General features: G+C 60.4%; 38 protein-coding genes and 2 pseudogenes. 11 read left to right on the forward strand and 29 right to left on the reverse strand.

All coding sequences use genetic code 11. The annotated features are described in order from the left end of the window. Window positions 1-69: 69 nt before the first annotated feature. The 5 genes from VEZ38_RS12975 to VEZ38_RS12995 form a co-directional block, all read right to left on the reverse strand. A complete protein-coding gene (locus tag VEZ38_RS12975) occupies window positions 70-2,031 on the reverse strand; it encodes a cache domain-containing sensor histidine kinase (RefSeq protein WP_324894026.1) in 1,962 nt (653 codons plus the stop codon). Beyond that, window positions 2,028-3,065 (reverse strand): response regulator, encoded by a 1,038-nt coding sequence (locus VEZ38_RS12980; RefSeq protein ID WP_324894028.1) that lies wholly within the window; start codon window positions 3,063-3,065, stop codon window positions 2,028-2,030. The genes VEZ38_RS12975 and VEZ38_RS12980 overlap by 4 nt, the downstream gene beginning before the upstream one ends. Before the next feature lie 128 nt (window positions 3,066-3,193). After that, window positions 3,194-4,816: an ABC transporter substrate-binding protein gene (locus VEZ38_RS12985; protein WP_324894030.1), complete on the reverse strand. Its 1,623-nt coding sequence runs from the start codon at window positions 4,814-4,816 to the stop codon at window positions 3,194-3,196. Window positions 4,817-4,940: 124 nt separating this feature from the next. Further along, window positions 4,941-5,819 (reverse strand): carbohydrate ABC transporter permease, encoded by an 879-nt coding sequence (locus VEZ38_RS12990; RefSeq protein WP_324894032.1) that lies wholly within the window; start codon window positions 5,817-5,819, stop codon window positions 4,941-4,943. Between the two features lie 16 nt (window positions 5,820-5,835). Beyond that, complete coding sequence (locus tag VEZ38_RS12995) at window positions 5,836-6,798, reverse strand: ABC transporter permease (RefSeq protein ID WP_324894034.1); 963 nt, start codon at window positions 6,796-6,798, stop codon at window positions 5,836-5,838. A 406-nt stretch (window positions 6,799-7,204) separates the two neighbouring features. Here VEZ38_RS12995 and VEZ38_RS20640 point away from each other — a divergent pair. After that, window positions 7,205-7,336: pseudogene (locus VEZ38_RS20640) on the forward strand (transposase); the annotation flags it as partial. A 105-nt stretch (window positions 7,337-7,441) separates the two neighbouring features. Then, window positions 7,442-8,044: a hypothetical protein gene (locus VEZ38_RS13000; protein WP_324894036.1), complete on the forward strand. Its 603-nt coding sequence runs from the start codon at window positions 7,442-7,444 to the stop codon at window positions 8,042-8,044. Between the two features lie 214 nt (window positions 8,045-8,258). Here VEZ38_RS13000 and VEZ38_RS13005 read toward each other — a convergent pair whose 3' ends face one another. Both VEZ38_RS13005 and VEZ38_RS13010 read right to left on the reverse strand, forming a co-directional pair. Beyond that, window positions 8,259-9,377, reverse strand: a complete 1,119-nt coding sequence (locus tag VEZ38_RS13005; RefSeq protein ID WP_324894038.1) for a glycoside hydrolase family 88 protein — start codon at window positions 9,375-9,377, stop codon at window positions 8,259-8,261. Between the two features lie 93 nt (window positions 9,378-9,470). Then, window positions 9,471-10,526: a dienelactone hydrolase family protein gene (locus VEZ38_RS13010; RefSeq protein WP_324894040.1), complete on the reverse strand. Its 1,056-nt coding sequence runs from the start codon at window positions 10,524-10,526 to the stop codon at window positions 9,471-9,473. A 279-nt stretch (window positions 10,527-10,805) separates the two neighbouring features. Here VEZ38_RS13010 and VEZ38_RS13015 point away from each other — a divergent pair, with 279 nt between their 5' ends. Together VEZ38_RS13015 and VEZ38_RS13020 are read left to right on the forward strand one after the other, a co-directional pair. Continuing rightward, window positions 10,806-12,494, forward strand: coding sequence for a right-handed parallel beta-helix repeat-containing protein (locus tag VEZ38_RS13015; protein ID WP_324894041.1), 1,689 nt, complete (start codon window positions 10,806-10,808; stop codon window positions 12,492-12,494). A gap of 24 nt (window positions 12,495-12,518) precedes the next feature. Then, a complete protein-coding gene (locus tag VEZ38_RS13020; protein WP_324894043.1) occupies window positions 12,519-16,082 on the forward strand; it encodes a fibronectin type III domain-containing protein in 3,564 nt (1,187 codons plus the stop codon). A gap of 71 nt (window positions 16,083-16,153) precedes the next feature. Here VEZ38_RS13020 and VEZ38_RS13025 read toward each other — a convergent pair whose 3' ends face one another. Then, window positions 16,154-16,612: a MarR family transcriptional regulator gene (locus VEZ38_RS13025; protein WP_324894045.1), complete on the reverse strand. Its 459-nt coding sequence runs from the start codon at window positions 16,610-16,612 to the stop codon at window positions 16,154-16,156. A 185-nt stretch (window positions 16,613-16,797) separates the two neighbouring features. On the opposite strand from VEZ38_RS13025, the gene VEZ38_RS13030 reads away from it, so the two are divergent. Continuing rightward, window positions 16,798-17,199: a DoxX family protein gene (locus VEZ38_RS13030; protein WP_324894047.1), complete on the forward strand. Its 402-nt coding sequence runs from the start codon at window positions 16,798-16,800 to the stop codon at window positions 17,197-17,199. Between the two features lie 90 nt (window positions 17,200-17,289). Here VEZ38_RS13030 and VEZ38_RS13035 read toward each other — a convergent pair whose 3' ends face one another. Together VEZ38_RS13035 and VEZ38_RS13040 are read right to left on the reverse strand one after the other, a co-directional pair. Continuing rightward, a complete protein-coding gene (locus tag VEZ38_RS13035; RefSeq protein ID WP_414694713.1) occupies window positions 17,290-17,820 on the reverse strand; it encodes an MOSC domain-containing protein in 531 nt (176 codons plus the stop codon). Between the two features lie 155 nt (window positions 17,821-17,975). Continuing rightward, entirely contained in the window at window positions 17,976-18,239 is a 264-nt protein-coding gene (locus VEZ38_RS13040; protein ID WP_324894051.1) for a hypothetical protein, read from the reverse strand. A gap of 179 nt (window positions 18,240-18,418) precedes the next feature. Here VEZ38_RS13040 and VEZ38_RS13045 point away from each other — a divergent pair, with 179 nt between their 5' ends. Beyond that, the gene (locus tag VEZ38_RS13045) at window positions 18,419-18,829 is read left to right on the forward strand and encodes a MerR family transcriptional regulator (RefSeq protein ID WP_324894053.1); all 411 of its coding nucleotides are present in this window, start codon (window positions 18,419-18,421) and stop codon (window positions 18,827-18,829) included. Beyond that, window positions 18,826-19,152 carry a YnfA family protein gene (locus VEZ38_RS13050; protein WP_324894055.1) on the forward strand — a complete coding sequence of 109 codons (327 nt, stop codon included), beginning with the start codon at window positions 18,826-18,828 and terminating at the stop codon, window positions 19,150-19,152. Before VEZ38_RS13045 ends, VEZ38_RS13050 begins: the two co-directional genes overlap by 4 nt. A 21-nt stretch (window positions 19,153-19,173) precedes the next feature. On the opposite strand, the gene VEZ38_RS13055 is transcribed toward VEZ38_RS13050, so the two are convergent. Beyond that, window positions 19,174-20,037, reverse strand: coding sequence for a LysR family transcriptional regulator (locus VEZ38_RS13055; protein ID WP_324894057.1), 864 nt, complete (start codon window positions 20,035-20,037; stop codon window positions 19,174-19,176). Between the two features lie 168 nt (window positions 20,038-20,205). Between VEZ38_RS13055 and VEZ38_RS13060 the strand changes: the two genes are divergently transcribed. Continuing rightward, a complete protein-coding gene (locus VEZ38_RS13060; protein ID WP_324894059.1) occupies window positions 20,206-20,847 on the forward strand; it encodes an NADPH-dependent F420 reductase in 642 nt (213 codons plus the stop codon). A gap of 386 nt (window positions 20,848-21,233) precedes the next feature. On the opposite strand, the gene VEZ38_RS13065 is transcribed toward VEZ38_RS13060, so the two are convergent. From VEZ38_RS13065 to VEZ38_RS13075, 3 genes and pseudogenes are all read right to left on the reverse strand, one after another. After that, a complete protein-coding gene (locus VEZ38_RS13065; protein ID WP_324894060.1) occupies window positions 21,234-22,097 on the reverse strand; it encodes a sulfatase-like hydrolase/transferase in 864 nt (287 codons plus the stop codon). Between the two features lie 424 nt (window positions 22,098-22,521). Beyond that, the gene (locus VEZ38_RS13070; protein ID WP_324894062.1) at window positions 22,522-23,538 is read right to left on the reverse strand and encodes a Gfo/Idh/MocA family oxidoreductase; all 1,017 of its coding nucleotides are present in this window, start codon (window positions 23,536-23,538) and stop codon (window positions 22,522-22,524) included. Between the two features lie 2 nt (window positions 23,539-23,540). After that, a pseudogene (locus VEZ38_RS13075) lies at window positions 23,541-23,774 on the reverse strand (sugar phosphate isomerase/epimerase); the annotation flags it as partial. Window positions 23,775-24,084: 310 nt separating this feature from the next. Here VEZ38_RS13075 and VEZ38_RS13080 point away from each other — a divergent pair. Beyond that, window positions 24,085-24,870, forward strand: coding sequence for an AraC family transcriptional regulator (locus tag VEZ38_RS13080; RefSeq protein WP_324894064.1), 786 nt, complete (start codon window positions 24,085-24,087; stop codon window positions 24,868-24,870). 82 nt (window positions 24,871-24,952) lie between these two features. On the opposite strand, the gene VEZ38_RS13085 is transcribed toward VEZ38_RS13080, so the two are convergent. The 7 genes from VEZ38_RS13085 to VEZ38_RS13115 all read right to left on the reverse strand — a co-directional run bounded on the left by VEZ38_RS13085 (window position 24,953) and on the right by VEZ38_RS13115 (window position 37,818). Then, window positions 24,953-26,434 carry a glycoside hydrolase family 32 protein gene (locus tag VEZ38_RS13085; protein WP_414694714.1) on the reverse strand — a complete coding sequence of 494 codons (1,482 nt, stop codon included), beginning with the start codon at window positions 26,432-26,434 and terminating at the stop codon, window positions 24,953-24,955. Window positions 26,435-26,441: 7 nt separating this feature from the next. Beyond that, window positions 26,442-28,742: a GH32 C-terminal domain-containing protein gene (locus tag VEZ38_RS13090; protein WP_324894067.1), complete on the reverse strand. Its 2,301-nt coding sequence runs from the start codon at window positions 28,740-28,742 to the stop codon at window positions 26,442-26,444. Window positions 28,743-28,769: 27 nt separating this feature from the next. After that, on the reverse strand, window positions 28,770-30,434 hold the full coding sequence (locus VEZ38_RS13095; RefSeq protein WP_324894070.1) for an extracellular solute-binding protein: 1,665 nt from the start codon (window positions 30,432-30,434) through the stop codon (window positions 28,770-28,772). Window positions 30,435-30,541: 107 nt separating this feature from the next. After that, entirely contained in the window at window positions 30,542-31,432 is an 891-nt protein-coding gene (locus VEZ38_RS13100) for a carbohydrate ABC transporter permease (RefSeq protein WP_324894072.1), read from the reverse strand. A 14-nt stretch (window positions 31,433-31,446) separates the two neighbouring features. Continuing rightward, entirely contained in the window at window positions 31,447-32,361 is a 915-nt protein-coding gene (locus VEZ38_RS13105; protein ID WP_324894074.1) for an ABC transporter permease, read from the reverse strand. A 78-nt stretch (window positions 32,362-32,439) separates the two neighbouring features. Further along, window positions 32,440-33,408 (reverse strand): LacI family DNA-binding transcriptional regulator, encoded by a 969-nt coding sequence (locus tag VEZ38_RS13110; protein ID WP_324894075.1) that lies wholly within the window; start codon window positions 33,406-33,408, stop codon window positions 32,440-32,442. Window positions 33,409-33,558: 150 nt separating this feature from the next. Beyond that, complete coding sequence (locus VEZ38_RS13115; RefSeq protein ID WP_324894077.1) at window positions 33,559-37,818, reverse strand: hypothetical protein; 4,260 nt, start codon at window positions 37,816-37,818, stop codon at window positions 33,559-33,561. Window positions 37,819-38,027: 209 nt separating this feature from the next. Here VEZ38_RS13115 and VEZ38_RS13120 point away from each other — a divergent pair, with 209 nt between their 5' ends. Beyond that, complete coding sequence (locus tag VEZ38_RS13120) at window positions 38,028-38,459, forward strand: RbsD/FucU family protein (protein WP_324894079.1); 432 nt, start codon at window positions 38,028-38,030, stop codon at window positions 38,457-38,459. Window positions 38,460-38,603: 144 nt separating this feature from the next. Then, window positions 38,604-39,038 (forward strand): hypothetical protein, encoded by a 435-nt coding sequence (locus VEZ38_RS13125; RefSeq protein ID WP_324894081.1) that lies wholly within the window; start codon window positions 38,604-38,606, stop codon window positions 39,036-39,038. 58 nt (window positions 39,039-39,096) lie between these two features. On the opposite strand, the gene VEZ38_RS13130 is transcribed toward VEZ38_RS13125, so the two are convergent. The 8 genes from VEZ38_RS13130 to VEZ38_RS13165 all read right to left on the reverse strand — a co-directional run. Beyond that, window positions 39,097-39,897, reverse strand: coding sequence for a hypothetical protein (locus VEZ38_RS13130; protein WP_324894083.1), 801 nt, complete (start codon window positions 39,895-39,897; stop codon window positions 39,097-39,099). Continuing rightward, window positions 39,890-42,376 carry an FtsX-like permease family protein gene (locus VEZ38_RS13135; protein ID WP_324894085.1) on the reverse strand — a complete coding sequence of 829 codons (2,487 nt, stop codon included), beginning with the start codon at window positions 42,374-42,376 and terminating at the stop codon, window positions 39,890-39,892. Before VEZ38_RS13135 ends, VEZ38_RS13130 begins: the two co-directional genes overlap by 8 nt. After that, complete coding sequence (locus VEZ38_RS13140) at window positions 42,373-43,068, reverse strand: ABC transporter ATP-binding protein (protein ID WP_324894087.1); 696 nt, start codon at window positions 43,066-43,068, stop codon at window positions 42,373-42,375. The genes VEZ38_RS13135 and VEZ38_RS13140 overlap by 4 nt, the downstream gene beginning before the upstream one ends. A gap of 256 nt (window positions 43,069-43,324) precedes the next feature. Further along, complete coding sequence (locus VEZ38_RS13145) at window positions 43,325-44,395, reverse strand: phosphotransferase (protein ID WP_324894089.1); 1,071 nt, start codon at window positions 44,393-44,395, stop codon at window positions 43,325-43,327. Between the two features lie 43 nt (window positions 44,396-44,438). Then, the gene (locus VEZ38_RS13150) at window positions 44,439-45,089 is read right to left on the reverse strand and encodes a response regulator transcription factor (RefSeq protein WP_324894091.1); all 651 of its coding nucleotides are present in this window, start codon (window positions 45,087-45,089) and stop codon (window positions 44,439-44,441) included. Window positions 45,090-45,106: 17 nt separating this feature from the next. Then, window positions 45,107-47,482 (reverse strand): PAS domain S-box protein, encoded by a 2,376-nt coding sequence (locus VEZ38_RS13155; RefSeq protein ID WP_324894093.1) that lies wholly within the window; start codon window positions 47,480-47,482, stop codon window positions 45,107-45,109. Between the two features lie 38 nt (window positions 47,483-47,520). Beyond that, window positions 47,521-49,296: an ABC transporter ATP-binding protein gene (locus tag VEZ38_RS13160; RefSeq protein ID WP_324894095.1), complete on the reverse strand. Its 1,776-nt coding sequence runs from the start codon at window positions 49,294-49,296 to the stop codon at window positions 47,521-47,523. 261 nt (window positions 49,297-49,557) lie between these two features. Beyond that, window positions 49,558-49,992 (reverse strand): SAF domain-containing protein (locus VEZ38_RS13165; protein ID WP_324894097.1); only part of this gene is annotated, 435 nt, incomplete at its 5' end.

Here is a 49,992-nt window from a genome sequence, read left to right on the forward strand (position 1 = left end):
TAAGACGAATGTGCGAAGCGCAACAATGGGCTCCGTTGCCGTGAATTTGTGTTTTTTTTAGGGGCGTGCTCAGCCGCGGCGCGGCATGCGCATCGTAAATCGCGACCCCTGTCCTTCTTTGCTGTCGATGGTAAGGCCGTATTCGTCGCCGTACACCATTCGGATGCGCCGGTGGACGTTCACGACGCCGATGCCGCCGCGCCGAAGGATGGTCCTCCGCGGCGCGGCGGCGCCTGCCCCGTCCGCGCCCTGCATCCCCGTCTCGCTAGACATGCCCGTCGCTTCGCCCGCCCCCGCGCTTGCGCTCGGAGCGCCAGGCGCCGCGACGCCTTCCACCGGCGCTTCGGAGCGCCCGGCTGCGGCTTCGGCGGCGCCTGCCGCGTCCCCGGCGAGCCGCTCGCGAAGCAGCGCCAGCTTCTGCGGCGGTATACCGACGCCGTTGTCCTCGACGTACACGCGAAGCTCGTCTTCCGTCTCCTCGGCGTTGATGCGAATGTAATGGTGCGGCTCCATGCCGTCCCGGAACGCGTGCTGCAGCGCGTTCTCGACGAGCGGCTGCAGCGTCAGCCGCACCATGTGCCGCAGCAGCAGCGCCGGCGGCACGGCGACGTCCAGCTCGAAGCCGCTTCCGAGCCGGTGTCCCATGATGACCATGTAATTTCGGACATGGTTCAGTTCGTTCACCAGCGTAATTTCCTCGAGATGCGTCTGCACCGAGTACCGCAGCATATAGGCCATCGCCTCTACGATTTCTGCGATCTCCTCGGAGTCCTGGACGATCGCGTAGCAATTAATCGTCTCCAGCGTGTTATACAGGAAGTGCGGATTGATCTGCAGCTGCAGCGCGTGAAACTCCGCTTGCTGCCGCTCGAACCGGCTGCGATGGAGCTCGATGTCGGACTTTTGCTGCTGTAACTCCGCATCGTACACCCGGTCGATCATCTCGGACAGGCGGCTCACCATGAGGTTGTACCGATGAATTAATCCGCCGAGCTCGTCGTCCCGACCGCCGTCGTCGATGCGGCTCCAAATGCCCTTTTCGGTCTCCCTCATGCCCTCCATGACGGTTCGAATCGGCCGCGTGATCGTGCGGCCGAACCGATAGGCGAGCAGCAGCGCGATCAGCAGCGTCGCCAGGCCGACCATCCACGTCGTCGTTCGGATCGCGCCCACCGGACGGCGCAGCTCGTCGACAGGCAAAGACACGATCATATTCCATTTCAAATAGGAAGATTCTCGCGTAACGAACAACGTCGGCTCGCCGCCGATCGACTCGATGACGGAGCGTTCCGCGCCGCTCGGCAGCCGGGACAGCACCGCGGCCAATTCGACGCCGGACACGGAGCCCGGCTCGCTGGGACCATACACGATGCGCCCGCTCTCGTCCGAGATGTACAACGCCGCCGACTCGCCCAGATCGGCCATGTCCCACAGCGGCGCCAGTTGGTCCGTCCTGACCCGCATGACGAGAACGCCTTTCGGCTCGTATGTCGCATAGCCCCGGATCCGCCGCGCGATCGTAATCGTGCCGTCGCGGTCGTCTTCTCCGTCGCGGTAGATCGCGATTTTCCCGTCTTTGGGCACCCGCGCGTTCACTTTGGCGAGCGTCTTCTTGGCGTCGAAGTTTTCGTACGTCGACCAATTGCGGTTATCGTCGATGATCGCCTTGCCGTGATCGCCGATGATCGTAATCGAATATGCGCTGGGGTAGGCGATGAACGTTTTCCGAAAAAGATTTTTCTGGATCGTCTCTGTCAGCTCGTAAAACCGGTAGCTGTCGTTCGGGTCCATCTCCATGAACCGCTTCACCGCGTCCTCGGACAGGAGCGAGTCGGTCGCAAGCTCGTAGCGCCGCAAATACGACTCGGTCTGCGACGTCGAATGGCGGATCAGCTGGCTGATGTAGCGTTCCACCTGGTCTTCCAGCGCTTTCGTCGATTGGACGTACGACACAACGCCTACGCCCGTAATCGACAGCAGGATGACGACCGTGAAGTAGAAATAGATTTGCCCGAACAAGCTCTTCCTCATCGGTCGATGCCCAGCTTCTCTCGGTATTGTTTCGGCGTGTCGCCGGTCACTTTCTTAAACGTCTTCGTGAAATGCGGGTGATCCGCGTACCCGACTTCGTAGGAGATGTCCGTAATTTTTCGGTGCGGCACGGCCAACAGTTGCTTCGCAAGCTCCATGCGCCGCCGGATGCGGTACGACGCGAACGTTTCGCCCGTCATCTGCTTGAACAGCTGACTGAAATAGGACGCGTTCAGCCCGAGCAGGTCGGCGACCTCTTCGAGCGAGAAGTCGCGGGAGAGATGCTCCTCGATGTACTTCTTCGCCTCTTCGATCGGATCCTTCGCCCGCCCTCTGCGTTTCGCCCGCAGCGTCTCCATCGCAGCCGAGGCGAAGTCCATCAGCCGCGCGCGCAGCTCCTCGGTCGTGCGAATGCCGTCGGTGCGGAACGGCAGCTCGAGCGCGTATACGTCCCGCTCGTTCAGGCGCCGCACGAGCAGCTCGCACAGCTCGCCGGCGATTCCCGCCTGCCGCTGTACGGACAGGCCCTTCTCCCGCAGCTCCTCGAGCAGCGTCTCGACCGCATGCGCCGCGCCGTTCTCCTGCAGCGTCCAGATCGCCTCCTCCGTTGCGGCGACCCATTCGTTTGAGCGCGAAAGCGACGGCTGCGCGGTTTCCCGCTGCCGCTCCGCATCCACGAGCCGGCGGACGATCTGATGGATGCTTTTCTTTGTAATCGGTTTCAAAATATAGTCCTTCACGCCGTACGCGATGCCTTGGCGCGCGTACTCGAAGTCGTCGTAGCCCGTGACGATAACGATCTGAACGAACGGATAATCGCGCGCCACGACGCCGCACAGCTCGAGTCCGTCCATCTTCGCCATGCGAATGTCGGTGAACAGGAAGTCCGGCTGCCGCTCCCGAATCAGCGCCAGCGCTTCCAATCCGTTCTCCGCCGTTCGAATGTCGGCAAGCTCCGTGCCGCTCGTCTCGAGGATTTTCGTCAGCCCTTTGCGAATCATCGGTTCATCGTCCACGATGAGCACGTCGTACATAAACAGCCTCCTCGCGCATCGGAATTACCCCCATCTTATGAGAAAAGAGCCTCCCCGCGCAATCGCAAGTTTGCGAGCTGCGCGGGGAGTCCCTCAAGGCGATTGACGTTTATTCCCTTGAATCCTGTTTACCGCTGCGGCGCGTAGACGCCTTTGCCCTCGTTGTACAATCTCGTCGCTTCCTCGATCAAGTCGTTGCCGCCCTTGGCGCGCCACTCTTCGATGACCTTCGGCCAGTCGGAGATCGGCTCTTGGCCGAATACCATTTTCATAATGTGCTCGTTAATGAGCGGCGGGTACCGGTCGGAGAACGGGTTGATTTCCGGGTTGTTGATCCACGCCTGCAGTTGCTCGTTAAACTCGTAGCCGTCGCGGCCCTCGTTCGCGAGAAGCGTATCGTACGCTTTGATCAGCTCTTTGCCTTCTTCCGTCTGGCTCAGCACGAGCTCGTTGTACGTTGTATCCTGCACCATCCAGAGCCAGTAGTTTAAATAACGCTGCTTATCGAGCTCTTCGTTCGACTCCGGCGCCTTGTAGACCGGCGTGTCGCCGTTCATCGTGTAGTCCGTGCCCTCGATGCCGAAGCTGAAGAACCGCTGCGCTTCTTCGGTCGTCTGCCATTCGAAGAACTTAATGATATCGACGACCTTGTCTTCCGCTTGCTTCGTGACGAAGAACGCGCGGGTCACCGGGCTGTACAGCGAGTAACCGCCCTTGCCGTCCGGGCCGATCGGCGATGCGATGAGCGCCACCTTCGCCTCCGGCACGTTGTTTTTCAGCTGCTCGCCCCAGATCGGCAGCTCGTTGGCGTTCATGCTCCACATGCCCGCTTTGCCCGCCGTAATGTTCGCCTTGAACGTGTTCGGGTTGACCGTCGCGAATTCCTTGCTCATGAGCCCTTCGTCGAACATCGTCTTATACACCTGGATCGCGGCTTGCATGTTTTCGACGTCCAAGAACTTCGGCTGGATTTTCCCGTCGACGAGCTCCAGTTCGTTCGTGTAGCCGAACACGTCGTACGCCCCGAAAAACGTATCCGCGTACTTGAATTCCGCGCGGCCGGCGAACGGCTCTTCGACGCCAAGCTTTTTGAACGCGCGCAGCACGTTCAGGAACTCGTCGACCGTCTTCGGAACCGGGAGCCCCGTCTTTTCGAGCAGGTCCATCCGAATCCACGTCGCGCGTCGGGACGGATTGCCCAGGTATTCCGGAATCGCGTAGATGCGGCCTTCCGCGTCGGTCACCCGCTCCCAGGCTGCCGACGGGATCGTCTCGAGCAGCTTCTTGCCGTGCTCCTCAAGGTACGGCTTCAGGTCGACGAACACGCCCGCCTCGACCGAGCCGGCCAGCTCCTTGCCGTTGATGCCGCCGCCTCCCTGAATCACGTCCGTCAGGTCGTTCGTCGCGAACATCTGTACCATCTTCGTCTCGTACTCCGCGTGCGGAATGAGGCGAATGTCCAGGTCCGTGTTCGTAAAGCCCTCAAGCGCCTTTACGTATGGGTCGTCGTTCAGGTTCGCGTGGTTTTCCACGTACTTGACGTTGAGCGTCCGCATCGCGATCGAGAACGGCGTCGGCTCCTTCGGCGCTTCCGGCTCCGGCGCGGGCGTCTCGGCCGCAGGCGTCTCCGTCGTCGTTCCGCCGGCCGGCGCCGGCGTCTCCGTTCCGGTCGACGCCGGGCTTTGCGTGCAGGCAGCCAGCAAACTTGGCAAAAGAACGCTTACAAGAAAGATCGATAACCGCTTTTTCAAAATTGCATCCCCTCTTCTCGAATGATATCGCTTCCGCCTCATTATAGGAATCGTTCGAATATTCCAACAATGGAATCCGTTCGTATCGTTTTGTCGTTTTTTTAGGTTGCCGAACGCAAGCCCGCTACGACTTGACCGAACCGATCATCATGCCCTTCACGAAATACCGCTGCAGGAACGGGTAAATCATTACGATCGGCACCGTCGCGACGATAATGACCGTCATTTGCACCCCCTGCGGCGAAGCCGTCGCAAGGTTCGAAAACAAATCGTTCCCGGTGTCGACGATATCGTCGGTGATCAGCATCTCGCGCAGCTTGATCTGGAGCGGATACAGCGCCCGATCGTTGATGTAGTACAAGGCATTCTTATACGTATTCCAATTCATCACCGAGTAGAAAATGCCCACCGTCGCCATCACCGGCTTCGACAGCGGCAGCACGATGCTCCAAATCATGCGCAGCTCGCCCGCCCCGTCGATGCGGCCCGAATCGATCAGCTCCTTAGGGATTTGCATAAAAAACGACCGCATCACGATCAGATTGAACGCGCTGATGGCCGTCGGCACCATGAGCGCCCATAGCGTGTTCGATAAGCCAAGCTCCCGGATCAAGATAAATTCGGGAATGAGCGGCGCGGTAAAGATCATCGTAAAAATGACGAGCAGCAAAATTTGCTTCCGCCCGACGTATTCCTCCCGCGACAGCGGGTACGCCAGCGACGACGTCGCCGCGAGATTAATACATGTGCCCACTACAGTAATGTACACCGAGATGCCGAAGGCGCGCCAGATCGAGGCGTCTTGGAACACGTACTGGTAATAAATCGTCGTAAATTCCACCGGCCAGAACAGCACGTCCCCGCGGTCGATCGCGAACGGACTGCTGAACGATTGCGCGATCACGTTCAGCAGCGGCAGAAACATACTTAACGTCACGACAGTCAAGAAAATGTAATTTGCGACGGCGAAGGCGCGGTAGCCCCCCGTCATACGCGTGTGCATGCTCGTTCGTCCCCCCTTAGTACAACGATTCGCCGGTCGCTTTCCGGCTAAGCGTATTGGCGATGACCAGCAGCATCAGCCCGACGACCGATTTAAACAAGCCGATGGCCGTCGCGTAGCTGTACTGCATCTGCTGCAAGCCCGCTTTATAAATGAACGTGTCCAAAATTTCGCTGCTGTCCAAATTCAGCGAGTTTTGGAAGACATAGACGCGTTCGAAGCCGAAGTCGAGAAACTCCCCGATCTTGAGCAGAAACAGCACCGTGATGACGGGCAGCAGGGACGGGAGCGTAATCGCCAGCGTTTGCTTCCAACGGTTCGCCCCGTCCATCTCCGCAGCTTCGTACAGCTCCGGATTGATCGCCGTCAGCGCCGCGAGATAAATAATCGTGCCGTACCCGACGTCCCGCCAGATGCCGGATCCGACGAGCACCGGCCGGATCCACGAATTTTCGACCAGGAAGTAAATCGGTTCGATCCCGAACCAGCCCAGCATCTGATTGACGAAACCCGACGACGGCGACAGAATTCCGATGAAGATGCCGCTGATGATCACCCACGACAAGAAGTGCGGCGCATAAATGATCGTCTGCACCGTACGCTTGAAGGCGAGCTTACGCACTTCGTTCAGCAGCAAAGCCAGGACGATCGGCGCCGGGAACGCGACCGCGACGTCCAGCAACCCGAGGTAAATCGTGTTTTTCAAAATGCGGATGAAGTCGTAATGCGCGAACATTTTCTCGAAATGCTGCATTCCCGCCCAAGGACTTCCGGAAAACCCCTTAAACAAATTGTAATTCTGGAACGCAATGACGGAGCCGAGCAGCGGGACGTACTTAAATACTAGAAAGTAAAGAATGCCTGGAACGGACAATGCGTAAAGCGTCTTGTATTTCAGCATAAACCCGATCGTGGCGCGCAGCCGGGTTCGAGGCTCGCGCGGCGGCGGCGCGGCATGCTGGACTCGTACTTGACTCATGGCTCCCCTCCTGTGAGACGATGATTGATTATATGACACTATCGTACGGGGGAACGGGCCCGGCAACAATGGAGTGCAATGTTACCCGTTTGTGTTTTTTTTAGATCGCCGCGCTCTCCCCGCCTCCGGCCTCGCTCGCGTTCCCGCGCTCCTTTCGAACCTGTTTCCCTTCGCTCAGTCGCCCCGCCTTTTGCCTGCCCGCGCTCTGCCTTTCTTACCTGTTTCCTCTGACTCAGCCCGGTTGTCCCCTCACTTTCCCCTCCTCGCCCCCGCTTCTCTATCGCCGCACTGTTATTTCGAACCTTTCTCCCCTAACTCAGCTTTAAATTTCTCCTGACCACAAGGGATTTTCAGGTTTACACAGGAACATCTGTTCGGTATAATGAAGAAAAGGGAGGCGGTATCCATGTCCAAAAGCGAATACGTCGAAGTGTTCTTTCGCCGGAGATGGCCGGACGGGTTCCAATGCCCTCGCTGCGGTTACGGCGCGTTCACCGAAATCGCGACGCGAACCCTTCCGCTCTACCAGTGTAAATGCTGCGGAATGCAAACGTCCGTCACTTCGGGCACTGTCATGCATCGAACCCGCACCCCGCTCGAGAAATGGGCCGCCGCCCTCGACGCACTGTCCGGTGCCGGCGGCATGAACGCCGTCGAGCTCGCCCGAACGATCGGCGTTACGCATAAGGTTGCATGGACGATGCTGCGGAAAATTCGATCGGCAATTGATGAAGCGGAAGCTGTCCAAAAATTGGAAGGGAATGTCATCGGCGGCCTGCGCGCGCTCGCGCCCAGCTCTATTTGGATATTTCTCCCGTTCCGCCATTACCGGTGCGAACGCCCCGTCTTCGTAGGCGCGTCGGTCGATGCCTACGGCCGCCCGACCGCGATTAAGATCCATACAACAAACCGGGAAGATATAAAACCTGGGTGGAAAATGGCGACGGAGCTCGGGGCAAGAAGAATTCTGGCCCGCGCCGCTCGAAGTGGCGCCTCCGCGCAATGGCTCGAGGACGCTACACTTTCCCGAAGCCCGCTGCACGACCGCTTCGCGGAAGCGCAGCGTTGGCTCGTACGCACCTTCCATGGAATCGGCGATAAGTACGTGCAAAGCTACTTGAACGAATATTGCTTTCGATGGAACGTTGCCGCACGTAAAGGAGACCTTAGAGAAGCGTTCTATGATTTGCTTTTTCGTGCGGTCGAACATACTACGGGGATATCCGTTAAGAGCAGCGCGGCATAATGCGAGGGAGACCCCGGGGGTGGTAGTGCCGTGTGTTGAGGAATTGGTTCGAGTACGGGTTGCCACTCCGGGTCGGCATGTCACTGAGCCAAGGGAAACAGGTCGTAAAGGGCGGCAGAAACCGTACACCATGGCAAGCAAGAGAAAAGCCGCCTCCGCGTCATTGTTCATGACCGGGACGGCTTTCGGGCGGACGCGTCGCAGCGCAAGCCCCCTACCAAATATGGAACGCTTGGCCTCGGAGCCGCAGCACGCCCTCGATGAAGAAATAATCGCCGTAAATAATCGGGAAGTTGCGGCGGCCGTGATACGCTTCCGTTCCGCCGTCGACGATGGCGTCCTCCTCGACGTTCCAGTTGCAATATTTCTCCTCCGTCGCGCGGAGCATTCGAAGAGCCGCTCCGGCGTACAGCGGCTTCTCGCGTTCGCCGACGGCTTCGGCGATTTCGAGCAGGCCGCAGGCCGCGATCATGCCTGCCGTCGTGTCGTACAGCACAGGCTCCGCCGGCGCGCGGAAGTCGACGAGCGGCACATCGCCGCTGCTCGCCGCGTTCGCGATGAAGTAGTGAGCGACCCGCTTCGCCGCGGCAAGATACCGCTCATCCTTCGTGTAGCGGTAGCTGAGCGCGAAGCCGTACAAAGCCCAGGACTGCCCTCGCGACCAGGAAGAGCCGGACTCGTACCCCTGACCGCCCGGCGCTTCCAAAAACTCGCCCGTGTTCGGGTCGATGCTGACGATGTGGTTGCACGAGCCGTCCTCCCGTAATCCGAGGCGCAGCGTCGTATCCGCATGATCCCGCGCGATGAACTCGAACCGCGGATCGCCCATGACCTCCGTAGCCCAATACAACAGGGGAATGTTCATCATACAGTCGATGATCATCCAGCCTGTCCGATCCTGATTCCAAGCGCGTATAAATTTTCCGCGCGGATTATAGCGAGCGGCTAGCACGTTCGCGGCGTGAAGGCCGCGCGTCTTCGACTTGGCGTTGCCGGTCAGCCGATAGTTCGCCACGGCCGTATGCAGCCACATGAAGCCGACGTCGTGGTGCAGCCCCTCGAAGCTGTCGAGCGCCGCGTCTAACCGACGCTCCACGCCCTCCGCGGCGACGCGATATTTTTCATCCTTGGTCGCATGGTACATTTGCCAAAGCATGCCCGGCCAGAAGCCGTTCGTCCACCAGTCGAGGTCGGTCTCCCCTTTGTCCTCGACATATGTTCCGTTCTCCGGCGCGTACGGGATTCGTTCGCCGACCCGCTCGCATTCCGCCGACATTTTCGTCTGCAGCTTGCCCCATACTTCTTGCAGCCAAGCTTGATCTCGCTCGTTCATCTCGCTCCGTCCTTTCGCTCGGTACTACTGGTTTCTTGTCTCATCTTACCGTACAGCCGAAAGCGAAAGTTTTGTTTTATACGTCGAAAATGTTTACATATCGCCTTCTTTCATATGCGCCCCGCCGCGGAGCGTTTCGTACAGCCAGTCGTACATGCGCCGGCCGTTGATTTCGTGCGCACCGGGAAAGCGATCGACGGCCAGCCGGTCGAGGGCGCCCGCCGATTCGTAAACCGCACGAAGCGCTTCTTCCGCCTTTCGGAATCCCTCGATCGGAAAGATCGGATCGCGTTCGCCCGCTTCGAGAAAGAGCGGACGCGGCGCGAAAAGGCCGATCCACTCCGGCAGCTCCGCATGCGCGAGCAATCCGGGCACGTAATTATCCAGGCAATGGCGAACCGATAGGATGCTGTCCCGGAACGTATTCGGGTACCCGCTTAACGCTAGAGCCCGAATTCGGTCGTCCAGCGCGGCGACGGCGTTCGCGAGCAGAGCGCCGCCGGAAAACCCGACCGCCCCGACGCGGCCGGGGTCGACCTCGCCCCGAGACGCCAGAACGTCCAGCGCGCGCCGCGCCTCGTGCACCCGCAGCCCGGTCAACGTCTTGCCGAGCATGAGCAGCTCCGTCGCCAGGCGGAAACAGGAGTTCGGCGCGTCCGGGCGCTCGTCGAGATCGGCCTGCAGCCGCCGCTCCCCGAAGCCGATGACGTCTGGCGCGATCACGACGAGGCCGCGGCGAACGAGCTGCACGGCGAAATGCCCATGTATACCGGGCTCTCCGTCGTCGGGAGCGCCGTCCGGACGCAGCCCGACGATTTCCCGGCTGCCGTAGCCATGCCCGTGCAGCGCCAGCACGCCCGGCAGCGGATGCCCCCGCTCGGCCTCGTCCGGGATTAATACGTACGCTCGGAACGTCAGTCCGGGCGTCGCGGACAGCTCGACTCGTTCGCGAACGTACCCGTCGCAGGCTACGCGCTCCATCGTCGCCGCACGATATGCGTCGTTGCGCTCGAACGTCCCGAGGGCTTCCTTCAACGCCTCCCGCAGCCGCTTGCGGCGTTCCTCCGGCCCGCTCCGTTCCGCCTCGTCGCGATGACGCCGCAGCGTCTCTTCGTATAGGCGACGCAAGAAATCGTCCTCTTGCCGCATCCCGTCCCTCTCCCCTCGACTTCTACCCATTTCCTATATCATACCAAAGAGGCGGACAACCCTACCTGCTTTTACTATAAAAAGGGAACTTTCGGGGCGGGTGTCAAATTCACAGTAACTCGTTCGTTTTTATAGTTTACCGAATGATTTCCCGTGTGACATGATTCCCAGTGTAAGCGTTCCTATTTTTTTAATGCGGTAAAATTTCAGCTTTTAAGGGGGTGATGCGGTCACGACGACCGGCGTTTCCAAACCAATCTCTCGAAGGAGGAGTGTGCTTTGAAAGCAAGAAAAACCGCATTATTGTGTATGACGTTCGCGCTCGCGCTATCCGGTTGGCTCGTCCCGATCGGCGCCCCGACGGCGAAGGCCGCCGCCTCATATTATGTCTCCACGAGCGGCGCGGATACGAACCCCGGCACGTTGTCGCAGCCGTTCCGGACGATTCAGAAATGCGCCAACGTGGCGGTCGCGGGCGACACTTGTTTCATTCGGGAAGGCACGTACCGCGAGACGGTCGTTCCTGCGAACTCCGGCACGGCGAGCGCGAGGATCGTTTTCAAACCTTATAACAATGAAAATGTCACCGTCAGCGGCGCGGACGTCGTCAACGGCGGCTGGACGGTGCACAGCGGCTCCACGTACAAGACGACCGCGATGAATTGGAATCTCGGTCTCGGGTACAACCAAATTTTCGTCGACGGCGTCATGGTAAACGAAGCGCGTTGGCCGAATTCGCCGGCCCACGCTTCTCCGATCGAGTTGACGACCGCTCATATCGACAGCGGATCGTCGAGCGGAAGCGGCACGAGCGCCGTAGGCACGATCTACGACGACGCGCTCGGCACGGGGCATGTCGGCGGGAAAGTGAACGCCGCGATTCTGCTCGGATACGCGACGCAAACCGGCGAGATTACTGCTTCGACGGCGGGACGTATCGACTTTACGTACGGCAAGTTCGACACGTATTACGCGCCGGCCGCCGATCAAATGTATTTCATATGGGGGAAATTAGCATACCTGGACGCTGCGAATGAGACGTTTTACGATGGAAGCACGGGCACGCTCTATCTTCGAACGCCGGCCGGCGATTCGCCTGCGGGCCATACCGTCGAAGCGAAGCGGCGCACGTACGCCTTCGACCTGAGCGGGAAGTCCTATATTACCTTGGAGGGCTTGAAAGTGTTCGCGGCGACGATCACGACGAGCTCCGCTTCGCAATCGATCGTGATCGACGGCATCGAAGCGAAATATATTTCGCATGACATGTATTTGCCGGAATCCGGCTGGGAAACCGGGGTTTACGACGCGGGCATTCAGCTCAGGGGCTCCAATCATACGCTGAAGAACAGTACGATCGCCTTCAGCTCGGGCAACGGCGTGCTGATCCAAGGCAATACCCACACGGTGTCCAACAATGTCATTCACGGCGTCAATTATTCGGCGACGGATGCGGCCGCGGTTCATTTCGGGCTGCCCTATTTCGGCGGCCAGCAATCCGGGTCGGGACACCTGATCGAGAAGAATACGATGTACAACGTCGGCCGCTCCGTCATCGCGCACAGCGCGGCGAACAATGTAAAGATGCTTTATAACCACATGTTCAACGCAGGCGTGTATACGATGGACAACGGCATTACCTACACCTACGGCACGAACGGATACGGCACGGAAATCGCCTACAACCTAGTGCGCGACAACCTGTCCCAACATCTTGGGAACGGCATTTACTTGGATAACGGCACGAGCAATTACATCGTGCATCACAACATTTCCTACGGCATGAACAACGCCTTGCACCTGAACGACCCAAGCAACAACAACAAGGTATATAACAATACGCTCGGCGGCTACAATCATTCGGTCGGCGCCTTGTGCGGCAACTTCGACGGGACGGAGATCGTCAACAACATCTTCATGAACTCGGTCGAAATTACGTTGACGCAGCCGGGACTGTGCGGAGATTAGACGCTCCCGAGCTTCGCGAACAACGTGTACGAGACGACCGATCCGAAGTTCCTCGACCCGGCGAGCGGCGACTATCGGTTGCAGTCCTCGTCGCCCGCCGTCGACTTCGGGCAAGTTCGGTCGCCATATACGAACGGCTACACGGGCACGGCGCCGGACGCAGGCGCCTACGAGCGCGGCGTAACGCCATGGATCGCAGGCGCTTCGAACGCGGCGCCGGGTTCGGCCGCCGTGACGTCGAACGGCAATCTCTGCAGCGGCGGCACGCCTGCGGCCCACGCGGCAGACGGCTTGACGACGACCAAATGGTGCAGCAGCGCCTCGGGCGATAAATGGCTGCAGCTGGACTTGAAGGGACAGCCTTACAGCATTAACCGGTGGGTCGTGAAGCACGCCGGCGCAGGCGGGGAGAGCGCATCGCTGAACACGACGAACTTCAAGCTGCAAAAGAGCGTGAACGGCACGACGTGGACCGACGTCGATACGGTCAGCGGGAACACGGCCAACGTCACGGACCGCACCTTGTCGACGCCGATCGTCGAGCATCGGTACGTGCGATTGTATATTACCGATCCCGGCGCCGACACGACCGCGCGCATTTACGAGTTCGCGGTGTACCAGAGCGGCGGATCGACCGGCGGATCGGATACGCAGCCGCCGACGGCGCCGACGAATGTCGCCGCTCCGTCCAAAACCGAAACGACGGTGAACCTGACGTGGTCGGCGTCGACGGACAACGTGGGCGTGTCCTCGTATTACGTCTACGCGAACGGGACGTTCATCGGCAGCTCGAACACGACGTCGTACGCGGCCTCGAACCTCGCTCCGGGGGTTACGTATACTTTCACCGTGAAGGCGCGCGATACGCAAGGCAACGAATCGGCGGCCAGCGCCGCGCTTCAGGTCACGACGAATAAGAACGCCTTGCCGAGCCCGTGGTCGCACCAGGATATCGGGGGCGTCGGATGGACGGGCGGCGCCAGCTATTCGAACGGCGTCTTTACGGTAGCGGGCGCAGGCGTCGACATTTGGGGAACGGGCTCGCCGGACGAATTCCACTTCGTCTATCGGACGATGTCCGGCGACGGCGAGATCGTCGCCCGCGTCGCCAGTCAGTCGAATTCGCACCCCAACGCCAAATCGGGCGTCATGATCCGCGAGACGCTGGACGCGGGCTCGAAGTACATGATCGCCAACACGTCGCCGAGCAGCGGGCAGCAATCGCTCTGGCGGGCGACGACGCAAGGCGCGACGGATTACGCCATCGGCGCCGCCTCCGCGAAGCCAATTTGGGTGAAGCTGACGCGGAGCGGCAGCACGTTCAGCGCGTACGAATCCGCGAACGGCTCGACCTGGTCGCTGATGAAGACGGCGACGATCAGCATGGCGACGAATGTATACGTCGGCTTAGCGGTCGTCAGCTTGGACGACTCCAAGCTGAACATCACGACGTTCGATAACGTAACATTCAACGGAACGGGCATAGGCGACACGCAAGCGCCGACGGCGCCGACGAACCTGACGTCTCCGTCGAAGACGGACACCTCCGTAAGTCTGTCGTGGTCGGCTTCCACGGACAATGTCGGCGTCACGGGGTACGATGTATACCGCGGCACGACGCTCGCGGGCTCGACGACCGGCGCGACGACGTTTCAAGCGACCGGGCTCACGCCGAACACGACGTACAGCTTTACCGTTCGAGCGAAGGATGCCGCGGGCAACGTCTCGGCGGCGAGCGCCGCGCTGAGCGTGACGACGAACGCCTCGAGCGGCGGCGGCACGGGCAGCATCACCAGGGAGTATTGGACGGGAATTTCCGGTACGTCCATCTCTTCCATTCCGCTGACGACGACGCCGACCGGCACCTCGACCCTTACGAGCCTTCAAGGGCCTACGAACTGGGGCGACAGCTACGGCACGCGGATACGCGGCTACATTACGCCGACGACCTCCGGCTCCTATACGTTTTATCTTGCAGGGGACGACGACAGTCAGCTGTGGTTGAGCACGAACAGCGACCCGGCGAACAAAACGAAACTCGCCGAATTCATCGGATGGACGAACGTCGGCGAATGGTCGAAATATGCGACGCAGCAATCCGCCCCCGTCTCGCTGACGGCAGGGCAGACATATTACGTGGAAGTGCTTCATAAGGAAGGCGGCGGAGGCGACCACATCGCGGTCGGCTGGACGGGGCCGGGCTTCTCGACGATTACGGTCATTCCGGGAAGCTACCTGTCGCCGTACTCCGGCACGGCGGACACGCAGGCGCCGACGGCGCCGACGAATGTGACGTCGCCGTCGAAGACGACTACGACCGTAGATTTGTCGTGGACGGCATCCACGGACAACGTCGGCGTCACCGGTTACGACGTCTACCGGGGCACGACGCTCGCAGGCTCCACGACCGGGGCGACGACGTTCCAAGCGACGGGGTTGACGCCGAACACGACGTACAGCTTTACTGTGCGGGCGAAGGATGCCGCTGGCAACGTCTCGGCGGCGAGCGCCGCGCTGAGCGTAACGACGAACGCCACGAGCGGCGGCACGGGAAGCATTACGCGGGAATACTGGACGGGAATCGCCGGTACGTCCGTCTCCGCCATCCCGCTGACGACGACGCCGTCCGGCACCTCTACGCTAACGAGCCTCGAGGGGCCGACGAACTGGGCGAACAGCTACGGCACGCGCATCCGCGGATACATTACGCCGACGACGTCCGGATCCTACACGTTTTACCTCGCGGCGGACGATAACGCCGAGCTGTGGCTCAGCACGGGCAGCGACCCGGCGAATAAAGCGTTAATCGCCAACGTAGCCGGCTGGACGAACTCGAGGGAATGGACGAAATACGCGTCGCAGCAATCTTCCGCGATCAGCTTGACGGCGGGACAGTCCTATTACGTGGAAGTGCTTCATAAGGAAGACGGCGGCGGGGACAACGTCGCGGTCGGCTGGACGGGGCCGGGCATCTCGACGATCGCCGTCATTCCCGGCGCGAACCTCTCCCCCTACTCGGGCGGCACGAGCAGCCTGCCGAGCCCTTGGGCGAACCAAGACGTGGGCAGCGTCGGCGTCGCGGGCAGCGCGTCGTACGCGAACGGCACGTTCACGGTCAACGGCGCCGGATGGGACATCTGGGGCACGGGCAGCCCGGACGAATTCCATTACGTGTACCGCACGATGAGCGGCGACGGGGAAATCGTGGCGCGCGTCGCTTCGATCGAGAACACGCACGCCAACGCCAAAGCCGGCGTCATGATTCGCGAGACGCTCGACGGCGGCTCCAAATACGTCATCGCCAATACGTCGCCCAGCTCCTCGATGCAGGCGTTGTGGCGGGCGTCGACATCCGGGGCGACCGACTATGCGATCGGCTCGAGCGCCACGGCGCCGCGGTGGGTGAAATTGACGCGGGCGGGCTCCGTCTTCAACGCGTACGAATCGGCGGACGGCACGAACTGGACATTGATTAAGTCCGTTACGATCAGCATGTCGAGCACCGTCTACGCGGGTCTTGCGGTCGTCAGCCTGGACGATACGCAACTAAACACCTCGACATTCGATAACGTCGGTTTTGTAGAGTAATCGCTAAGCGAACGATAGAAAGTGGCCGCCCCGAGCGTAGAACATCCTACCTCGGGGCGCGCCCCTTTCTTTCATTGCGGCGAAGCCGCAGCGACATGACGGCGGATCGCTTCCATAGCCGCCGTCACGCCCCGGACGTCCTCCTCGGACAATGCCGACGCGAAATAGCGCTTAATCCCCTGCGCGTATACCGGCCAAGCTCTGCGCAGCTGCGCTTCGCCTTCGTCCGTTAAGACGGCGTACAATCCCCGCCCGTCCTCTTCGCTTTTCGCCCGGACGATCAAGCCGTCCTTCTCCAGCCGGTCGATCAACCGGGTAATTCCGCTCTTCGTCAACACCATCTTGCTCGTCAAATCCTTCAGCCGCAGTTTGCGCCCGGGAGCCTCGAACAATGCGATCAAAACGTCGTACGTGCTCAACGGCACCCGCTTCTCCCGGCTTAAATCCTGCTCGATCCGTTCGATGACCTGCGCGTGCGCCTTAATGAAGCCGCGCCAAGCCGCAAGCTCGGCGTCCGTAACGCGCTCCATCCAACCGCCCTCCTTCATTGCGTGTTCCCACTTATCATACCCCCATAAAGTTGTTTGCGCAACTAACGGCACTGAACACAAACTCTTAGTTGACTAAGCAACTATATTTTGTTATATTCATTTCACGGCAAACATGTTGACTAAGCAACTAAATGTTTGCGATTATTTTCTGGAGGTCGAATTGCATGTTAAGTTGGGTATTGTTGGCGCTTCGCTTGGTCGTCGGGATTTCTTTCATCGGTCATGGGCTTCAAAAGCTGTTCGGTTGGTTCGGAGGGTACGGCTTGAAAGGGACGGGCGGTTGGATGGATTCCGTCGGCCTGCGTCCCGGCCTGTTAATGGCGCTGCTGGCGGGGCTGGCCGAGGTCGTCGGCGGCGCATTGTTCGCCGCCGGGCTGCTTACGCCGGCGGGCGGCGCGCTCATCGCCGTCACGATGGTCGTCGCCATCTTCGCAGCGCATATTAAGAACGGCTATTGGATCACCGCGAACGGCTACGAATACAACCTCCTTCTCATCCTCGTCGCAGGCGGCGTCGCCTTGGTCGGAGCTGGAGAGTATTCGTTGGACGCTTGGTTGGCACGGTAAACATAATCGAGGATCTCCCCGTTCGCGAGCCGCTCGCGAGCGGGGATTTTTTCATCTTAGAGCCTTAAGGGGCTGCGCGGCCCCCGGCGGTTACGAACCTTCCGCGACGCGAACGGTTTCCCCGGGAGCGAGCATGCCCTCCTTTTCCACCGAACACACGATGCCGCGCCTCCCCATGGCCGCCTGCACGAAGGCGCTTCGCAAGCCGGACCGTCCGAGCGCTCGCTCGACCAGCTCGCCCGGCCCGACGCAGGGGAGATTTTCCCCTTCGCATATCAGCCCCGTCCCTCCCGAAAATAACAGCCTCGCGCCTCTGGGCAAAGCGCTTAACGCCGGAGCGCCCGAGACGAGCACGTTCGCGCCGAGCCATTCCGGACGAATGGATGGCACGCCTAACGAATTCGCAATGCGTGCGCACTCCTCCGCCGACACGATGCTGATTTGCCTGCGGTTAGCGATCGGGGTGCCGCGTGGATATAGCTTCTGGCGGCCGTCGGCAGGACGCAGCAGGCCATAATGCCGATCCCCCGGGATACCGGCTACCTCCACACGGATCGACTGCATCGCGAACGTTTCGAAAGAAGACGAATCCCGCGTCATCAGCACGGACAGCACTTTCATTTCGCTTACAGCACCCAAGCTGCCTTCCCCCTTTCAAATAAAGGAACGGAGACCGCCTGAGGGCGGTCCCCGCACATGCTACCTTGCTTTCGAATCTTCCCTGAAGCCCTTCGATTGTGCAACTAAGTAGAGTATATCCAATGTTAGTTGCGTGGTCAACTAACGGTTTCGAGCTCCAGCTCCTCGAGCAGGAACCCCTTGATTTCGGCCGGCCCGGTCAGCTCCAGACGAACCTCCCCGCCGGGGCGAACGCGGACGGTCGCCGTTAGGAAGGGGCAGCACTTATGCTCCAACGGGATCCACTCGGCCAAAGCGGCGAGCAAGCCGGCACGGCTTCCGAGCGCGAAAGCGTATCCGTCGGCCGTCTCCTCGATTTCGCCCAGCGTCCGGAACACCTCCTCCTTCAGCTGCGAATACAAACGTTTCTCCTCCGGGGTAAAGGAAATGCGGGCGCATGCGATACCGCAAGTTTCATGCATGGAAATCGCTCCTCTCTTTTTTCTGAAAATGGTTGATCCTATCAAGTGGTTTTGATATGATAAGTCCACTTTACAACTTCAAGTTAACTTTAAGTCAAGAGGGAGACGGAGGTTTTTTTATGTTATCCATCGGCGATATCGCTCGGCGTACGGGTGTCGCAACGTCCGCCATCCGCTATTACGAGCAGGCCGGGCTGCTGCCGCCGCCCGAGCGCTCAAACGGGAGAAGAAGGTACTCCGAGGAGACGATCGAACGCATCGAGGTCGTGAAACTCGCGCAGCAAGCCGGCTTTCAGCTTCACGAAATCGGCGTCCTGCTGAACGGGTTCGACGCGAATGCGGCGCCGTCCGAGCGATGGCGCGAGCTGGCGAAGAAGAAATGCGAGGAACTGGAGACGAAAGCGCGGCAGCTTCGCGCCATGCAAGACCTCCTGTCGACCGCCGCGCGCTGCGAATGCTTGACCTGGGACGAATGCCGGAGGGTGTTGGCGACGGCGGATGGCGGAAGCGAAACGGAGGCGAGGACATGATCGGAGCGATTCTCCTGTTTCTGGCGGCCGGTTTGGCCGAAATCGGGGGCGGGTATTTGGTATGGCTGTGGCTGCGGGAATCGAAGCCGTTCGCCTACGGCGCGTTCGGCGCTTTGGTGCTCGTCGCCTACGGGGTCATTCCCACGTTCCAAAGCTTTCCGTCCTTCGGGCGCGTATATGCCGCTTACGGCGGCGTCTTCGTCGTTCTCGCGGTGCTGTGGGGGTGGCTGGTAGACAAGAAGACGCCGGACCTGTACGACTGGGCCGGCGCCGCGATCTGTCTCGTCGGCGTATCGGTCATGCTCTGGGCGCCGAGAAGCTGATCGCGGCGTACCGCGCTGCGCCTATTCGAGCAACGAAGCGTCGAAATACGGCCGCAGCGTCTTGCCGACCGCAGCGGAGACGCAGACGAGCGAGATCGCTCGCTTCGCGCGGGGGTCGTCGATCGGTACGGCGGCGAGGCCTTCGTCCTTCATGCGCGAGGTGATCATCCGCGGCGCGAAGCAAATTCCCGCTCCGGCCGCTACGTATCGAAGCAGAAAATCGCCGAACTGCACCTCGGCCTTGACGTTCGGACGGACGCCCGCATCCGCCATTAAGCCGGTGATGAGCCGTCTCGTCGTACAGGACGGGGGATGGAGCACGAGCGGTTCCTCGGCGAGCTCGGCGACGGATACGCTCGCGCGCCCCGCGAACCGGTGCCCCGCATACGTCACGACGTCGTAGGGCTCCTCGAACAGCGTCTCGCTCCAGTAATCCGTGCGGTCCGGCGAAAGCTCGAGCAGCGCGGCTTGCAGCTCCCCTCCGCCCAGCAGCCGCTCGAGCTCGTCCGACGTCTCTCGCACCTCGACGCGCACGCGCACCCCCGCCGCTTCCATGGCGAGCGCGGCGCGCGGCAGCACGTACGCCCCGACGCTCGGCAACGCGCCGATCGCGAACGGTCCTACGCCGCGCGCCGCGGCCATTTCGGCCTCGATCGCTCGCAGCTCGCGGCAGACGGGCAGGAGCCGGTCGTACAGCAGCCTGCCTTCGTCCGTCGGCGTAACGCCTTGGGGCGAACGGTGAAACAGCTTGACGCCGTAATGCGATTCCATGGCGGAAATTTGTTTGCCGATCGCGGCATGGGACAGACGCAGCCGCTCGCTGGCCTTCATGAGGCTGCCAGCCCGAACGACCTCCAAAAAACTTTCGAAGAACGCAACATTCATGCGTGCCGTCCCCTTTTTCCAAGTGTAGTAGGTCATCTTTCGATCAGCGTACCAGAAGCGCGGCAAGGGGTGCAACCATAGGTTTCAACCCTCGGAAATAATGTCGCTTCCCGGCGCGGCGAGCGCGCGGTACGATGAAGCTAAATCGAAACGGAAGGTCGGATGGACATGAAGGCAGCGATTATCGGGACGGGCACGATGGGGAGCCGGCTGGCGAGGACGCTGGCCGCCAACGGTACGGAATTGCTATGGGGGTCTAGGGATCCCGAAGCGGCGAGGTTGAAAATCAAGGAGCTGGATCTTCGAGGCGTACAGGCGGTCGACGTCGAGACGGCGCTGACAGCCGATTGGATCGTTCACACGTTATGGTTCCGGGACGCCCTTGTCTGGGCCCGCGCGCACGAGGAGGCGCTCGCAGGAAAAATTTTGGTCGATATCGTCAATCCGTTCAACGACGAGTTCGACGACTTCTCGCTCGAGTGGGGCACGTCCGCCGCCGAGGAACTGCAGCGGACGGTCCCCCGCACGAAGGTCGTCGGGGCGTTCAAAAACACGTTCGCGAGCGTCTTCGACCGCCCCGTGCACGAAGGCGTCGTGAGCGACGTCTACGTCACCTCCGACGACGAAGCCGCTCGCGACGCGACGATCCGGTTGCTGACCGGCACGCCGTTCCGCATGGTGGACGCCGGGGCGCTGCGCAATAACCGGACAATCGAACGGATGACGCTGCTCGAACGCGAGCTTGCCATTCGCCGCGGCCACCCGGGGTACGTCGCGTTCCGGCTGTTCGGAGGACCCGGCGCCTCTTGAGCTGTTTAACCGAGCGCTAGTCCGACTCGGCTTCGCCTTCGGTATCAAGGGCGCCTTGCGTGTCGGGGTTCGCCTGCTCCGCGACCGGGTTCGCAGAACGGAAACCGCCGGGTAGTCGGCGACCTGCTCGGCCGTTCGCGCCCCATGCCTCGCGAACCCGGACGGCAGCAGCAGCGCCGCCGCCAGGGCGATGCTCGGCATTCGTCTTATGATATGTCCCTCCTACGTTTGGATGTCCTTCTCCTTCTCATCCATTGTAGAAGGGAAAATATGCCGCGCCTTGTGATTTTTATGCGCGGTTGTGTTTTATTCGATGACACAAGATCAGCCCGCATCCTCGATGTCGTACATGGCGTAGAGATAGGGATGATTCGGATCGTATTGGGTCAAAGGCGCCGGGCGCTCCACGCGGCCGTCCGTCTCTTCGGTAATAGAAGAACGCCTCGTAAGGCGAGCGGGCATCCGGTTCGTTCCGAAGAATCGGGCGAATATCCCTCCCGTCGATGACGGGCGCTTCCGGCAGCGTCCCCCCCGCCAAACCGACGAACGTCGGCAGAAAGTCCGTGGACGTGACCAGTTCCTTCGACCGCCGCCCCGTACGCTCCGTTTCGCGATTGCTTCAAGAAGCGGTCGGGTACGTACAGCGGAAGATGGACGTGCATGTGCGCCAAATACAGAAAGAACGGCGTATCTTTGTTCTGCCGGATGAACCGGACGGATTGCTCGATATATCGTTCCGTAAGCGACGCTTGATCCGGCTGCTCCTGCAGCACGTCGTCGTCGAGCATCAGCGGCAGCGGCGGATAATCCTCTCTGCCGGTTTGTCTCCCCATATCGTTGCTGTAAGGCAATCCATAATAATGATCGAAACCGTGGTTCGAAGGCAGAAATTCCGGTTGATCGCCGCAGTGCCATTTTCCGACGAGCATCGTGGAGTAGCCTTGCTCCTTTAACGCCTTGGCCATCGTATGTTCTTTCGGGTTCAACCCGACGCCTTGCCCGGGAAATAAAACCTGGCGGCCTTCGAACGTGCCAAAGCCGATCCGCTTCGGATAACAGCCGGTCAGCATCGCGCCGCGCGAAGGCGAGCAGAGCGGAGCCGCCATGTAGAAATCCGTATAGCGGATCCCCTCCTCTGCCATCCGGTCCAATACCGGCGTTCGATGCACGGGGGATCCGTAGCACCCCAAGTCGCCATACCCCAAATCGTCGCAGTTGATCAATACGATATTCGGTTTGTTTGCACTCACTTCCACATCGCTCCCTGCCTTTTCGGTTTCGTATTCCGTACCATACCGCGAATGGCCGAGGATGCAGATCAGCACCGGCGCAATCAATAGATACAAATCCCAGTTTCTGCGGACGCCTCTAACCGTCGCGGACATTCTCTTCACTCGGATTTCTCACACTCCTCTGCCTTCTCGTAATGTTCGGGGTTTCTCGTTCCGGCCTCAATCGTAAGGTAACCCGTCGGCGCAAGACTGTATATGCTCAGTATTTTTTCGCGTCTGCGTTCCTTTACATCGCCGGATTTCGCCCCGGTATCGGCGCGATGTAAAGAAAAGCAGATCGCGGAAAACGGCGGCGGAACGCGAAAAAACTCGTTTTTCGACGAGTTTTCGGGTGCGGTAATGACGAACGGAGCCGGCAATGCGCGCGGCTCCGCTCGGTCTTCTAAAGCATTACTTTTTTCCCGGTCGCGGCGCTTTCCAGCGCGCCGAATACCATGGCCATGCTCTTGATGTTATCCGAGGCGTCCGTCTCCGCGGGACGGTTCTCCCGAAGCGAAGCGAACATCTCATCCAGACAGCCCTCGTGCCCCTCTCGCCCGTTCCACGTCATCGGGACGGGAACTTCCTTCACGGCGCGCAGGAATGACGGCGGCTGCGCCTCGTCGACGACCTCGCAGCGCGGCGGCGTCTCACCGTCCCAGCGAATCGTACCTAGGCTGCCGACGATGCGCCAGTCGGCTTCCCAGGACGTCTTAAAGCCCTCCGCGCTCCAGGAGCCTCGGTAGGTGAAGACGGAGCCGTCGCTCATTTCGAAAATGCAAACGGCGCTTGCGTTCCCCTTGTACCAAGAGCCCGGCGCGTTATACTCGTGACAATAGACGGAGACCGCGTCGGCGCCGCTGATAAATCTTGCCTGATCGAACGTGTGGATCGCCATATCGACGATGAGCGGGCTGTCCATCGCGTCCCGGAAACCGCCGAAGTGCGGTCCGAGGAAGAAGTCGGCATGCAGCGCTCCGACCTGCCCGATCAAACCGCTCTCGATGCTATCGCGGACGGCGCGGATCGGCTTGAGGTATCGGCGATTTTGCATGACGGCGTACCGCTTGCCGGAGGCCCGGACTCGCTCGAGCACCGTCTTCGCGTCCTCCATCGTCTCCGCCATCGGCTTTTCCCCGAATACATGGCAACCCGCCTCGACCGCCGCGCTGACGACCGCCTTGTGGCTCGCCGGAATCGTGACGTCGAACACGAGGTTCGCGTTCGTCTCCTCGATCGCTCGCGATACATCGGTAAATGCGGGAATACGCAATCCCCGCCGCTCGGCGGCCGCCTTCGCGCTCTCCTCCCGAATATCGACGAAGCCGACGATTTCGGCGTCGTCCCGCGCCAAGGCGTCGTCGATCCAGCGGTTGGACATTCCCCCGCAACCGGCTACTACGATACGATAAGGTTTCATCGCTACACCCACCACATGTCGCCGATCGATTCTTTCATAACGATCGGCTTCAGATTGTGAACCGCTTTGGCAAAGCCTTCCTGCTTCGACATGAGCCCGTCCTCGTGCTCGATGCTGATGGCGCCGTCGTACCCCGCGAACCGGAGCTCGCTGATCATGTCCGCCCATACCTTCATATCATGACCGTACCCGACGGTTCGGAATTGCATATCGGTCAACCCGTAGCGGTTGACGTTCTGCGAATGGGTTTCCTCCAAGCCAAGCTTTCCAAACAATACCGTAAATATTCCGATTTTCATTCGGCACCCTCCTCGGACATGACCCGCTTGTCGACGCTACCGTTATCATAGCCGAAGTGCACCTGCGGAACTATACCGATTCTTCCGAGACTTTCGCACGATATTACGATATTTACCGGCATGGAAGCGTTGACACGGCGCCGGAGAAGCTACATCATAAGAATATTCGAGGAAACGGAGGCGACGCGCCATCGAACACCAACTGAAGGAAGCCACCTTTCTCCCGGATAAGACGTTTCCGATCAATGTGTTCTACACCAATCGCTTTCGGCCGCATTGGCACGATCATATGGAGTGGATCTTCGTCAAGAAGGGCAGCGCCTTCCTGCAAATCGATGCGTCTTCGGCCTGCTTGAGGGAGGGAGACTTCGCTTTCGTCAACGCCAAGCAATTGCATGGCGCTTCCGAACGAGAGGAGGATACGGAGCTCGTCGCCATCGTTTTCAATGAGGCATTGCTTCGGAACAGCGGACTGGACAGCACGGACGAACGCTACTTCTCGCCGTTGCTCGATCAGAGACGTCAGATTCCGAACTTTTTGAACACCGACGACCCGTTGACGGGAACGATCGGGGAGTCGATCGCGCGCATCGTCGACGAATTCGAAACGAAGGCGCCCGGCTACGAGCTGTTGATTAAAGCGGAGCTGTTTCGAGTATTCGGATTGCTGTTTCGGCACGACGAGCGGCTTGCCCTCCGGCCTCGCGGAACCCGCCGACGCGAAGGCGATTTTTCCGTGCTGCTCGATTACGTGCGCCACTCCAGCCGAACGGCCCCGAGCATACGCGAAGCGGCCCGAATGGTCAACATGAGCCCGAACCATTTCTGCGCTCTGTTTAAAAAGCTGACCGGCATGACATGGATCACATATGTAAATTTGTTAAAAGTAAACGAGGCCGAGCGGCTGTTGACCGAAACCGACGATGCGATCGCGGTCATCGCCGACAAGGTCGGGCTCGGAAGCATCGGTTATTTCGGCAGGGTGTTTCGGAAATATAAAAATCGGTCGCCGAGCTCTTACCGGCGCGGGTAAACGGGAAAGGAGCCGCCCCTCGGGCGCCGTTCGACGACGGCTCGAGGGGCAGCCCTGCTTTGTTACTTGCCGCATTGCTTACTTACCAAATCGATTTCATCCGATACAGCTCCAGCGAAACCAAACGGGCCTCGCCGCCCTCGGCGAAGATGCGCATCCCGCGGCTGCCGGGGTCGGGAAAGATGAGATCCGTCATGACAACTTCGCCGTCGTTCGCGAATACCTCGATCGAAGACCGATCGACGAACAATCGCAGCTTGACGCGGCCTCCACGCGCAGGCGCCGGAGCTTCGTGCCGGCAAGGGAAGCGCTCGTGAAAGCCGACGTCTCCCGAAGCCGAACGGTCCAGAAATAGGACGCCGCGCGCCGCGTCGTACCCGACGACCGTTCCTTGCCCTTCGCCGGACCGTACGGCGAACCCGAACGACTCGGCGTCCCCGGGCTCGAATTCCGCTTCCACCTCGAACCGATCCTCCGCCAGACGGTCCAGCGGATTCGCCGAATCCGGCCGCAGCGTCGACTCGCCAAGCCGAAGCACGGGCTCCCGCAGCGTCTCCAGCTCCGCGACCGGCGATTGGGACAGCGCGACGTCGCCGTCCGGCCGCGTCCGCAGCGCAAGCTCGCGCGGCAGCGTCATCGCGCCGCGCCACCCCTGCCCGCCGGTAGGGGTCTTGTCGGCGTACAACCAGTTGCTCATCCAACCGATAAACAGCCTCCGGCCGTCCTGCGCGGGCACGTCCGACCATGTTACCCCGGCATAGTTGTCGCGGCCGTGTTCGAGCCAGCGCACCGTCTCGGGCGCGTCGTCGTTCGCGAACCGTTCGCCGTCGAACGTCCCGATGAAATACTGCGTGCGGGAGCCTTCCGGCAGCTCCGGATTCGGGCCGATGCTGACGAGAAGCACCCACCTCCGCCGCGCCTCGTCGCCGTCGATCGGCAGCTCGAACAAATCCGGACATTCCCATACTCCGTCATGCGAGCCTTCCGTCACGCCGAATTCGCTGCCGAACGTCCAGTCGATTAAATTGTTGGAATGGTAAAACACGACCCGGTCTCCGGCCGCCAGTACCATCCCCCACCGCTTCCGCGCTTCATCGCGAAACAGCTTCGGATCCCGGTAATCTACGAACCGGCGATCCTCTAAAACCGGATTGCCCGCGTACATCGTCCAGCTTCGCCCTTTGTCCGAGCTGTACGCCAAGCTTTGCCGCTGCAATACGCGGCCTTCGACCTCCGCATGATGCGTAAACATCGCCACGAGGCCCGACCCGCCGTCGAAGAAGCCGGTCGCGTCGTCGCGGTCCACGACGGCGCTGCCGGAGAAAATCGCCCCGTGTCGGTCCGGAAACAGCGCGATCGGCAGATGCTCCCAATGCACTAAATCCCGGCTGACGGCATGACCCCAGTGCATCGGGCCCCAGAAGGCGTTATGCGGGTGATGCTGGTAAAACAAGTGATATTCGCCCTCGTAATACACCATGCCGTTCGGGTCGTTCATCCAAGCCGAAGCCGGCGAGAAATGAAATTGCGGCCGGTACGTATCCTGATCGCTCTTTGTCTGCAGCAAGTTCTCAGCTCCCTCTCGTCGGAAATTGTCGTTCTGGATAGGCGGGGGTCATTTCCCAAATGTCTATCCGCACGCTATCGATCGGACCGTCCGCCCACAGCCGCAGCCCAATGGCGTCGGAACGGGACGGATATGTTCGCGTCGTGAGGCTCTTACGTCCGTTCGCGTAACACTCCACCATGGAACGGTCCACATACACGATCAGCGTCAACGGCTCCCCTTCCGTCGAGAAAGCGCCGCCCTGCACGCCGCCGATGCGCTCCGACGCGTCGAGCGTCGACCGCGTGCGGTCGACCTCCAGCCGTTCCGTCGATGCGTCGTACGCGAGCAGTGTCTCTTCCTCGCCGCCGGGAGACCGCCGGACGGCGAGCCCGTAGCGCATCGCCCGAACGCTCTCGAACGTACACCGAATTTCCAGGGCATCGCCCTGCACGCGCTCGAGCCGTTCGTTCATCGGCTCCAGCGCCCCTCGCGCCTCGAGCAGCTTCCGGCCTCGGAGCAGCCGAAGCTCCTCGATCGGCTCGAAGCCGAGCCGCCCGTCCGGGCGCAGCGTCAAGGATACCGGCAGGCCGGCTCCGTGAGACCAGCCGCAATCGTAATCGATCTCCGGCGTCCGTTCCCCCTGCGCGATCGTGAACAGCAGCGCGCGCCCCGTCGCCGGATCGATCATGCCGCTGGGCCCCGTAAAGTGAAAGTCGCCGACGTCCATCAGACCGGGCTCGTCATGGTCGGGAACGAAGCGGCATACGTCCCGGTTCCATTCGCCGATCCAATAGTTCACCTCGACCTTGGCGCCTTCGCCCCAGGGACATATCAGCAGCACATGCTTGCCGGACGGAACGTGCCTTCCGTCCTCGAGCTTCGGCAGCGGCAGCAGCACGGGCAGCTCCCACATGACGCCGAGGTACGGATACTTCTTATAATCGCTCACGAACAAGGGGCCGCGGTACGTCCATTCGGAAAAATCGCCGGCGGACGTATAGACGAAGGCGGTGCCGCCTCCGTCGGGCTCCCCGGTGCCCGCTCCGACGAGCATATACCAGACGCCGCCCTCCTCCCACACGAACGGGTCGCGGAATTCGCCGAATAAGCCCTGCCCCGGCCGCTGCTCGACGACCGGCTTCGGGTGCTTCGTCCACTGCGTCAGCTCGCCGTCCGCCGGATCAACGCTTCGCGCGAGGGCGACGGATTGCGTCGGGAACGCCGAGAAATCGCCGGCGGTATAAAACAGAACCGGCTTCCCGTCCGCATCGAGGCAGGCGCTGCCCGACCAGACGCCGTCGGGGTCGAGTCCCGCCTCCGGCTCCAGCGCGGGCGGCGCGTCCCGCCAATGCGCGAGATCGTCGCTCACCCAATGCCCCCAGTAGATATGATTCCAAAACGGCCCGCGCGGGTTGTACTGATAAAACAAGTGATACCGGCCGTTGTAATACAACGGCGCATGCGGCTCGTTCATCCAATGCGCCGGGGCGCTCAAGTGGAAGATCGGCCGATGGTGGTCGTTCGCGCGCTGCCCCCGAATTTCGGCGTAATCCTCCGGCGGAATCGGCGGAGCGACGCCGCCGTGCGGCGCAAGGGCTTCCCGATACGCCGACGAGATTTCCCCCGCGGACAACGGTCGGTCGTACAGCTTCAACTCGTCTAGGAGTCCGTCGTAATGGTTCAGCCGGAACGCCTCCGCCAGCACCGCGGACTTGTTGTTTCGGCCGATCAGCAAATCGCCGTCGTACGGCGTCACGACCGCCGCCCCCCCGAGCTCGAGGCGGGCGGCCTCGACGCAGTTCAAGTACAGCGCCATCGTCCCGCTGCGGCCGTCGAACGTCGCGACCGCGAACGACCAAGCGTTCAGCGGAATCGGGCGATCCTCGCACCGGAGCTCATGCCAAGCCCCGCCGCTTCCCAGCTGCAGCGCCCAAGCGCCGTCCCGCAGCAAGCCGAAGACGTACCCCCGAGCCGCTTCCCGGTCGTGGTGGTCGAGGACCGGCGAGACGCGCCCCTCTTCCCCGCGGCCGTACGTCCGCGGCGCGAGCCAGACGCTGACGGAGAAGCCGTCCGCCGGCGTCCGGATCGAGGCGGCCGGCCGACGAACGAACGTGGAATACCCGTCGAACAGCAGGGCGCCGCCGTTCACGCCTTCGCGGCGAATCGGCTCGACCGGCAATTGATATTTGCCCTTGCGCAGCGCGAACTCGATTTCGTCGCGAACGCCGCCGGCGACGTCCGCCGCGGCGAAGCCCGATCGCTCGTCGAACGGCCAGTAGGCGATAGGACGTTGTCGTTCCCGCTCTTTTTCTACGTATGGCACCGCCGCTCTCTCCCTCCCGAAGCTCCTTTACTTCTGCGCTTGCAAATAACGGTCGTACCCCGCCTGATAGACGGCCAGCAGCTCTTCGATGCCCATCTTCTTCAGCGTCTCTTGGAAATTCGCCCAATCCGCTTCGACGGTGCCCTCGAGCAGCCATTGCGCGCGCATCTTGTTGACGTACGCCGAGATGTCCGGCTTCAGGCGGTCGATCGTCCGCAGCTCGTCGTCGAGGAAGAAGATGTTCGGATAACGCTCGTCTTCCATCTGCGGGACGTACATTTCGACGCTGTCCTTAATGCGCTGCGCCGCGCGAGGCTCGATATAATCGACCTGATCCAGGTGGTCGTACAGCAGCAGCCCGATGCCGTTCGTAACTGCGGAGCTCTGCCGGAATTCGCCCGGGTTTTCCACCGTCTTCGGGACGAGCTTGCCGCTCGCGTCTTGCTCGAACCAGACGCCGATCGGACCGAAGCGCGCCTGCGCCGCCATCGTCGGCTCATAGAAGCAATCGAGCCAAGCCGCCGTCACTTCCGGATGCTTGTTGTCCTTCGTGATCGTGACCCCGTCGCGGCCGAAGCCGCCGCCGTTGTTCCACTTCACGACCATGCCCTCGAACGGCGGCACGAGCACCCAGTGCTCGCCGCGCTCCGGCCCGACGACGTCGTTCTTATCCCACCAGATCAGGGAGCCGATCGTCTCGTCCTCGGTTTTCCCGCGGGCGAAATACGTGTCGTAGTCGTGCGTGAACGCATCGAGATCTACGAGCCCTTCCGCGAACCATTGGTGCAAATAGGCGGCCGCTTTCTTATACCCCTCTTGTTGGGGAGCGAACTGCACCTTGCCGTCGACGACGTTCAGGTGGTCGATATAGGTCGGGTTGCTCGGCCGGTACGTCTTATCCGGCACGCCGAACGCGCCGAACAGCACGCCGATGTCGCCCGTCCAGAAATTGTCGATGTACGTGAGCGGAATTTCGTCCGCCTTGCCGTTGCCGTTCGGGTCCCGCGTCTTGAAGGCGCGCAGCACCTCGGTATATTCGTCGATCGTCTTCGGCATCGCAAGGCCAAGCTTGTCGAGCCACGCTTTGTTCAAATACAGGAAGTCGGGATTCGCGCCGATCTCCTCTTGCCCGGAGCCGAACTCCTCCCCTTGCGGCAGCGTATAAATATGTCCGTCCGGCGCCGTCAGCGACGCTTTAATGTCCGGCCTTGCGTCCAGGATCGCCTTCAGGTTCGGCATATGGTTTTCGATCAGGTCGTCGAGCGGGATCAAGATGCCGTCTTTGCTGTACCGTACCAGCTCGCTGTCCGAGAACCGGCCGCTGAAGAAGAAATCCGGCAGCGTGCCGCTGGCCAGCAGCAGGTTGCGCTTTTCCAGGTAATCCGTCTCCACGATCGTTTCCCAATCGATATGCACGTTCGTCTTCGCCTCAAGCTCCTTGATGAGCGGCTGTTCGTTGAAGTCGCTCGGCGCGAGCGGCGGCCGGTGCGCAACCGCTTTCAAGGTGACTCGCTCCTTCAGCGGGAACGCGACGGCGCCGGTTTCCGACGTTCCTTCGCCTTTCGTCTCGCCGGCCGGCTCCCCGGCTTCCGCGCTCGCGTCGTTCGGCTGCTCGTTGCCCCCGCTGCATGCGGCGAGCGTCATCGTCATGCCGATTGCCATGGATAAGAAGAGTGCCGTTCTTTTTTTCATAGATCGTAACCTCCCTATATTTGTTTTCTCCATAGAAGTCTCGCCACCGCTGCAAAAGGCCGTTCGGTCGGCCGAACGCGCATTCCCCCTCTCCCTGAGACGGATCGTCATCCCTTGACCGAGCCGATGAACACGCCCTTAACGAAATACCGCTGCAGGAACGGATACAATAGTAGCAGCGGCAGCGCGGCCACGATGATTACGCCGTATTTGATCAGCCCAACGATCCTTTGCTTCTCCAGCGCGGTCTGGATGTCGTCGATGAGACTGCCGGAGGGCTGGTTTTCGATCAGGATATTGCGCAATATGAGCTGCAGCGGATACTTTTCGCTGTCGTTCAAATAAATCAACGCTTCGAAAAACCCGTTCCATTGCCGCACGACGGCGAACAGCACCAACACCGCGATAATCGGCTTCGATAGCGGCAGCACGAAGCTCCAGATGTAACGCATATTCGTGCAGCCGTCCATGTTCGCCGCTTCCCGGATTTCCTCCGGCAGTCCTTGGAAGAAGGTGCGCGCGATAATGATGACGAACGCGTCCACCGCCGAGACGAGCACGACCGCCCAAATCGTGTTCATCAGGTGCAGGTTTTTCACCAACAGGTACGTCGGGATCAGCCCGCCGTTGAAGAACAACGTAATCGCGAAAAAGATCATGAAGACGTTCCTGCCGTAAAAGTCTTTCCTCGACAACGGGTAGGCGGCCATGATGGCCAGCGCCGTGCCGATCAAGGCGGACAACGCCGCGTAAAGCAGCGAATTCCGGTACCCGATCCAGATCGCGGCGTCGCCGAAGATGCGCCGATACCCTTCGAAGGTTATATCCCGCGGCCACAGCCACACGGCCCCGGCGGCGACCCGGTTCGGATCGCTGAACGAAGCGATCAAGATGAAATACAGCGGGTATAAAATTAGGAGCGTGAAGCCGATCAGCAGCGAATAATTCAACACGTCGAACGCTAGATCGCTGCCTGACTTCCGTTTCAAGCTCGGCATCGTCGATCCCCTCCTTAAAACAGGCTGTTGCCGTTCATCTTCTTTACGGCTTGATTCACCATAACGAGCAGAATCAAGTTAATGACCGCGTTAAACAAGCCGATCGCCGCCGAGAAGCTGTACTGCGCACGTTGGATGCCGATCTTGTACACATAGGTCGGAATGATTTCCGAGGCGTCGACGTTGACGTCCGTCTGCATGAGGAACGCCTTCTCGAAGCCGATATTCATCAAGCTGCCGATCGCTAAAATAAACATGATCAGCACGGTCGGCGCGATGCCCGGCAGGTCGATATGGCGGACGCGCTGCCACTTGCTGGCCCCGTCCACGACGGCCGCCTCGTGCAGATGCGGGTCGATCCCCGCGAGCGCCGCCAAATAGATGATGGAAGCGAACCCGGTGTTCTGCCACACCTCCGTGAACACGTAGATCGGGCGAAACCACTCCGCCTTCGCCATGAACAAGACGGGCTCGCCGCCGAGCGCGACGATCAAGTGATTGACGATGCCGCTGTTCGGGGACAGGAATACGTACACCATCCCGATCAGCACGACGGTCGAGATAAAATAAGGCGCGTAAATCGACGTCTGAATGAACCGCTTCAGCTTCTGCTGCGCGACCTGATTGAGCATGAGCGCGGCGAGAATCGGAATCGGGAACGCGATAAGCAGCAGCAAGCCGCTGAGGATCACGGTGTTCCGTAAAATTTGCTCGAAATTGTACGATTCGAAGAAGGTGCGGAAGTGTTCGAAGCCGACCCAGGGACTGCCCCAGATCCCAAGCGCCGGGGTGAAGTCTTTAAAGGCGATCGTTACGCCGTACATAGGGATATACCGGAAAATAAAGAAGTACGCGACCGGGAACGAGATCAGTGCGTAAAGCTCCCAGTTCGCCGCGATGCGCTTCGCCGCGCGTCTTGCAGTAAGCATGTCGTCAACCTCCCGATGGGTGCCGTCGTCAAGATGCCCGAATTACAATTGAAACGTTTCAAAATCATTTTAATAAAATTACGTCGTTTCGCCGGGTCGAAATTGGACGGGAATGCGCACCGTCTCTTGCCCGACATGATCCCCGTCGATCTTCTTTAGCAGCAGTTTGACCGCCGTGCGCGCCATCTCCTCGACCGGCTGCCGGATCGTGGACAGGACGGGATGAAAGTACGGATGATCCTGAATGCCGTCGTACCCGATGACCTTCACATCCTCGGGCACCCGCCTCCCGACCGTCTTCGCCGCCTCGATAAACATCGCCGCCGCCATGTCGGTAATCGCGAACAAGCCGTCCGCATCCGCGTGCTCCTCCAGAAACGCACGGTAGAAGCCCGCGTCGTCCAAACATTTGTCCGGCCCTTCGTACACGATAGGATCGATCCCATGCAGGGCGGCCTCATGCACGAAGCCTTCTTTGCGCTGCATCGTATCGCTGTACACCACCGGCCGGCTTCCAAGGAACGCGGGCTTCTTGGCTCCGGCTTTGAGCAGCTCGCGAAGCGCGATCCGCCCGCCCTCGTAATTGTCCGAGGTGACGCATGTAATCGCTTTCGCAAAGTGCCGGTCGATGCTGACCAGCGGAATGTCGGCGCTCACTTCGTCTTCGATATGGTTGTACGTAATGCCGACGACGCCTGCGACTTTGTTTTGCAGCAGCATATCGAAGTAGTACAGTTCCTTCTCCGGTTTGCCGCCGCTGTTGCACAACATGAGCTTGAAGCCGTGCCGGTCGAGCTCGTCTTCGATATAATACGCCAGCTCCGAGAAGAACGGATGCCAGATGCTCGGGAGCAGCAACGCGACCATCTTCGACTTTTGCATCTTGAAGTTGCGCGCCACTTCGTTCGGCACGTAATTGAGTTGTTCGATCGCGGCCAGCACCTTGTCGCGCGTATGCGGCTTGACCGAGCCGATATTGTTGATGACGCGGGACACCGTGCCGACCGCGACGCCGGCGAGGCTCGCGACGTCTTTAATGCTGGACATATGAGGCCCTCCGAAAGATCGCATTCTCGTTATGATTTGGATTATAGCACCTCTTTGGAAACGTTTCAATAAGTTTTTTTGAAACGTTTCAAATCCCTTTGCGAAAAGACGCCCCGAGGCCTCCTTCCCGGCATCGGGGCGTCCCGCATACTATTCGCAAGGAAGCTGCAGGGTTAACCCGAGGCTGCCCAGCGTCAACGTCAACGTTCCGGCATCCGCAAAATGCGCCTCCAAGTTCCAAGCTTCGCAAAGGAACCGGCAAGGCGCGATCTCCTCGATTTCCACGTCCACGCTTTGGCACAGTTTCTCTTTCATCCGAATCGAGACGATTTCCATCTGTCCGTCCTCGATGATCAGTCTGCCCTTGCCCCTGGAATAGCTCAACCGGAACGCGTCGAGTTGCATTTCGAATGCGTTTTTGACGTCCGGCCTCGCTCTCGGCCGTTCCGCCGGTTTGTCCTCCTTCGCAACCGCGGGCGCGCTTGCGACCTGCGCGAGCTCTCGGCCGCCGCCCTCCGGTCGTTCGGCCTTGGCTTCCTCCAGTACCGACTCCGCCGCGGCCAACGCCGGGTACTCGGGTAAATCCGCGCGTTCCAACCCGAGCGAAGCCCGCTTCGCCTCGGCTTCTTCGTAGTGACGCCGGGCGGTATCCGCAGCCTTCGGCTTTCCTTCGCCGATCTCCCGATCGGCCTGCCGGTATTTACAGGCTAGCCACCGTTCCTCCGCAAACCGTTTCTGGCGGCCGTCGAACAGCTCCGATTCCGCGACCCGCTCGTAAAATTGCAAGCAGTCGACGTCCCTGCCCAACCGCTCGAGAACGGCGCCCGCCGCTTCGAGCGGAAGAACGTCCGACCAGAGCATGCCGTCGCTTAACAGATAAGGGCGAACGTGCTGCAGGATGCCGCTCTTCTCCTTCACCGACAACGCCGGCAGGAGCGAGGAATTCGCCAGAGCAATGTATAACGTATAATATACGGAACGGATGAACGAGGGGTCGGTATCGATCAGCTTTCGGATGCGGCGCACGTCGGCCATCGTCCGCTGCTGCAAAAACTCGGAAATCTCCTTCCATTGCCCTTTCTCCACCGCGGCCTCCAGATAAGCGCCGGCCGCTTCGCGCAAGAGCGGATGATCCTGCTTCGCCAGCTCTAAGAGCAGCGGCTTGAATCGGTTCATTCCCTCCCCTTGACGACAGAGCGTTAAACAGGAACGATAGTTTTTCTCGTTCAGAAAATGCTCATGCAGCAAATCGAGATCCGTCTTCGTGAAGCCGGTAAGCCCGCCCTCCGCAAATTGCGCCGCGAGCGTAGCGGTTTTGGCTTCCTTATATAATGCCGTATCCATCCGGCCTGCGCGCTCCCAGCTCCGGATCGCTTGCTGGTAATCGCCGACCTGATAATGCAGCTTGGCGAGATGCTGCTGTTCCAGCTCCACGCCCCGGTACGCCAAATCCATGACGAAACGGTGAATGGCCGGCCACAGCTCCCGGCTTTCCTCCGAAGGCACGAGGGCGGCGATCGAGGCGACGATATCCCTTACGGCGTCGTGCCAGTTCGCTTCCGTCAAGAGTTCCGGCGACGTATCCGATTTTTGCAAGATCGACGCCGTAATCTTGTGGGCGAGCTGCGGCGTCTTCGGACCCGTTACGTATTCGGCTACGGCGTACTCCAGCTGTCTGCGCGTCTCCGCCGCTTCCTCCCCCAAACTCAGAATGCTGTCGTATTGCTTGCCCCTCCAATAGCATTCTAATGCATACGTCGATAAACCGATTTTCCGGTACAATTCTCCCGCTTCTCCGTAGCGTTGTTCCAGCTTCAACGCGTAAGCGCGAGTTTCGTTCGTCTTGTATTCGTCGTTCAGGGTTTCGTAGGATAAAGCAGCCGCCCGCAGCAGGAAGGGGTCCGATTTCGCCTTCCCCTCCCGCTCGTATTTTTGCGCGATGTGCAGCATATCCTCTTGGTCCTCGTTCCAATTCTCGAACACCCCGGGCTGCATCTGGCACAGTTGACCGGTCCACAGCTCTCCGTTCCGCTTCATCGACGAACGAAGAAGGTCGGCGGCGTCCGTCTTTGTCGCGAACGACCAGAAGTCCTCGATAGATTGCTGCGTATCCACGATATATAACCGCTTCTTCGGGCGGCTGATCGCGACGTAAAGCTTATTAATGTAATATTCCATGGTCAAATGCTCGTCATGGCGGTCGGAGGCGCCGACCGCTCCTTCCAGCTCCTCCAGAGGGCTGAAGGTTGCGTGCTTGCCGAATCCGTACACGACGACGCGCGAAAATTCCAATCCCTTCGCGCGAATCGCGCTGACCACGTTTTGCGGAACGCCGGTTTCGTCGGTTCTCACGATCGTGCTGAGCAACGGATCTCGGCGGACGAATTCGACCTCCTCGCCCTCGTCGCAAGGAAGAATGATCGTGATGTCGGAATTGTTCTTCAGCGAATCGGCCAACTGCCCGTCGCTGGTCGTAAACCAGACCGGCCGAGGGGAACTCTCCTCGTTCATCCACACGGCTTGGGGCTTGATTTCATATTGTTGAAACAGCGCGGACCGAAGCAGCTGCACCAAATTGCTGAATTTGACGATGTTTTCCGTAGAACGATAGTTATAGCTTAATTCGTGATAGTTCATATCCTTCATCTGCGACTGCCGGGCCGGGTCGAGCGCCTGGACAAATTTCACCACGAAGGAAGACTTTACCGCGCTCCAACGAAACCCGGTCGGATTCAAGGTTTGGAACGGGTCTCCGGCGAAGACGAACGGCACCCGCGCCAGCATCTGAGGAGACAGCTTTCGGTCGGAAAAGATCGACAAGCGCATCAGCATCTCCAATTCGATTCTGGTAAAATCCTGCACTTCGTCCGCGAAGATGGCCGTATACCGGGGCTGGATCCGATCGTGCCGGAACAGATGTCGAATGAGGTCTTGGTCGTCCCACAGGCCGTCCTCTCTCAGGCCGCGATACCACGACGACCATACGCGCTCGAAAATGAGTTGGTATTGCTCCAGCGTGATCACCCGCTCATCCTTCGACAGCTGCTCGTAATCCGAGGGCTCTAAGGAATCGTCCGCATCGTACCCTTTAACGAACGTGCGGATCACATGCCAACTTAAGTCCGGGGGATACTTGCCCGCATGTTTGTCCATGGCGAATTTCTGGTGCCACAGCCGCTTAAAGGCGGAGTAGTTCACGTAGCGCTCTTCCGGAAATTCGCCTCGCTCCTGGGGCTCGAGCAATCCGAAGAGAAATTTCCGATAAGGGGAAAACAGCGGCTCTATGGCCTTCCGGCTCGGAGGGGGGACTGTCGCCGCGTGCGACGCGGAATATTGCTTGCCGACTAAGGATTGCACATTGCCGATCGCTTTCTCGATCAGCTCTTCGCTGAAGGCTAAGTATAGCGGCTTGATCGACGCTTCGCCGATGTCAAGGTAATGGCGGACGTAATCCGCGTACAAGTATTGCAGAATGGTCGATTTGCCGCTGCCCGCTCTGCCGTTGATAAAGAGCGGAAATCCCTCCATGCGGTAGGCCGATTCCAATATTTGCGACTCTTCCGGGGAAAGCGCGAGATTGGCCACTTCGTCCTTTTCCGCTTCGGCCCATTTCTCCTCGTGAAAGAGCAGTTCGTATAAATAAGCCCTCGAGGATTCCTTCAACACATCCTCGGGAGCGAGGTCCTGGGCGTCGCTTTCGAGAATATGCTCGTAGGTTTGCTTGATTCTTCGCGCTTCCTCCCGTTCTCCCCGCCGATACAAGCCAGCCAAGAACACCCTGCGCAGCGCGGGAAAATAACGGTACACGACGACGAGATCGGTCTGAGGGATCGGCTCCTCCTGTGCTTCGGAGAGGCCTTCTTTGTCGAACACGATCGTCAGTAGATGCTTGGCGATCATAATGTATCGCAGCTCCACGGATTTTTCCTTGCTCCTCGCCACCCACAAAGGGCTCTCCAGCACGAATACGTCTTTGCCTTCTTCCGAGGTGCGGGCCATGACCTCCCAGAGATACGACATCTCGATCTCCGACGGGTCCTGTTTCGCGATCGCGGTTTTCTTGCTGACCCCCTCCAACCACGTCCGCAGCAACTCGTCGGTTACCATCGGCGTCAAGTGCTGCTCGCCGTACGCCCTCGCATCCGCCGTCAGCTTCAAATATTCCTTGTCTCCCCGGACGAACAGCCGGTAAAACACAACGACGACATGCTCCCCGAAGACGCGCTCTCCGGCGATCAACCGAATCTGTTTTTCGAATCGTTTCTTGAGATAAGGCGGGGGGAAGTTACTGAATAGCGTCGTACGTTGGTCGCTTTCGATCCGTTGCTTCCAGCTCTCCAACTTGTCTGCATATGCGTGTCGTTCGGCATCCTTGCGGCATTGCTCCGTCATATAAACGAATAAAGCCATGCATCGAGCTCCCTTCTATCGAGCAAACCGCCTCCGTTTTCCATTCTTTATACAAATATTCTATGATTCGGGACATTATACTCAGGCATTTAGGGAGTCTCTGCTACCTTCGTCGCAAGCGACGTTATCTAATTTTTCGCTTCCCTCGGCCGGTTGAAATCGTTTACCATTAGAACGAGGTTATGAAAATACGAAAATAGGAGGCACTTATGCTAATCGGCATCCCTTCCCTGCTTTCCCCCGACTTTCTTAAAATGCTCATGGAGATGGGCCACGGCGACGAGCTCGTCCTCGCGGACGGCAATTTCCCCGCGGCGAGCCATGCGCAGCGGCTGATTCGCTGCGACGGGCACGGCATTCCGGAGGTGCTGGACGCGGTCGTCCGCTTCTTCCCGCTCGATCAATACGTCGAGCGCCCCGTCGCGCTGATGGCGACCGGTCCGGAGCATCCGTCCGAGCCGCCCGTCTGGTCGACCTACCGCGGCATCGTACGGGAGCGCTCGGGGAGCGACGCCGGCTTCGAGCTTGTGGAGCGCTTCGCCTTCTACGAGCGCGCGAAACGCGCTTACGCGATCGTCGCGACGAGCGAATCGGCGCTGTACGGCAACGTGATCTTAAAGAAAGGCGTAATTAAAGCGTAGCGGCGGTTCGAAAACGAACGGAAGCCGCCCCTCCGTCGGAGGGCGGCTTTTTCGGCTTTTTTTCCGGTTCCCGTAATATTCCAAAGGCGTTTGCCGCATCCTAAACAACGGCAAGTCATTCCAAGGAAAGAAGGGCACCGTCGTATGACTCAATCGCAGCAAACGATCCAGCAAGCGATTCAAACCGCGCAGCAAGCGCAGCAAGCCTTGACGCAAGCGCAGTCCAGCACCGACCCGCAGCAAATCCAGCAAGCGCAGCAGCAGCTGGCGCAGGCCCAGCAGCAATTGCAGCAGGCGGCTACGCAATTTGGCGCGGAGGCCACCGCGCAGGAGATGCAGCAGCTGCAGCAAGCGATGCAGCAAAGCCAGCAATCCGCGCAGCAAGCGCAAATGTCGACGCAGCAGCTGCAGCAGTCCGCGCAGCAGGTGCAGCAGTCCGCGCAGCAAGCGCAGCAGCAGCTCCAGCAATCCGCGCAGCAGGCGATCCAGCAAGCGCAGCAGCAGCTCCAGCAAGCGCAGCAACAGGCGCAGCAACAGGCGCAGCCGCAGTCGCAGTCGTCGTCTGTACCGTCGATTTAATATTTTCGCAAGGGGCTGTCCGCCGGACAGCCCCTTGCCTATGCGCGGCGGTCAGGGCTTACCGTACCTCGACGGCATAGGCGACCGTGAAGACTTCCCCGTCGCGTTGAAACTGTCCCCATATTTTATAAACCCCCGGCTTCGGGAAGGTGGCTTCGAAGGCCGCTGCCGGTCCGGAACCCTGCGCCTCTTCGGCATGGACGTGGACGTAACGCTCTCCGTCCTCCGACAGCACGACGACGTGTCCGATCGCGCCGAGGTACGGCTCGAGATCGGTCACCGGTTCGCCCGTCGCTCCGTCCTCGAGCGCAAAGGACAGCGCGGTCGGCGCCTCCGCGACCAGCCCATCCGCGCGCAGCGTCACTCGGGTGCCCGCGGCGACGGCGACGGCCGGCAGGTCGGCCGGCGCGACCGGCGCCGGCTCGGCCCGCGGCCCTTCCACGTCGACCCATGTCAGCTTCGTCATCGCGTCGCCGTTCGTCGGCTTGAAATCGGCGATGAGCCGGTACCTTCCGCCCGCGGGGAAGACGTTCGCGATCCGAAACTCGCCGTCGCCCTCGTATTCCGGGTGGATGTGATTGAAATACGACTGATCCTCGCTGACGACGATCAAGTGCAGCAGCTTCTCATGATTGACGTCGAACGCCTCGATCGGCGTTCCGTCATTGGCGCCGAGCCGCACCCGAACGATCGACTCGCCGCCGGCGGCGCCCTCGACGCTCCATTCGGCCTCCACCGTGTCCGACAGAAGCCGGTCGCTCTTCTCGATCGCGGCCTCGTCCTCCCAGGATGCGCCGGGGGCGCAGCCCGCCAGCGCAAGAATGCCCGCCAACATCATCGCAATGCCGATCTTATTCATATCGCAACGCCTCGCTTAATGGAGTTTTGGCCGCCCGCGAAGCCGGAGCGTAGCTGGCGAGCAAGCTGACCAGCAAGCCGAATGCGCAGACGAGCGTCAGGATGGTCCAGGATACGCCGAATCGGTACGTGAGCGTATTGACTTCGAGGAAGGTCGAGGTCATATAGATCAGAAGCACCCCGAAGACGAGACCGATAACGGTCGCGGCGAGCCCGATGCCGAAGCCCTCGAGCATCACCGTGCGGACGATTTGCCCGCGCGCGACCCCGACCGCCCGCATCATGCCGAGCTCGCGAATCCGCTCCATGACGTTCATCAGCATCGTATTCGCGAGGCCGATCCCCGAGATGACGATCGACAGCACGACGAGGAAGTTCACGACGCTGAACGAGCCCGTGTACGTCGCACCGATGATCGATACCCAATCTTCCGGTCCGAACATCGACTCGATGCGGGAACCGAACGTATCGAAAATGTTTTCCCGCAGCTGCAGCGGCGACACGCCTTCTTCCTTCAAGACGAGCGCGTTCCGTTCGTACTTCAGACCGAAGCTGTCGCGGAAGTGCTCCTCCGCCATGAACGCGCCGTACCCGTTGTTCTTCATCGTCTCGACGACGGAGACGACCTTAAATTCCTTCGGTCCTCGCAGCGTATCGAGCGTCAACGTCTCCCCGACGGCCCCGCCCCACACTTTGAACGCGACCCGGTCCAGGACGAGCTCGTCGCTCGTGAGGCTCCCGATCAGCTCGCTTTGCTTCTCCCCGTTCGCCGTGAACATAGGGAAGCGATCGATCCAATCCGCCCCGACGCCGTAGACGCCAAGCTTGCGCACATGCCCGTCGAGCGTCCATACCGCCGCGTATACCGGATACGTCTGCGCGTCGGCGACGCCTTCGGTTCGCTTGAGTGCCTCCAGGTCGGTCGGCTCGATATGGTGCAGCATGACGTCGAGGTTCCCGCCGTAAGAGGCGTGAATCACCCGCTCGTAGGTTTGAATCAACGCGGAATTCAGCGAGCTCATTAATAAAATCATCGCGATGCCGAGACACAGGATGACGGACGTTGCGGAGGTACGGACCAAGTTGCGCTCCAAATTGCGGGACGCCGCGACGCCGGCAAAGCCGAAGAGCAGCTTGTAGATCGGTTTCAGCAACGCGGCGAAGCCCCGGAACAAGTAAGGGAATACCAGCGCGACGCCGAGCAGCAGCGGCACGACGAGCAACAAGTGCTTAATGAATAACGCGGAGACGATCAGCAGCAAGCCCGCGGCCGCCCGCCAGCGAGGGAGCGCCGTCGATGCGCTTCGGCTTTCCTTCAGCGCGGCGATCACGCTCGTCTTGCCGGCGTTCCGAATCGGCGTCAGCGAGGCGGCGATCGGGACGATGAGGCCGGCTAGGATCGAGACGACGAGCCCCTTCGTCAGCTCGATGCCGCTCTCCTCATGGACGCCGAAGATCATAAAGATGGCGGCCTTCAGCAGCTGCGCGAGCCCAAATCCGATCAGGAGACCGACGACCGTGCCGACGGCGGACAGAAGAATCACCTCGTACAACACAAACCGCCGCAGTTGTTCCGGCGTGTAGCCGATCGTCTTCATGGCGGCGAACTCGTTCCTGCGTTCCTGAATGCTTACGTACATCGAGTTGAAAATGACGAAGGCGCTCAGCGCGATGCCGAGACATCCGGCGATGTACAGCGCCAGAAAGAACGTGTCGGCGCCCCGGTATTGCGCGTCGACGTCCAGCACGAACGGCTGCATGTAAATCGAGCCGTCCCGCATCGCTAGCGCCTTCAGCTGCGCTTCCAACCTCGCCTTGTCCGCCCCGGGCAGCGCCTTGATCTGTACGCTCTCGATCTCGCCTTCCCGGTCGAACCATGCCTGCACGAGCGGCAGCGGAACGGCGACCGTCCATGGGTGGTACTTCGCCATCGTCCAGCTGGACGGACCCATCAGGTCCACCGTATACGCGACGATCGCGTCGATGCGGACGGTCTGCACGCCCGTATCGGTGTCCAAGGCGATCGTGTCGCCTACGCTCGCGTTCCAGACGCGGGCCGTCCTGTCCGTAATGACGGCGCCCCCGCCGGCGAGCGAGCCCGAGACGACCTTGTACCCGGTCAGCGGCGTATCCAGCCGGCTGTACCCTTTCAGATCGACCCGCTTCTGGATTTCGGTTACGCGCTCGTCTTCGACGATCATCTTCGTCGCTTGCATGATCGTCGCGATCGCCGTCCCGCCTTCGACATGCTCGACGTCGTGCAGTACGTCCGCGGAGAACGTCGCGTCGGTGCCGTAGATCGAGAAATCCGCCTTGCCGAACGCTTCCTTGAGATACAGCGGGAACGCCTTCTTCGCGGAATCGACGGAGGCGATAACGGCGAAGGCGGAGGCGACGCCGATCACGATCGAGACGACCGTGAGCAGCGTGCGCAGCTTTCGGCGCATCAGGTTGCGCCATGCGATGTTCCAGAGGTTCATTTGCTGCCAGCTCCTTCCAAGACGGCGTCCTCGACGACCGCGCCGTCTCGCAGCGTAATGATCCGGTCCGCCGTCTTAGCCGCATGCGGGTCGTGCGTAACCATCACGACGGTGATGCCCTCTTCTTTATTCAGCCGCGACAGCAGCCGAAGAATGTCCTCGCCGTTCTTGCGGTCGAGGTTCCCGGTCGGTTCGTCCGCCAGGATCAGCGCGGGCTTCATGGCGAGCGCCCTCGCGACGGCCACCCGCTGCTGTTGTCCGCCGCTCAGCTGGGAAGGGAAGCTCGACGCCTTCCCTTCCAGGTTCACTTCGCGGATGAGCCTGTCGACGATTCTTTCGATGTCCGCCTTCGGCGTCCGGTTCGCCGCGAGCGCCAGCGCGATGTTTTCCGAGACCGTCATCATCGGCAGCAGCTGGTAGTTCTGAAACACGAAGCCGACCCTCGTGCGGCGGAACAGCGTCCGCTCCTTCTCGCCGAGCCCCTCCAAGCGAACCCCGTCGACGACGACGCTGCCGCTCGTCGGCAGATCGAGGCCGCCTAAGATTTGCAACAGCGTGCTCTTGCCCGAGCCGCTCGGCCCCATAATGGCGATGAATTCCCCTTTGCGAATCGCGACGTCCGCGTCGCGCAGCGCCGTAAAGTCGCCGGCCTCCAGCGCATACACCTTCGATACTTTCTCGACCGTAATCATTTCGTTCGACTCCTTTCGTTTCCGATCCGTTGTCCTTCTCGGTATGAACCCATCATAAACCGGAAGCGGCGCCGCCGACGCGCAAACGTTGACCCTTCGCCCGCAACGTTTTGCGCGTTCCGCGCAACGTCCGCGCCCCTCGCGCGCAAGCCGCGGACGTCGGTAGACGCATATGAAAAAAAGCCCTTCATCGCGAAGGGCTTTGATGCCGGTCGATCGATATTTCGTTATGTACCGTACCGTAAAACGCAGAACGCTAATACGACTCGTTGCATCCCCAATCCCGGTAAAACGTTACGGCGCGTTCCAGCTGGGCGCTCCACAACCACCGCATGTTCGCGCGCTCGTTCGGATCCACGCACCAAGAAGCCGCGACATAGAAGCATTGCAAGGCGGACAATCGGTAATCGGACAACGTGCGTTCCCAGGAGTAGTCCTCGACCCCGAATGCGACGAGCGAACGGTGATATTCGCGCAGAACGTCGAGCTCGAGCGCGCGCCGACGTTCCGGTTCCCACCACAAAACCATCATATAGGACAAATCGCTGGGCCCGACCCAGCTGGTGAGCGACCAATCGAACGGCTGCCGATCGATAAAGTAGATGTCGCCCGTACTGCCGTCCCTGGGCGTTAAGATGTTGCCGGGATTGGCGTCCCCATGCACCAAGGCGAATGAGTCGCCTGCTGCCAACCGTCCCGCCATTGCGTCCGGATGACGTTCGAAAACGTCCGACGCAGCGACGGCGTACGAGGGATCGATCCCGTCCCGGATCGCCTCGAGCAACGGCTCGAACCCCTTGCGCGCCTCGGCCGCATACCGATGCAACTGCCGTTCGTCGACGACCTCGTACCCCAAAGCCGCGAGACGGTCCGCCCCCCAACAAAGACTGTGAAGTCTGGCCAGCGCTCTCGCCGCCGCTTTGCCGTAAGCCGGCGTAGGCTCGACCTCCCAGTTATTGCGGTGGGTATCCGTCAAGTCCTCCAACAAGAGGTGGTACGACCGATCTTCATAGCCGGCATCGTAACATTTCGGGATCGGGACGCCGCTTTGCCCCGCGTAATCTTTCGTGTAATAATCGACTTCCGAACGTCCGAACGTCCCGCCCCCGCACAGCTTCAGGAATAAGCTCGCCGGCTCGCCGGCTTCGGCCCCTTCGTACGTCAACCGAACGCGATACGCGGTCGAATTGTCGGCTCCGAGCCGCTCCAAAGAGAAGCCGGTCGGGCGCGGTCCCGCCCCGGTACCGCCCCGTTGCAGACAGGCTGCGATATAATCGAGGTCGAACTGCTCGGGATCGGCAGGATCCGTAATTACGCTTCGTTTCATGGTGTTCCTCCCGTAGTCAAATCTTTCCGCTCGCGATCGCCGTTCATGAGTACAAATCCTCCGTCGGCAAAATTCCGAGCTGCTTCGCCTTCTTGATCGCCTCGACGCGCGAAGACGCGTGCAGCTTCTGGAACAGCTCGGTCAGGCCGTACTCCAGCGAGCGTTGGCTAATCATAAGCGTCTTCGAAATTTCCTTGTTGCTCTTCCCCTTGGCGAGCTCCCGCAGCAGCTTGTCCTCCTCCGCCGTAATCGTCGCCTCCTCGCGACCGGACTCGCCGGAGACGACGATTTCTTTGCGGCGCAGCTGCTTCAGCAGCGACATCGGCACGATCGCCTCCTTCCGGGCGGCGCAACGGATCGCCTGAATGAGCTGCTCCCGCGTCGACGTCTTCGAAATAAAACCCGATACCCCCGACTCCATCAGCAAATTGAAATGCGGCGCGATTTCGAAGCCCGAGTAAATCACGATGACGGCGTCCGGCACATACTCGAGCAGCTTGCGCGTCAAGTCGGCCCCGTTCATGTTCGGCATATATAAATCCAGCAGCATCACGTCGAATTTCTTCAGCCGTACGAGATCGGGCACGAGATAGACGTCCGTCTCGATCGTTACGTTCATGTCCGGCTCGGATTCGATCAGCATTTTCGTGCCTTCGACGACCGAGCGATGATCGTCTACTAGAAGAATTTCCATCGCAGTTCCTCCTTTTCTTATCCATTGGGGAAGCGGATCTCGACCCGAAACCCTTCCTTCGGCGCGGAGCGGAAGGCGACGCGCCCTTCGAGGCTCAGCACTCGCTTCTCGATGCCCGCGAGGCCCATGTGCCGGAACGAGTCCTCGTACGCGGACAAGTCCATGCCGACGCCGTCGTCGGCGTACGTAAACTCGAGACCTTCGTCCGCCTCGGACAGCCGGATGGAAACCTTTTCCGCCCGGGCGTGCTTGTTCGCGTTGTTCAGCAGCTCCTGCACGATGCGGTAGATGCCAAGGATTTGCTCCTCGTTAAGCCGATCCGCCGGCGTGTTCGCCGCGAACTCGATTTCGTAATTGGCGAACATCCGAGTGTACTCGAAGAGCCGCTTCAGCGACTCCACCAAGCCCATCTTCAGTAGGAAAGGAGGCCGCAATTCGTTGCACGTAATCCGAATTTGATGGATCGCGTCGAGCAGCCCCTCTTCGATGCGGACGAGCTCCGCCTTCGTCTCCGGCTCGAACGGCCGCAGCGAACGCAACGATTCCAGCTTGCGATACCAGATGATCAGATCCTGCAACACCGAGTCATGCAGATCGCTGGACAGCGTGGCCCGTTCCTTCTCGGACAGCCGGAAGAGCAGCCGAAGCATCCAGCGCGGCGTCTCCTTCGCCGACACGAGCTCCTCCATGCGTTTCATGAGGTCTTCGATCAGGTGCAAATTGTCATATAGAATCGTGACATACCGGACGGCCGTCTCGAGCCACTCCCGTTCGATCGGCAGCAGCTCCCGCTCCAAGCCGATTCTTAGATATGCCGGATGCCGCTTCTCCCCGATGAGGATCCAGAGGTCCTCGGGCATGCGGCGCGACGGCTCCGTGCCGTTCGGCACTTCCTCGATGGCGGCCCGTCGCGCGCCGAGCACGTCGCGAACCTCCTCGACGAGCCGCCGTTCGAGGTCGGATACCTTCATGACGTTCGCGAGATCGTTCGAAAATCGGCTGAGGCTTTGTTGCAGCGCTTTGTATCGGCGTTCGCTCTCGATGAGCTCCCGCTCCTCGGTCTTGCGCTTCGTGATGTCCTTCGCGATGCCGTGGATGCCGCTGAGGCCGCCTGAAAGCAAAATCGGCACGAACGTGATGCTGACGATTTTTTGCCCTTCCTTCGTCGGCGTCAGCCGGCATTCGAGATCTCTCGGTTTCCCTTCCCGCCGGACGGCGGCCAACGCTTCGTATACGTCCGCATGGTCTTCGTCGTAGATCGCGCCGAGAAAGCAGCGATTGGCCAGGCGTTCCTTCTTGATGCCGGTAATCGCCTCGAACGCGGGATTCGCGTCGATGAGGAAATACCCGTCGAGCTCGATCGAAAACACGCCGTCCAGATTGTTCTCAAACAAAGATTGATACCGCCGTTTGCTCTCCTCGAGCGCCTGCTCCGCCCGCATCTGCTCCGTCATGTCGATGCATAGGCTGTCGAGCCGCACAGTCTCGCCGTGCCGATCGAGGACCGGCCGCACGATCATCCGCATCCAACGCGTCTCTCCCTCGACGTGGATCATGCGAAGCGGGATATCGACTTGGATCCCCATGTCCAGCTTGCGCTTGACTTCCTTCATAAGCTTGTCGTTGTCGTCCGGATGAATGTGGTCGTGCATCCGTATCGGCCGGTGCATGACTTCCTCCCGCGGCAAGCCGATGAGCTTCTCCATGCTCTTCGACATGTACGTGTGCCTCGTAAACTCGCGATCGGTCGACCAGACGGCGGCGTTGACGTTTTCCAATATATTCTCGAGCAGCCGCTCGGCCTCTTTGCGTTCCGAGACGTCCCGCACGACCGCGACGACGTATTGCACGTCTCCGTTCGCGTCCAGCACCGGCTTCACCCGGGCTTCGACGTACAGCTCGCTTCCGTCGGCGCGAACGACGCGATACTCGACGACGCTGGCCGACTTCGTCCCGACGACGGTATCGAAACTTTCGCGCACGCGACCCCGGTCCTCCGCGTGAATAATGGCGAAGGCGTCGATTCCTTCGTAGCGTTCGATGCGGTACCCCGACATCTCCTCGAACGCCGGGGAGACGAAGCGGACGACCGCCTCGCGGTCCACCAGCACGATCGTGTCCGACGTATGCTCCGCGACGATGCGATGCCACTCGCCGTCGCCGCCGCCGTGCGCCGGATCGACAATGACCGCGTAGGCGACCGTTCTTCCTTCCGCGTCGACGACGGGGGATCGTCGCCGGCGCGCGAGCGACGCTTCCGGACGAGCCGCGCTCCGTTCGTACGCCGCGTTCCCCCACAGGACGCCGCCTTCCGGATCTTCTAAATAAACGGGCTCCTGCAGCCGCGAGAACAGCAGCTCAGCGCCGCGGATCGCCTCTTCGAGTACGCTCATGGTTCGCGATCTCCCCGTCCAAGTTAATCTTCTAGTCATTATAATGCATTCTGGGGCGTTGCATCGCGCAAAAATTCGGGGGCTCCCCGCAAGAAGCGCGCGCTCGCGCGGTTTTGCTCCGCGTACAACGCCTTGTAATATCCATTCGCCGCAAGCAGCTCCGCATGGGTTCCGCGCTCGACGATCCGCCCGCCCTTGACGACGAAGATCGCGTCCGCATGCAGCACGGTCGAGAGGCGGTGCGCGATCAGGATCACGGTCTTCCCTCGCCCCGCCTCCGCGATGGAGCGTTGCACCGCTTGCTCGCTTTCGTTATCCAGCGCGCTCGTCGCTTCGTCCAACAGCAAGATCGGGGCGTCCTTCAGAAACACGCGGGCAAGCGCGATGCGTTGCCTCTGTCCGCCCGACAGCTTCACGCCCCGTTCGCCGACTTCGGTGTCGTACCCGTCCGGCAACGCCTCGATAAATTCGTGCGCATAGGCTTTCTTCGCCGCCGCGACGACGTCCTCGTCGCTCGCGTCGAGCCGGCCGAGCCGGATATTGTCCCGAATCGAGCTGCTGTAGAGGAAGCTGTCCTGCGTCGCGACGCCCATCTGCGCCCGAATGCTCGCCAGGGAGACGTCCTTCACGTTCATTCCGTCGACGAGCACCTCTCCCCGATCCGTGTCGTACATGCGGGTCAGCAGCTGAAGGACCGTGCTCTTGCCGCCGCCGCTTTCCCCGACGAACGCATACGTCTTCCCTTTGCGCAGCGTGAAGCTTACGTCCTCGACGACGGGTCGGTCCGGCCGGTAACCGAACGAGACGCGGCGGAACTCGATCGACGCCGAGAACGGGGGAAGCGCGGGCGAGCGCTCGTTCTCCCGCACCCCGACGTCGGTCTCCAGAAACTCGAAAATCCGCTTCAGCGCGACGTCCCCCTCCGCGATGGCGGGGAACGCGCCGACCAGCGCCGCCACCGGTCCGCGCATCCGGTCCACGTATACGAAGAACGCGATTAGCGCTCCTAACGACAACGCGCCGTCGAGCACGTACAGGCTGCCGGCCAACACGACCAGGAACGGCGTCGCGTCGCTCAACACGTTCACGGCGGCGAGCGACACGGCGTTCGCCCTCGCTTGAGCGTCCGTCATGCGCTCGAAGCGGTCCAGATGGCGACTTAATTCCTCCCGGTCCTTGCGCTCCGACAGAAACAGCTTCGACAGAAACGCGCCTTGAATTTTTTCGAAGACGAACCCGCTCAGCACGGAGCGATAGCCCATCATCTGCTTCGTCGCTCGCTTGAGCCTGCGGGACAGCGCGTGAGCCGTGACGAATTGCGCACCGACGAGCGCCGCGGCAAGCAGCGTAAGCCGGACGTCCATCGTGAACATCATACCGACGACGAAGGCGAGCACGGCCAGCTCGATCCATACGTTCGAGAATAAAGCGGTCATGTAGCCCCGGATTTTCTCGACGTCGTCGAAAAACCGGGCTCCGATCTCCCCGCTCTTGCGCTCCGCGTAATATTTCGCGTCCAGCTCGTGTACCTTGCGGAAGGCGTCCTCCCGCAGCTCCCGGATGACGTTGTTGTTCGCCTTATGAAGGAACCATTGCCGGACGTACTCCATCGGGCCGCGCACGAGGAAGAAGGCCGCCAGCACGACCGCAGTGATGGACAGCATCTGCTGCAGCTTCTCCGCGTACGTGAGCGCGCCGTTCTGCAGCAGCTCGTCGAACATGTATTTGACGACGAGCGGCACCGCGAGCGGGATGAGAAATCGGAAGAGGCTCCCGACGAACCCGACGAAATACAGCGCCTTTTGTTTAGCCACATAGGGCCAAAACTTCCGAAGCCCGCGCATCACATCCATCCGAACGTCCCCGCGATCACGTCGAAGTTCGTTCGCTGCCGCTTCGAAAAACCAATGAGTTCTAACAATCTATCTCTGTTCATGGTTCGAACCTCCTTTATGGGTCGAACCTATCGTATCGCGAAGGGCGCCGCCCGAACGCGCAAACCTCTGCAGGCTCCCGCGCAAAAAGTTGCGGAGGTCCGCGCAAAAAGCTGCGCCGCCCCCGCAAATCAGCTTTAATCACTTAGGAACCAGAAAATGCGCATCCTGTTCTCTTCGCAGCGCCAACAACGCCGAATCGCCCTCGAGCTCCACTAGATCGGCGGTCAAAAGCGTACCGGCCGGAACGTCTCGCGTTAACTTCCGACCGGTCGCCAGATGGGCGGCGATCGGCAAGCCGTCGCCGATCGGGCCGGCGGGAAGCAGCGATGCTTTGAACGAAGGGTCTCCGTCCCCCCCGACGACCTCCCCCGCTTTCATCTCCCGCGTCGTCGTCTTGACCATATCGTAGCGAGGGCGGTAATCGTCCGTTCCCGTATGTAAGCCCAGGATTCCCGCGACGAGGAGAGAAATCGCCGTCTCCACGCCGCACAGATGGTACGGTCTGTAAATCAGCAATGCGTCGCCGGCGGCGTTCGAGATGCACCCCTTGAATCGAATGACTTCACGATTGTA

The sequence above is a fragment of the Paenibacillus sp. genome (genome assembly GCF_035645235.1).
Taxonomy (GTDB): domain Bacteria; phylum Bacillota; class Bacilli; order Paenibacillales; family YIM-B00363; genus Paenibacillus_AE.

Bases quoted from the DNA above. Each gene is read 5' to 3' on its own strand.
- VEZ38_RS13095 (WP_324894070.1), bottom strand. From the start codon at position 30,434: ATGAAAAAAAGAACGGCACTCTTCTTATCCATGGCAATCGGCATGACG.
- VEZ38_RS13150 (WP_324894091.1), bottom strand. From the start codon at position 45,089: ATGGAAATTCTTCTAGTAGACGATCATCGCTCGGTCGTCGAAGGCACG.
- VEZ38_RS12995 (WP_324894034.1), bottom strand. From the start codon at position 6,798: ATGAGTCAAGTACGAGTCCAGCATGCCGCGCCGCCGCCGCGCGAGCCT.
- VEZ38_RS12980 (WP_324894028.1), bottom strand. From the start codon at position 3,065: ATGTACGACGTGCTCATCGTGGACGATGAACCGATGATTCGCAAAGGG.
- VEZ38_RS13125 (WP_324894081.1), top strand. From the start codon at position 38,604: ATGACTCAATCGCAGCAAACGATCCAGCAAGCGATTCAAACCGCGCAG.
- VEZ38_RS12975 (WP_324894026.1), bottom strand. From the start codon at position 2,031: ATGAGGAAGAGCTTGTTCGGGCAAATCTATTTCTACTTCACGGTCGTC.
- VEZ38_RS13155 (WP_324894093.1), bottom strand. From the start codon at position 47,482: ATGAGCGTACTCGAAGAGGCGATCCGCGGCGCTGAGCTGCTGTTCTCG.
- VEZ38_RS13100 (WP_324894072.1), bottom strand. From the start codon at position 31,432: ATGCCGAGCTTGAAACGGAAGTCAGGCAGCGATCTAGCGTTCGACGTG.
- VEZ38_RS13050 (WP_324894055.1), top strand. From the start codon at position 18,826: ATGATCGGAGCGATTCTCCTGTTTCTGGCGGCCGGTTTGGCCGAAATC.
- VEZ38_RS13135 (WP_324894085.1), bottom strand. From the start codon at position 42,376: ATGAACCTCTGGAACATCGCATGGCGCAACCTGATGCGCCGAAAGCTG.
- VEZ38_RS13045 (WP_324894053.1), top strand. From the start codon at position 18,419: ATGTTATCCATCGGCGATATCGCTCGGCGTACGGGTGTCGCAACGTCC.
- VEZ38_RS13145 (WP_324894089.1), bottom strand. From the start codon at position 44,395: ATGAAACGAAGCGTAATTACGGATCCTGCCGATCCCGAGCAGTTCGAC.
- VEZ38_RS13010 (WP_324894040.1), bottom strand. From the start codon at position 10,526: ATGCGGCAAGAGGACGATTTCTTGCGTCGCCTATACGAAGAGACGCTG.
- VEZ38_RS13110 (WP_324894075.1), bottom strand. From the start codon at position 33,408: ATGTCCAGCATTAAAGACGTCGCGAGCCTCGCCGGCGTCGCGGTCGGC.
- VEZ38_RS13030 (WP_324894047.1), top strand. From the start codon at position 16,798: ATGTTAAGTTGGGTATTGTTGGCGCTTCGCTTGGTCGTCGGGATTTCT.
- VEZ38_RS13070 (WP_324894062.1), bottom strand. From the start codon at position 23,538: ATGAAACCTTATCGTATCGTAGTAGCCGGTTGCGGGGGAATGTCCAAC.
- VEZ38_RS12990 (WP_324894032.1), bottom strand. From the start codon at position 5,819: ATGCACACGCGTATGACGGGGGGCTACCGCGCCTTCGCCGTCGCAAAT.
- VEZ38_RS13025 (WP_324894045.1), bottom strand. From the start codon at position 16,612: ATGGAGCGCGTTACGGACGCCGAGCTTGCGGCTTGGCGCGGCTTCATT.
- VEZ38_RS13120 (WP_324894079.1), top strand. From the start codon at position 38,028: ATGCTAATCGGCATCCCTTCCCTGCTTTCCCCCGACTTTCTTAAAATG.
- VEZ38_RS13115 (WP_324894077.1), bottom strand. From the start codon at position 37,818: ATGGCTTTATTCGTTTATATGACGGAGCAATGCCGCAAGGATGCCGAA.
- VEZ38_RS13035 (WP_414694713.1), bottom strand. From the start codon at position 17,820: ATGAAAGTGCTGTCCGTGCTGATGACGCGGGATTCGTCTTCTTTCGAA.
- VEZ38_RS13140 (WP_324894087.1), bottom strand. From the start codon at position 43,068: ATGATTACGGTCGAGAAAGTATCGAAGGTGTATGCGCTGGAGGCCGGC.
- VEZ38_RS13055 (WP_324894057.1), bottom strand. From the start codon at position 20,037: ATGAATGTTGCGTTCTTCGAAAGTTTTTTGGAGGTCGTTCGGGCTGGC.
- VEZ38_RS13000 (WP_324894036.1), top strand. From the start codon at position 7,442: ATGAACGCCGTCGAGCTCGCCCGAACGATCGGCGTTACGCATAAGGTT.
- VEZ38_RS13105 (WP_324894074.1), bottom strand. From the start codon at position 32,361: ATGCTTACTGCAAGACGCGCGGCGAAGCGCATCGCGGCGAACTGGGAG.
- VEZ38_RS13005 (WP_324894038.1), bottom strand. From the start codon at position 9,377: ATGAACGAGCGAGATCAAGCTTGGCTGCAAGAAGTATGGGGCAAGCTG.
- VEZ38_RS13060 (WP_324894059.1), top strand. From the start codon at position 20,206: ATGAAGGCAGCGATTATCGGGACGGGCACGATGGGGAGCCGGCTGGCG.
- VEZ38_RS13130 (WP_324894083.1), bottom strand. From the start codon at position 39,897: ATGAATAAGATCGGCATTGCGATGATGTTGGCGGGCATTCTTGCGCTG.